Here is a 57,114-nt window from a genome sequence, read left to right as displayed (position 1 = left end):
ATCCGCGAAAGACTGGATGTAGATCTCGTCGAGATAAGGCAGGCCCTCGATGAAGAAGTCGGGGTTCTTGTCGAGGCGCAGATATTCGCCCTGCACATATTCACCGAACTTGAACGGACCCGAGCCGATCGGAGCCATGTTGGCCGGATTGGTTTGGATATCCCCTTCGCCATAGACGTGCTTGGGAATGATCGGCATCAGTGCCGGCGACATGGCCAGCAGCAGTGCCGGATGAGGATGCTCAAGATGGATCACCACTGTGGTCGCATCTGGCGTGTCCACCGAGCTCACCGGCGCCAGCATTGTCTGGAACGGATGATTGGCTTTGATGGTCTCGATAGAGAACTTGACGTCTTCCGAGGTCAGCGGCACGCCATCGTGGAACTTGGCATTGTCGACCAGATTGAGAGTGACGGTCAGACCGTCTTCCGAAACGTCCCAGCTCTTGGCCAGATAGGGTTCCGGGGTCCAGTCCTCGGTATACTGGAGCGGGCTGGCAAACAGCTGCGTGCTGGGCAGAGCCGTCGCCACGCCCGATTGGATGGCGCCATTGAAGTGGCGCGCCACGCCAATGCTGGCCACGACCAGAGAGCCACCATCGTCCGGGCCGGCATAGGCAGGCAAAGGCGCAATCGCAGTCGTCAGGCCGAGGGCCAAAGTCAAGGCAGCAAGTATCCTCATAGGGGCAAGCTCCGGGCTTTTTGGGTTTGGGGGAAGAGGAAGAACAGAGACGTCATCCGAGGAACTCGGACAGTCCGCGCAGACCAGAGCTGAGCGCCATGGCGATCAGCATGATCAGGGCGATGGGTTTGTAGGCGGAGCTGGGCGCCCGCTTGAACGCGATATGCCCCAGGCTGTTGCCCGAAAGCATGATGGGGGTTGCGATCAGCGCGAGCACGATCACCCGCATATCCAGCAACCCGCCCAGCGCCAGTCCCGGCAGGGACATGAGCGAGGTGACGAAGAAGAACACCATCATCGAGGCGCGGGCGACCGCTGCCGGTGTGGCGCTGGAGAGGTAATATGCGACCACTGGGGGACCCGGCATAGCTGCCAGGCCGCTGAACAGACCCGCCACTACTCCAGTCGGCGCGGCCAGCCTGAGATTGGGCGAACTTTCCGGATGTGCCTTGCGCAGCAGGAATAGCACGCCCAGCCCAACAATGGCGGCGATGGCCAGCCGAATGGTCGCCGCGTCGAGAAACAACAGCCCGAAAAGCCCAATCGGCGTTCCGATCAGGGCGCCCGCCGAGAGCCGGAGCAATCCCGGCCTGTCCAACACGCTGCGCAACACCAGGATGTCTCGCACGCCCACTATGGCCTGCACCAGAATGGCGACGGCGATGGCGCTTGCTGGTGCAATCACCAGTGAAATCAGCGGCACGGCTGCCAAGGCAAAGCCGAAGCCCGAAAAGCCCCGCAAGATCGCCGCAAGCAGAACAGCGGCGCAGAAGGCCAGAAGCTGTAGCGGTGTCAGTCCAAGAATATCGATCACAGGTCGGGGCTTTCATGGGTCACCTCAGTCCATCGCAAAGGCGATTGTCTTCTTGCGGGTGAAGTGTTCGAGCATGGCTTCAAGCGAAGCCTCCTTGCCCAATCCAGAGCGACCAAAGCCGCCATAGGAGAGATTGGGTTGAATGGTCAGGTTCTGATTGACCTGGACGTAACCGGCATCGAGCTTGCTGGTGACCTTGAAGGCCGTGGCAATGTCGCGGGTCCACACCGTCGCAGCCAGGCCGTAGCGCGTGCCATTGGCCGCAGCGATCACATCGTCGAGGTTGGTCCAGGGCTGAATGATGGTAACCGGCCCGAAGATTTCCTCGGTCACGCACTCATGATCTTCCGGCAGGCCGGTAATCAGCGTGGGCTGCATGAAGAGATCGGCGTTGAGAGACGCATCTCCGGGCAACGTGCCGCAGCGATGCACCACCGCACCCGGGGTTGCTTCGGCAAGGGCCACGAAGTGGCGGATGCGCTCGGCCTGGGCCCGCGAAATGATGGTGCCGATGTCCGTCGTTTCGTCGAGCGGATCACCGATCCGAAGTGTTTCGAGCTGCGCCTTGAGGCCAGAGAGGAAGGCCTCATAGAGGTCGGCATGCACATAGATGCGGCTCGACGCCGTGCAGCTTTGGCCTTGGCGGGTAAACCGCATGCCGCTGATGGCGCCGCCAATCACCTTGTCCAGATCGGCATCCGCACAAATGATCATCGGGCTCTTGCCGCCCAGTTCCAGGCTGACGGGAATGATGCGGCTGGCGGCAGTCTTGTAGATGATCTCGCCCACTTCCTCCGAACCGGTGAAGGTGATCTTGGCAACATCGGCATGTGAGGTGAGCGGTGCGCCGCAATTGGGTCCATCCCCGCAGATGACGTTGACGACACCGTCGGGCAAAACGCTGTCGAGAATGACACCTGCGGCGATGGTTGCGAACGGCGCCTCTTCGGCAGCCTTGACCACGACAGTATTGCCCGCCACCAGCGCCGGGCCGATCTTGAGCATCATCAGGACCAGCGGCACATTCCAGGGCAGGATGGCGGCCACGACGCCAAGCGGTTCGCGCACTGTGGTGGCGAAGACTTTGGGGTGGAAGGGGATGGTTTCGCCCTTCAATTCACTGGCAAGACCACCATAAAATTCGAGCAGGTCGGCGGCCACGGCCAGTTCGCCGCGGCATTCCGTGCGCAGGGCCTTGCCGGTTTCCATCGCCAGAAGCACCGAAAGCGTTTCCGCCTGCGCCGCCAGTTTGCGCCCGGCCTCGGCGACCAGCTTGCCACGCTGGCGCGCCGGCATGGCGGCCCAAGCGGGTTGCGCACCCTTGGCCGAGGCTACAGCCTCATCGACATCGTTGCGGTTGCTGGCCGCGGCCACGCCCAATTCGTTCAACGTGGCCGGGTTGAGAACGACAATGCCCTCTTCGCTGTCATCTGCCTTGACGAGGTCGCCATTGATCAGATTTCGGCGATCCAGCGCGGCAAGCCATTGCGGTACGGTCTGTCGCACGGCGTCCACGGCTGTCAGGCTTGTAGCGTTGGGGAGGAGAGGCTTGTTCATGATTTGAGGCTCGGATTTTTGTGTGTCGATGGACAGGTCCAGAAGTCGCTATTCGAAGGAGCCAGCAGCTCAGGCGGCCACAAGCGATTGAAGCGCAAGGCGAATTTTTGGATCAGGAAGGCCAATACCGACGAGAACCGTGTCCTCGACGCGATCATTTGCGGGGACAATGCGATAGCGACCGGCTGTGTAATGAACCAGGAATGGTTCATCGGCATCGCTGAAGCGCACCCAGCCCTTGAGCCGCAGCAGAGCCGAGGGCAATTCGGACAGGGCCGCCTCGAACTGGGCTCGGTCGAGCGCCGCGGGCGCCGGGGTCAGCCAGCGCGCAAATTGCTGGTCGTGATGCGGATTGGCGTGATCGTGGTGGTGCTCCGGATGATCACAATGATCATGACCGCAGTCATGGTGATCATGGGCATGCACATCAATTGATGGTCGCTCCGTGACCATGATGCCGCCGATCAGTTCGTCCGGCAGTACCGACTCTATGGTCTGCACCAATCGAGCATCGGGACGAATGCGCTGGACGGCCAAGATCGCGCTGGCGAGCTGGCTTTCCGAGGCGAGGTCAGCCTTGTTGACCACGACCAGATCGGCGTGTGCCAGCTGGCGCTCCAGCGTGTCGGACAGCATTTCATCGCGGAGCTGACGCACAAAGTTGGCTGCATCGACCAGCGTGACAACGAGTTCCAGGCTCAGCCGCTTGTCGATGATGGCCAGTTCGGCAATCCGCCACGGGTCCCCTACCCCGCTCCCCTCGATGATGACGGCTTCGGGGCTCGACTGCATTGCGGCATCAAGCGCGGGGCCGACACCGTCTGACATGGAGCAGCAGATGCAGCCATTATCGAGCTTCTTGGTCAGCCCGTCCTCGCTCTCGATCAATGCCGCATCGACATTGACCGAGCCAAAGTCATTGACGAGAACGGCATATCGCCGCCCGCCGGTCTTGAGGATGCGGTTGAGCAAGGTCGTCTTGCCCGCCCCGAGAAATCCGCCGATGACCATGACCGGCACCGTTTCAGCAACTGTCATTTGTGGCTCCGCTGCGAAGTGAACGACCCGGCGCATGCCTGCGGCAGCGCCGGGTAGGCAGGATCAGGAATGCAGCGACTTGGCGCTCTGGCGTGGCACACCCGCGATCACCGTGCCCCACACCGGCACGTCCTTGAGCTCGACCGGAGCAACTTCGAGCGGATCGGCTTCGAGCACCGCGAAGTCGGCGAATTTGCCGATCTCGATGCTGCCCACGAGATGGTCGACATTGAGCTGATAGGCCGCGCCCATGGTGATGGCGTAAAGCGCCTGCTCGACGCTGATTTTCTCGGCTTCGCCCAGTACGCGACCCGTGGCCGTGAGGCGATTGACGGCACACCAGGCCGTGAAAAGCGGCGCCAGCGGCGTCACCGGCACGTCGGAGTGGATGGCGAGGGGCACGCCATAACGCAGCGCCGTGCCGCAAGCGTCCATGCGGTTGGCCCGCTCTGGCCCCATGGTCAGCGCATAGTGCTGATCACCCCAGTAATAAAGGTGGTTGGCGAACAGGTTGACGCAGAGGCCAAGTGTCTTCATGCGCCGGAATTGCTCGTCATTGGCCATCTGGCAATGTTGCAGCGTGTGGCGGTGGTCGGGACGCGGCGCCTGCTTCAGCGCCTCCTCGAAGGCATCAATGGCCAATTCCGAAGCCTGATCGCCGTTGACGTGGATATGCACCTGCGCGCCGGACTTGTGATAGGCGATGATGGATTGGGTGAGCTGTTCGGGCGGGGCATTCCAGATGCCGTTCGGCGCGCCGTTAAAATAACCCGGCCATTTCAGACGCCCGGTAAAGCCCTGGATGGAGCCATCGGTCATGATCTTGACCAGGTGCGGATACCATTTGGCATTGCCCATGGTCCGCAGCTTTTCCGCGCGGGCTATCCCTTCCTCCAGGCCATGCGCCGCCGCCCACATCGCCGATACAATGCGCAGATGGAATTCGTCACGTGCCGTTGCCGCGTCGAGCTGGGTGATCATCTGATCGGTCAGCGGATTACCCAGGTCCACCGCTGTGGTGACGCCGGCATTGTTCGCGGAACCGACAAAGCGCTCGAGTGCATGCGGACCCTGCGGCGCCATCATGTCCTGATTGATCGCCTTGCGCGCCATGAACATTGCAGCCATTTCCTGCAGCTCGCCCGTTGGCTCGCCATCGAGGCCTTTCATCACGCCTTCGACATTGGTTTCGCGGGTGATGCCGGCCAGCGCCATCAGGGGTGAATTGACGTTGATCAGGTGGCCCGAGGCATGCTGGATCATGATTGGACGGGTTGCGGAGACCGCATCGAGATCGGCGGCAACCATGCGCTGGTTGTTGTAATAGATGGGGTCATAGCCCCAACACACCAGTGGTTCGCCGGGGTCGGTCATTTCGGCCTCGATGGCCTTGAGGGCCTCGATCACCGCCGCGACCGTCTTGTAACCACCCACGGTCTTGCCATCGGGATTGGTGCGCTCGAAAAAGCCCAGATAGTCATTGTCCCAGGCTGCGCCTTCCATGGCGTGGGAATGGGCCTCGACAAAGCCCGGCATCAGGACTTTATTTTTGAAGGTTTCGTCGAGCGCGTAGTCACCCCAGCCGGCGACGTCCTCCAGTGTCCCGACGCCGAGGATGCGCCCCTCGCGCACCGCCACATGGGTGGCGAGCGGCACATTGACGTTCATGGTGCGAATGGCTTTGGCGACAAAAACTGTAATCGGCGCGGGCATGGAACAACCTTTTTGGCTTTGGTTGTTCGCAGCTTTGCTCAGGCCGGCCCGCCGCCATAGGACCAGCGTCCCGATTCAGATGGGGCCAGCATCGCCTCGCAAATTGGCCACCGCCTGTGCCACAGCCTTTATCCCCGGTTCGATCAACCTGACATCGATTGAGGAAATGCCCAATCGCACATAGCGCCCCGCATTCTGCGCGCTGACAAAAGGGTCGCCGCTTTCAATCATTACGCCTTCATCTTCACACAGGCGCACCATGTCACGACCGTCCACATCCTTGGGGCACTTGAGCCAGACACAGGCGCCTTGCGTGGAATCAGGCCGTTCAAACCCGGGGAGGTAGTCGTCGATGCAGCGTTCCAGTTCCGAGCGCCGTTCGGCCAGCGTGGCCCGCAGCGTCTTGGCGAGGCCACGGTAATGCCCATCCGCGAGGAAAATCGCTGCTGTTCGCTGGTTGTTGAGCGGCGCGCTGCGATGCATCAGGCGGCGCAACGCCTTGGCCTCGGCAATCACCGGCGCTGGCGCCACGAGATACCCCAGGCGTACACCGGGTGCCAGAACCTTGGATAGAGTGCCAAGATAGAGAACCCGCCCATCAGTATCCATGGACTTGAGGGCCGGAACATTGGGACCGTTGATGGTCTCGCCCTCATAGTCATCTTCGACGATTATCGTGTCGTTCCGGCGTGCAAAATCGAGTAATTCCTGCCGGCGCGCCGCCGACATGGTGACCGTGGTCGGGCACTGGCAGGTCGGCGTGACCATGGCGAGCGTCAAGCCGCGCGGCGCCTTGGAAACAATAGCCCCCTCAGTGTCAACCGGAAGGGTACGCAGTGCCGCGCCGGCATTGAGAAAAATGTTCTTGGCGTCAGGATAGCCCGGGTCTTCAACGCCCACTTCCAGGCCGGGACGCAGCAGGAGCTGGGCGATAAGATAGATGCCATGCTGGGCACCCAGGGTGATCATCACTTCTTCGGGCCGCGCGAAAATTCCCCGCGCGGGCAAGAGTTGCCGGCAAATCTGCTCGACAAACATGGGATCGTCTTCGACAGCACGGTCAGCCGCCCAGTAATCGATGGCGGCGCGTCCGAGGGCATCGCGCGAACAGGCCCGCCACACGCCAATCGGAAACAGCGTTGGGTCGACCTGACCATAGATGAACGGATAGCGGTAGCTCTGCCAATTGGCCGGCTTGCGTATATGACGCAGCGTCGAAGGCGAAATGACAAACTTTCGGTCCCAGTTGATGGCACTGGCCTGCGGCTTGGGCTCAAGGGCGCTGGCCGCCCGGCGTTCACCCACAAAGAACCCGGTCCGCTCTCTGGCGACCAGATACCCCTTCACCGCCAGGTCGTCATAGACCGCCGTAACCGTATTGCGTGCAATGCCCAATTGCTGGGCCAGCACGCGAGAAGGTGGCAACTTCTGACCGGCATTGAGCCGCCGATCATCTATTGCCGCGACCAGGGCATGTCGAAGCTGGACCTGAAGAGGACCAGCCGAGGCGTCGAGTGATAGGGGAAGAAGGGCCATAGAACGGAACGAGCCGCGAATAATGCAAACAATATAGGCACAACCTACATATGGACAACAATTAAGCAATCCCTCTCGGGGTCGTCCGTCAGCTTATCCAAGCCTTGGCTCGCTCGAGCTTGGAAGGGTACCAGCGTCAGCAGCACCCCTTCTCCAAGTGACAGGACAAAGGCCCATCCTTGCGAAAACCACACAAACCCGATACCGCTCGCGCTATGAGCTTCAATAAGTTTCCGCCCAAACCAAAATACGATCCCGATACCGGACCGGTCTATCTCTATGGCCTGCATACGGTGCGCGCTGCGCTGGACAATCCCGGCCGCCTGAAAAAGGCGCTGCTGGCGACGCCCAATGCGCTCAATCGCCTCAGGGAAACCGGCGAGATCGGCAAGGTCAAGGTGACCGAGTCCACCCCCAAGGAGCTCGACCGCCTGCTGGGCGGCGATGCCGTGCACCAGGGCGTGGCGCTGGAAGTCGATCCGGTCAGCAAGTTTGGCCTCGATGACATCGCCCAGCTCAATCTGGTCGTGGTCCTGGATCAATTGACCGATCCGCACAATGTCGGCGCAATCCTGCGCACCGCCTGTGCCTTCGGCGCCGATGCCGTGATCACCACCGCCCGCCACTCGCCGCGCGAAACTGGCGTCATGGCCAAGGCTGCCTCCGGCGCGCTGGATCTGGTGCCCATGATCGAGGTGCGCAATCTCGGCAATACGCTCGAAAACCTCAAGCAGCGCGGCATGTTAGTGCTGGGCTTTGATTCAGAGGCTGAAGCGCCCCTGCGCCCCCGCACGGATTCCCGACCCATGGCCGTGGTGCTCGGCGCCGAGGGCAAGGGCCTGCGGCAGCGCACCCGCGAATTGTGCGACGAGATGGTGCGACTCGACATGCCCGGCCCGATCAAGTCGCTCAACGTCTCCAATGCCGCCGCCATAGCGCTGTTTGCGGCCACGGCAGGACGGGTCGCGTGAGCACGTTCGAACCCTTTGCCATGGCCCTTCGCCTGTCCGGCGTCACCCTGGCGCAGCAGGAGCTCGACACCGCTCTCAAGCAATTGAGCGTGCGCTATGAGCCGGAAGACGCTGACAACAGCTTCTACGCCCAGATCGACGTGGCTGTAGACAACCCCGTGCGCGCCATTCTCGACCTGGCCGAACGTTCCGGCCCGACCATTGCTGCCATGCTCGACGACCGTCGCATCGGCAAGGCCGTACTCGACATCGCTTTCGACTACCCCGTGGAAGGCGAAGCCATGTCCGCCCGCCTGCCCGCTCATGCCGCCGCGGCCATTGCTGTCCATGGCGTGGATATCGAATTTTCAGTCTATCTCACGGACGTCGAGGACGACGAAGAAGAATGAGCGACGCATTGCGCAATTGGGCCGGGAACATCGCCTTTGGAGCTTCCTCCCTGGCGCGGCCCAAAAGCATTGAAGAGCTGCAGGACATCGTCAGCCAGGCCGACAAGGTGCGGACCCTTGGGTCCGGGCATTCGTTCAATCGCATTGCCGATACTGGCGGCACCATCATTTCGCTCTCCCAGCTCGAGCGCACCATCCGCATCGATGCGGTCGCCAACACCGTCACAGTGGACGGTGGCGCCACCTATGCCGATGTCGCACCCAAGTTGCACCAGGCCGGCTACGCCCTGCGCAATGTGGCCTCGCTGCCCAATATCACCATTGCCGGCGCGGTGGTGACGGCGACCCATGGCTCGGGCGATGCCAACCAGAACCTGGCCGCAGCGGTCGCTGCGATCAAAATTGTCGGACCGACAGGCGAAATCACCGCCATGCGGCGCGGCGAACCGGACTTTGACGGCGCCGTCGTCAATCTGGGCGCCCTGGGCATCCTTTCCGAATTGACGCTGGACCTGGTCCCTGCGTTCGACGTCCGGCAGAATGTTTACCTCGACCTGCCCGTCCTTACCCTTGTGGACAATTTTCACGAGCTGATGGGCCGGGCCTATAGCGTCAGCGTGTTCACCCGTTGGCAGGGCACGCATGCTGATATGGTCTGGGTCAAATCGCTTGATGGGGCGGGCACTCCTGCCGATGAGATCCTGGGCGCCCGCGCTGCCACGGGCCCCTCTCACCCCATTCCGGGCATGGATGGCTCGGTCTGCACCGGCCAGATGGGCCTCGTCGGGCCGTGGCACGAACGGCTATTCCATTTTGCCATTGGCAACACCGCTTCGGCAGGTGCCGAACTACAGTCGGAACTTTTCGTCGCCCGCGCTGACGCCCCCGCAGCCATTGCTGCGCTGCATGCCGCACAAGATCAGTTTTCGCCGGCTCTGTTTATCTCCGAAATCCGCTCGGTCGCTGCCGATCAACTCTGGCTCAGCTCCGCCTATCAACAGGATACCATTGGTTTCCACTTCACCTGGAAGCCGGAGTGGGAAACCACGATTGCTGCCGTTAAGGCCGTAGAAGCCGCCTTGGCGCCATTTGCTCCGCGCGCACACTGGGCGAAGGTGTTTACGCTCCCCGCCGCTGATGTGCGGTCCCGCTATCCGCGCCTCGCTGATTTCCGGGCTTTGGCAAACCGCGTCGACCCCAATGGCAAGTTCCGCAACGACTTCGTCACCGCCCTGCTCTTTGATTGATCGCTGGAGCGCTTCAAGCAAAAGTGGCCACGGCTTTGCGGTTCAGAAGCGCAAAAAACAAGGAATTATAGCAGCCTAGCGTTTCAACGAGACGATGAAATGCTCTAGAAGCCATCCACCTCGGCGGTAATGACGCTGCGCCCGAAGATGCCCTGCGCCTTGGGCACGAGACGCACCACCGAATAGCCACGCGCCTCGAGTTCATCGAGAAACCCCGGCAGCATGTCCACGGTACGCTGGTGAATATCATGGAAGAGGACGATGCCGCTGCCCCGCGCGTCCAGGCGCTCCAGCGTCCTTTCCGTCACCACCGCGACACTGTCCGAATAATAGTCCTTGCTGTCGATATCGACGTCCAGCACCACCATGTCGCCTTGCAGCAGCGTGGTGCGCAGATAGCCTGTTTGCGACAGATAGGGAAAGCGGAAGAATGGCGAGAGGTCGTGGCCACCCAGAGCCTCGGCCACCGCCGCCTCACCGCGCGCGATCTCATTGAGCGCAGCCTGACGGGATAATTTGCCCAGGTCGGTGTGGTCATAAGTATGGCTGCCGACCGTATGGCCACGCAGCGCCACCTGCCGCGCCAGCACGGGATTGGCCTTGGCGGCCGAGCCGAGCATCAGGAACGTTGCCTTGACCCCGTGGCGGTCGAGCGCATCGAGAATAACCGGCGTCTTGCCGGCGCGCGGGCCATCATCAAACGTCAGGATGACTTCGCCGGGGCGCAGGGCAATGTCGGCCGTCGAGGCCACTTCCAGAGTACGCCCGGCCAGTTGACTTGCCGAAAAGATGTGGGTGGGCATTGGCTGGGAATGCCGTGCGGCGGCCGTTTGCATGACGTTGCCGGTGACCATCTGATCTGCCAGCGTCGCGCCCGCGCTCACATCGGTGTGGCGGATTGGCTTGGCGCAACCACCAAGGGCGGCGGCAACCAGGCCCGCGACAACAAGCACATGCAACAACCGCAAGTGAGCACCCACACAAACAAATTAACTGGGCTCACTTTTTGTCGATTATGGTTAATATTCCCCTCGCAATTCCTTAAGAACTACTTACCAGCCAAAGACTTGGCCTTGCGTCCCAGAGTATCGAGAGCACTGAGGAACGCTGACCGATCTGCTGGGCGAAAGCCGGGATTGTAGCCCTGGATCTCGCCCGTTTCGCGCAAGTGCTGCTTGAGATCGCGCATCGCCAGCGCCATGCCGATGGAGGCTGTGGTGAAGGGTTTTCCGGTAAACCCCAGCACATGGCACCCCTTGTCGATTGCCCGGCTTGCCAGGGGAATATCGGCCGTCAGGACCACGTCATTGCTCTGTGCATGGTCAACGATCCAGTCGTCTGCGGCGTCCGCCCCTGCCGGCACCACCACGACCCGGACCATCGGATCGCGCGATGGCCGGATGCCGCCATTGCTGACAAAGCAGATGACCAGCCCAAGCCGTTCCGCAACTTTTCGCGCCTCCTCCTTGACGGGGCAGGCATCGGCATCGACGAAAATGGTTGGATCAGGCATCGGAATGGTCGCGTCTGCCCCTCAGTACACCACCACGCTGCGGATGCTTTCGCCCGAATGCATCATCTCGAAGCCCGTGTTGATGTCTTCGAGGCGCAGCGTATGGGTGATCATCGGATCGATCTGGATTTTGCCATCGAGATACCAGTCGACGATTTTCGGCACATCAGTGCGTCCCTTGGCGCCGCCGAAGGCCGTGCCCATCCACGTGCGGCCGGTAACCAGCTGGAATGGGCGGGTGGAAATCTCCTGCCCTGCCCCGGCCACACCGATCACCACTGACTTGCCCCAGCCTCGGTGGCTCGCCTCCAGCGCCTGTCGCATCACCTTGGTATTTCCGGTGCAATCGAAGGTATAGTCGGCACCGCCGATCAGGTCGCCGCGCCGCTTTGTGAGGTTGACCAGAAAGGGGACAATGTCCTCGCCGATCTCGGTGGGATTGACGAAATGGGTCATGCCGAAGCGCTCACCCCATTCCTTCTTGGCATTGTTGAGATCAACGCCAATGATCATGTCCGCACCGGCCAGCTTCAAGCCCTGAATGACATTGAGACCAATTCCGCCCAGGCCAAAGACCACGGCGGTGGCGCCGATCTCGACCTTGGCCGTGTTGATCACCGCGCCGATGCCCGTGGTCACGCCGCAGCCGACGTAGCAAACCTTGTCGAAGGCGGCCGCCGGGTCGATTTTCGCCACGGCGATTTCCGGCAGCACTGTGTAGTTCGAAAAAGTCGAGCAGCCCATATAGTGGAAAATCGGCTTGCCTTCGAACGAGAAGCGCGAGGTGCCGTCCGGCATCAGTCCCTGCCCCTGCGTTGCGCGGATAGCCGTACACAGATTGGTCTTGCCGGAGCGGCACGAATAGCATTCGCGACATTCGGGCGTGTAGAGCGGGATGACATGGTCGCCCTTTTTGAGCGAGGTCACGCCAGGTCCCACATCCACCACCACGCCCGCGCCTTCATGGCCCAGAATGGCCGGGAACAGGCCCTCGGGGTCGGCGCCGGAAAGCGTGAAGTCATCCGTATGGCAGATGCCCGTGGCCTTGATCTCGATCAGTACTTCGCCCGCCTTGGGGCCCTCGAGATCAACCTCGACGATCTCCAATGGCTTGCCAGCAGCAAAGGCAACGGCGGCGCGGGTTTTCATACGGAATCTCCTGGTCGTGTTTGGCGGCAAACTCGCACGCGGGAGACCGGTTCGGCAACCTAGGAGCCGCCACCCAGGCTGAGCAGCACATTGACCGCAGAGGCAAGAATGATGGTGTTGTAGAGGTGCGAAAACACCAGATGCACCGTCACCAGCCGCCGCATCGCATGGCTTTGCACGGTGGTATCCGAGGTTGCCACGGACGTTCCCACGGTGAAGGAAAAATAGATGAAGTCAAAGCCGTCGGGGTCCTGTTCACCTCGAAATCCCAATCCGCCCACGACGCTTCCATCGTCGGTCGATTCTCTGGCCTCGTAATACTCATAGGCATAGTGCAGTGCGCCCATGGTCTGCACCGTAAACCAGCCCAGCAGTACCGACGCCATGCTGGCGGCCACCTCCCATGGATCGGGCTTCTCACCGCTATTGAGCGCCAGGAACAGCGACACCACCGAGGCGACCACCACCACCAGCACGATGAGGAAGATGCCGCCAACCGGCGTATCCTCCTCCTTGGCGTGCTGGCGCAGATAGTCTGCCGTAAGGTGCGGCAGCTTGAGAAAACTCAGGGCAAGAAAACCCACGAAAAGGGCATTGCTGGCCAGGCTGACCGCATAGACGGGGATCAGCCACAGCGTCACTGCCAGCGTCGCCACGCCAAGCGCCAGCCCCAGGTAGAACGGCGCGTGGCGCGGCATGGCGCGCGCCACCACAACATTGGGCTTGCGCGGGGCCGCCTTTGCCGGAGACTTGGTCTGCCTTGAACGTTTCGTCGCCATACACTGGTTTCCCTCGGGACCGCCATGATAGTGGCCTCGAGGAAAACTCGGCTAGCCTGAAATGGCTCCCGGCCCGGGCTCAGCACCCGGAGGCACCTTGCCCATGATGATCATGCCCAGGACCTCGTCCTTGGTCACATCCGAGGTCTTGGCCTGGCCGACGACCTGGCCATTCTTCATCACCACCACCCGGTCCGCGAGATCGAAGACATCGTGGATATCGTGGCTGATAAGGAAAATACCGATCCCGTCGGCTTTGAGCTGCTTGATCAATTCCCCCACCTGCGTCGTCTCCTGCGGCCCGAGGGCGGCAGTCGGCTCGTCCATGATCAGGATGCGGGCGTTGAACAGGATGGCGCGGGCAATCGCGACTGACTGGCGCTGACCACCCGACAGGGCCTTCACCGGCTCCTTGAAGCGACGGAAGTTGGGATTAAGCCGTCCCATCACCTCGCGCGCCTTGGATTCCATGGCCGCATCGTCAAGCGTGCCCAGCGAGGTCACCATCTCGCGCCCGAGGAACAGGTTGGCTGCAGCATCGACATTGTCGGCAACCGCCAGCTGCTGATAGATCGTCTCGATCCCGTAGGCTTTGGCATCGCGCGGATTGTTGATCGTCGCGGCCTCGCCATTGATGCGGATATCTCCGGCATCACGCTTATAGGCACCCGAGAGAATCTTGATCAGCGTCGACTTGCCCGCGCCATTGTGGCCGAGCAGCCCAACCACTTCACCACGATGCAGATTGATCGAGGCATGGTCGACGGCGCGGATGCCGCCGAACGAGATGGAGATGTCGGTCATTTCGACCAGAGGCGTACTGGTATCCAGCATGAACGCAACTCCTAATGCTTGTTCCGGCGGTAGAGCGTGTCGAGCCACACCGCGAAAACCAGAACGATACCAACCACAATGGACTGGAGTGGGCTGTCGATGCCCATGAGCACCATGCCCGATTGCAATGACTGCATGACCAGCGCGCCCAGAAGGGCTCCGGCTATCGAGCCGACACCGCCAGCCAAGGACGTGCCGCCGATGACGGCCGCCGCAATGACATAGAGCTCGTCAAGCGTGCCCAGGGCATTGGTTGCCGCATTGAGGCGCGCGGTCGAAATGGCCGCTGCAATGGCGCAAAGCGCGCCCATCAGCATGAAAATCTTGACCGTCACCCAGCGCGTATTTATGCCCGCTAGTTCGGCCGCCTCGGGATTGCCGCCCATGGCATAGACATAGCGACCAAAGCGGGTGCGGGTGGCAAGGAACGTCATGACGACGCCAACGCCCACCGCAATCAGCACCGGAATAGCGATGCCGTGCGAGATAAACAGCCCGCCCTCGGGCACCGCAATGCCATTGGCATTGGCAAAATTCTCGGCAATGCGGACGGGCCACGGGTAGGCATTGGCCACCCAGACCGCGGCAATGGCCGCGCCGCAGCCGATGATCGCCAGCGAGACTTCGGCCCACACCGGGCGCTGCGGAAAGTTGAAACGCTGACGCTGACGCCGGCCAAAATAAAGCCCGATGACGATGGCCGCGCAGGCAAGGCCGCCGACGACCCAGCTCCAGAAGTTGCCAATGGCACCCGTGGGTCCGCCGCCCATCAACTGGAACGTGGAATCCATCGGCGCGACGGTGCGTCCGGCCGTCACCCACCAGGCGGCGCCGCGCCACACCAGATAACCGCCGAGCGTGACGATGAAGGCCGGCACGCGCAGGTAGGCGATAATCGCGCCCTGAAGGCCACCAATCCCCACGCCAATGACCAGACCGCTGGCCAGCGAGAGCACCCAGATCAGCGGATGACCAAGGCCCAGACCGAGCTGCACCGGCAGGATCTGCGTCTGCATGACGCCCATCACCATGCCGACAACGCCCAGGATGGACCCGACGGACAAATCGATATTGCGGGTGACGATCACCAGCACCATGCCCGTGACCATCACGGCGACAGACGCCGTCTGCACCGACAGATTCCAAAGGTTTCGCGGGGTCAGGAAAAGACCGCCCGAGAAGAAATTGAAGCCGATCCAGATGATGGCCAGGGCCCCGACCATACCCAGAAGACGGGTATCGATCTCGGTTGCCATCAGAAATCGTTGAAGCGGATTTTGCACCATCTGGCTTGGATGCGTGGTGCTGGACATGGCGCGCTGTTCGGCCATCAAGTTCCCCCTAGGAAGCGGCGCTCCGGCGGGCCGAGGCGCAATCCGGTTACGGAAGTGCCGCAGCGCGAACGCCGCGGCACCTCTTCACCAGTCTATGTCAGGACGACCTCAGTTACACGCAGCAACCGAGCCAGCCGCAACGCCCTGGCAGACCACGTCCTTGGAGACCCAACCGGCGTCGATGACGACGTTGAGGTTATCCTTGGTCACGGCAACAGGAGCGATAAAGAAGGCGTTCATTTCAACGCCCTTTGGTCCACCAGCAAACGGAACCACGCCGGTCACCGCGTCAAGAGCGGTGCCACCAGCCAGCTCGAGGGCCACTTCAGCAGCCTTCTTGCCAAGCTCGCGTGCATCCTTCCAAACCGAAACGGTCTGGGTGCCGAGCGCGATACGGTTGAGGGCGGCGTGATCGCCATCCTGCCCCGACACCGGCACCGCACCAGCAAGACCCTGGGCGGCGAGCGCAGCAATGGCGCCACCAGCAGTGCCGTCATTGGAAGCAACGACAGCGTCGACTTCGTTGTTGTTGGCGGTCAGGAACTGTTCCATGTTCGCCTGGGCGACTTCGGGGTTCCAGTTTTCCGTATAGGCTTCGCCGACATTCTTGATGGTCCCGGCATCGATGCCTGCCTGGAGAACTTCCATCTGGCCTTCAAACAGGAAGTCGGCGTTGGGATCGGCCGAATTGCCCTTGATGAAGACATAGTTGCCTTCGGGCTGCACTGCGGCAACACCGGCAGCCTGCAGGCGGCCAACTTCCTTGTTGTCGAAGGTCAGGTAGAAGGCATCGGGATTCTCGATCAGGCGGTCATAGCCAACCACCGGGATACCCTCGGCAACTGCGGCGGCAACGGCCGGGCCGACAGCTTCGCTATCCTGCGCCAGAACGATGATGGCATCGGCACCCTGGCTGATCAGGCTTTCGATATCGGTGAGCTGCTTGGAGGCAGACGACTGCGCGTCAGCCGAAATGTACTGCGCACCGGCAGCCTCGAGTACTGCCTTGATGGCGGCTTCGTCGGTTTTCCAGCGTTCTTCCTGGAAGTTGTTCCAGGAAACGCCGACCACGACCTGATCCTGTGCAATCGCCGTTCCGCAAAGAACTGTCGACGCAAGCAGGACTGCTGCGAATTTGTTCATGTTGTCCTCCCAATGGGCAGCACGCTGCCCGCAATGCAAGTTGGCGGCATAACCCCAACCAGGCGCCGCCTCCCTGCGCCTTTGAGCATTATTTTTATTGCTCGAAAAAACCACTCGCATGTCGCCGAGCGTCGTGTCAACGTCAATTTCGAGCCTCGAAGATATTCATCGGTTGCGGTACAGCCGATTGAGTGGTGATTTGGTCATCGGGGTCGGGGAGATGATTGCTTGACGCGTAACGTCAGCGACAGTGATAGCGTTCGGCGGCTAAATCGCGGGTTGATCCTGGCTGCTCTGCGGTCAGGTGGACCGCAGTCACGCACCGCGCTGGCTGGCGTCACCGGCCTGAGCCACGCCAGTATCACCGCCATCATGCAGGATCTCCTCACCCAGCGCGTTGTGGAAGAACTCACAAGTTCCGGCCGCCCTGACGGCCGCATGCGGGGGCGCCCCGCCACCCTTGTCGGATTCAGACGGGCGGCCGCCTATGTCGCGCTCTTCGAGCTGGACGTAAACCGGCTGCGCGCCTCGCTGGTCGACTATTCCGGCGTCCTGGTGGACCGCATCGAGACCAGCGTCACGCCCACAACCTTCCAGGAGACGACGCCCACGGCGTTTTTCAACGACCACCTCGACAACCTACGCCGGCGCACGCCCAAGGCCACCCAGGCGCTCCGCCGCATTGCTATTTCCGTCCAGGGGATTCTCGACCGCGAGGGCTGCGGGGTGAAATGGTCACCGATTGCCCATCTCGCGGGCGCATCCTTTGTCACCGACCTTGCGCAGCAGTCGGGCCTGCAGGTTACGCTGCACAAGCGCGGCCGCCTGTTGGCCGAGGGCACCCGTTGGCTCGATCCCAATCTGCACGATGCCAGCGTTGCCACCGTGTTCATCGGTTCGACCGTGGCGATGGGGCTGAGCTTGCGTGGCCAGATCACCGGGCGCGGCGAAGGTGGCGCCACCGAATTCGGCCACATGAATCACGCGCCCAATGGAGCGCTGTGCCGTTGCGGCATGCGCGGCTGCATTGAGGCCTATGCGGCGGATTATGGGGTTCTGCGCACCAGCTACTCCGTGCCCGAGACAACGCACCCTGCCCCCGCCGTTCCCGCACAACAATACGAATCCCTTGTGCAGCGCGCCGAAGCGGGCGACCGGGCGGCCACGCACGGCTTCAACCTGGCCGGCCGCGCCATCGGCTTCGGTTTGAGCCGGATGCTGGCGATGTTTGATCCTTCCCATATCCTTCTGGTCGGCCCGGGCGCCCGGGCGCTCCCACTGATGCGCGGCGAGATCGAGGCGGCACTGGCCACCTCCCTGGTATGCAGCATCAACGGCATCCCACTTATTTCTGCGCACCTCGATGAAAAAGAGCCGATCTTTCGAGGTCTGCTCATGAAGACACTGTCATCGGTCGATGAAACCGATATCGCCGCCCTGGCATCCAATGTTTCCATATAAAGGCAGCCACAAGTGGCCCTCGTGCCACCGATTCTATACTTGTGACGTCACGAAGGCCGTTTCGGGAAACTGAAACCCACAGCGATACTACGGGGGCAACCGAACGTGAGTAAACTTGTTGTACCCGTGGTGCTGGCCGGAGGTCAGGGCACCCGCCTCTGGCCCATGTCCCGGTCTGCTCGCCCCAAGCAGTTCCTGCCGCTCACGGGAACAACCAGCCTGTTCCAGAAAACGCTGCAACGTGTAGGCGATGCAACCCGCTACACCGCGCCGATTGTCATCACCAACTCGGACTATCGCTTCATCGTCGCTGAACAGGCCGCAGAAATCGATCTGCCGCTCGCCTGCATCATGCTTGAGCCAGTTGCGCGCAACACTGCCGTCGCGATTGCTGCGGCAGCGACCCAGGCACAGTCGCTTTTTGGCCCAGACGCTGTCCTGCACGTCCTCCCGTCAGACCACGACGTTGACACCTCAAGCGGATATTGGGCGGCGGTCGACCAGGCCGCCGAAGCTGCGCTCAGCGGCCAATTGGTGACCTTCGGCATCCAACCCACTTTGCCGGAAACCGGCTTCGGCTACATCAAAAGCGACGCCCGCATTGGCGAAGGCGCCCGGCCCGTCGAGCGCTTTGTCGAGAAACCGAACATCGAGCGCGCAGCAGGAATGCTCGCAGAGGGCGGCTATTTCTGGAACTCCGGCATGTTCATGCTGGGGGCATCGACCTTTCTGACAGAATGCGAGGCGCTCTCGCCTGACACGTGGCGAGCTGCGCACAATGCGGTGCTCAACTCCCGCGTCGATCTGGACTTCGTGCGACTGGACGAAACCGCTTTTGCCACCGCGCCTAATATCTCGGTCGACTACGCCATCTTTGAAAAAACGGCCAAGGCCGCGGTGGTCGCCGTCGATTTCGCCTGGTCAGACCTGGGTAGCTGGGACGCCGTTTGGAAAAGCGCAGACCACGACATTTCAGGCAATGTGGCCCGAGGCCCGGTGACCCTCGGCAACATCTCCAATTCTCTGGTGATCTCCGACCACGCCCATGTCGCCGTGGACGGCGTTGATGACCTGGCGATCATTGCCACCAATGACGCGGTATATGTCGGCAAACTGTCCGCCGCCCAGAAAGTGGGCGACATGGTCAAGCGGCTGCGCGCCGACCCGCAAACCGCCAGCCTCACAGAAGTCCACCGGACCGCGTATCGTCCTTGGGGTGGCTATACCTCGGTGCTCAGTGGCGACCGTTTTCAGGTCAAGCGCCTCTTTGTGAAGCCGGGCAAGAAGCTCAGCCTGCAAAAGCACCACCATCGCGCCGAGCATTGGATCGTCGTTCGCGGGACCGCTGAAGTCACCGTCGACGGGTCCATTTCCGTCCTGTCCGAAAACGAATCGATTTATTTGCCGCTTGGCTGCGTGCACCGCCTGGCCAATCCCGGAAAGATCGAACTCGAACTGATCGAGGTCCAGACCGGATCCTACCTGGGCGAAGACGACATCATTCGCATAGAAGACGAATTCGGTCGCGCCTGAGTGGCGTCAACCAATATGTTCAAACTTGAAGGGCGCCCAGTGGCGCCCCTCATTGCGATTTTGACCTAGAGTTTCAGGAAGCCATGCAACTGGTCGGCCAGTGCAAGGGGTTCAGCCTCGGCACCGTGCAGCACCAGCTCCGGGTTCGTCGGCGGTTCGAACGGCGAGTCAATGCCGGTGAAGTTCTTGATCTCACCAGCCCGCGCCCGCTTGTAAAGCCCCTTGGGGTCACGCGCTTCGCACACCTCGATGGGCGTATCGACATAGATTTCGGTAAAGTCGATATCCCCGGCAATCTCGCGGGCCAGGCGACGCTCCTTCTCGAACGGCGAGATGAACGAGACCAGAACGATCAACCCCGCATCCGCCATCAATCGGGCAACTTCAGCGACACGACGAATGTTCTCGACGCGCGCCGCCTCGGTGAAACCAAGGTCCTTGTTGAGCCCATGGCGCACGTTGTCGCCGTCCAGAATGTAGGCGTGCTTACCCTCTGCGGTGAGGCGCTTTTCCAGAATATTGGCCACTGACGATTTACCCGAGCCGGACAGGCCGGTGAACCACAGGATGCGGGGCGTCTGCCCCTTCATCTGCGCCCGAACGGTCCGGTTCACGTCAAAGGACTGATAGGTCAGGTTTTGCGCCCGCCGCAGCCCGAAATCGATGGTCCCTGCCCCAAGCGTCGCATTGGAAATGCGATCCACGAGGATAAACCCGCCCGTGAGGGCGTTGACCGCATAGGGGTCGAACGCGATGGGCTTGTCCGTCGCCAGGGTCACCGTCGCAACCTCATTGAGGTCTATCTTGGTAGCAGCTGTCTGTTCCAGCGTATTCACATTGGTGCGGAACTTGAGATCGGTGATCGTCGCCGGCACCGTCTGCGCGCCGATCTTGAGCAGATAGGAACGTCCCGGATAGGCCGGTTCCTCGTTCATCCAGACAATCCTGGCCTGTACCTGGGTGGAATAATCCGGTGTCTCACCCGGATGGGTCAGCACGTCGCCCCGGGAAATATCCACTTCCCGGTCCAACACCAGCGTCACCGCCTGCCCGGCAATGGCACGATCCAGATCGCCATCCATCGTCACGATGCGGCTGATGACCGCCGGCTTGCGCGAGGAAGCAATCAGCACCTCGTCGCCCACCTTCACCGCACCAGATGCAACCGTACCCGAGAACCCCCGAAAATCGAGGTTGGGCCGGTTAACCCATTGTACCGGAAAGCGGAATTTCTGGACCGTACGGTCCTCGGCAACATCGACGGTCTCAAGATATGGCACCAGCGCATCGCCGTCATACCAAGGGGTGTTCTCGCTCGGGCGCAGGATATTGTCGCCGCGCAGGGCCGAAACCGGCACCGCTGCCAAGGTCTTGAAACCCAGCGGCGCGGCAAATGCACGATAGTCTGCAACGATCCGGTCGAACACCTCCTGATCGTAGTCAACCAGGTCGATTTTGTTCACCACCAAAACCACATGCTTCACCCCGATCAGCGACAGAATGAAGCTGTGGCGGCGCGTCTGGGTGAGCACGCCCTTGCGGGCATCTATGAGCACCAGCGCCAATTCGGCGTTGGACGCACCAGTCGCCATATTGCGGGTATATTGCTCATGGCCCGGCGTGTCCGCCACGATGAACTTGCGCTTGTCCGTCGAGAAAAAACGATAGGCAACGTCGATGGTTATGCCCTGTTCGCGCTCAGCCACCAGGCCATCCACCAGCAGCGAGAAGTCGATGCCTTCATCGCCCACAGTGCGGTTGTGGCTTTCCTTCTTGAGGCTCGCCAACTGGTCGTCAAGGATAAGCTGGCTGTCATAAAGCAGCCGTCCGATCAGCGTCGATTTCCCGTCGTCAACGCTCCCGCAGGTGAGAAAGCGCAGCAGCGATTTTTCCGTCTGCTGGGCAAGCCAGAGATCGAGATCGTTATTGGCAGTGGCAGGAACCGCGGACATGCTCAGAAATACCCTTCCTGCTTCTTCTTTTCCATCGATCCGACGCTGTCGCTATCGATCAGCCGGCCTTCGCGCTCCGATGTGCGGCTGGCTTGCATTTCCATGATGATCGAAGGCAGATCGGCGGCATCGGAGCGGATGGCACCCGTCAGCGGATAGCAGCCGAGAGTGCGGAATCGCACCACTTCCTCGCGGGGCGTCTCGCCCGGATTGAGCGGCAGGCGCTCGTCGTCCACCATGATCAATGTGCCGGAACGTTCAACCACCGGCCGGGGCCGCGCGAAATACAGCGGAACAATCGGGATCTGCTCGGAATAGATGTAGGTCCACACGTCAAGCTCGGTCCAGTTGGAGATCGGGAACACCCGCATGCTCTCACCCGGATTAAGCCGCGTGTTGAACGTCCGCCAAAGTTCCGGCCTTTGGTTCTTGGGATCCCAGGCATGGCTGGCATTGCGGTGTGAAAATACCCGCTCCTTGGCGCGCGACTTTTCTTCGTCGCGCCGCGCACCGCCAATGGCAGCATCATACTGGCCGGCGGTCAGAGCCTGGCGCAGGGCTGCGGTCTTCATAATATCGGTGTAGCGCGACGAGCCATGGTCAAATGGATTGATCCCGTCCCGCACGCCATCCTGATTTGTATGGGTGATCAGATCAAACCCATATTCCTCGGCGGTCTTGTCACGGAACGCTATCATTTCGGCAAACTTGAACGTCGTATCGACATGCAGCAGCGGAAACGGAATTTTGCTTGGATAAAAGGCCTTGCGCGCCAGATGCAGCAGCACGCTCGAATCCTTGCCGATGGAATACATCATCACCGGCCGTTCGAAGCTGGCGGCAACTTCGCGCAAGATCTCAATGCTTTCGGCCTCGAGGGCCTGCAAATGCGTCAGTCGGTTCAGGTCCAAGAGTCCATCTCGATTTTAGTGTCAGAAAGTCAGTGCGGCGACACTGCTTCGTACCTCCCCCCGCCCCACACCATCAAGACAGAAACTGCCGGAAATGCGGGAGTTACAAGGCCTTGAGGCAAATTTGTGCACCAACCCGGCAGCGCAGACGAAAGCCCACCCAGACCACGCGATGCGCCGCACAGCACGACGCGCAGAGCCTGCGATCCGCAGAAAAAAAGTTCACTCGCCTGGAAGCGCCGCTAGTTGGCCTGTCAACATGTTTTGGCAGTTGTGCGCAACGCACACTTGGTGATAAACGGCACCCCGACGCCGGTATAGCTCAGTTGGTAGAGCACCTGATTTGTAATCAGGGGGTCGCGGGTTCGAACCCTGCTGCCGGCACCACGAACCTCCCAATACTCCAATTCTTCACGATGGTTCGCAACCTGCCTTGCGGATTATGGCGAATTACACCTGCGACGCCGCAAACACCGATTTTGCCGTCCGTTCCCAATAAGTAGCCGCAAGAAAAGTACTTCAACCGAGCATCTTGACCGAAACATCAGTCGATCAGTACATTTCCGTATAAAATAGAAGATCAAAACTCCAGCAAGCCCCAAGCTGTGACTTCGTCTGCACAAGCGTCCTGACGTGATATTTCTATATGCCAAGACATCTGCAATCAAAGATGGATGGCACATAAGAACCTTCACATCGCAAGCAGCACACAGACGCCACACTGCGTTCAGTGTCACGGGGTAAGTAATGGCCAGAATTCTGATCATCGGGAAATACTACTACCCGTTCTGCGGTGGTATCGAGGAAAATACGAGACAAATTGCTGAGTACGTCGCCCGGTTTCACGACGTTACTGTCCTGGCGTTCAACCATGAACAGGGGCACTCTGAGAGGAAAATAGGCGGCGTAACAGTCCGTCGACGTCACGCCCATTTCCACTACAAGGGCCAGCCGATCAGCATGAACCTATTCTCTGGGATAGATCTGAACGCATACGATCTCATCCAGGTGCACTCTCCAAATCCGTTTGCGACCACGCTACTGCTGTTCCTGCGGCTGTTCGCCCGCAAGGCACCGATCATCGTGACCCATCACATGGACATAATTGGGCGCCGTCTGGCGCGCGCCGTAAGTCTGCCGTTCATCCGCCACTTGATCAGGGCGGCCAGGGTGACAATCGTCTCGTCACAAAAGAACCTCCACAGCTCCAACGATCTTCCGGCTGATGCAGCCTATGAAATAGTCCCCTTGGCCGTGGCGGAAGAGAACTATGAGGTCTCGCCCGCACTACGCGAAGAGGTTTTGGTGTGGCGGCAGTCACTGTGTGGCGATGCCCCTCTGGTTGGCTTCGTCGGCCGTCATGTCCGCTACAAAGGTCTCACTGTGCTGATGAAAGCGCTGGCAGAACTGCCTGGCGTTCACGCCCTTATTGGCGGCGACGGTCCATGTCGCCAATCAACAGAGAGCCTGGCACGGCAGCTGGGCATCTCGGATCGGGTTCATTTCCTGGGCCATGTCGATCATCGGGAAAAAATCCGGCTCCTGGCGGCGCTGGACGTTTTTGTATTCCCGTCGACCGAAATCACCGAAGCCTTCGGAATTTCGCAGATGGAAGCCATGCTTTGCGGTGCCCCGGTCGTGGCCAGCAACCTCCCAACTGGTGTGACCGATGTGGCAATCGACGGGCACACGGCTCTATTGGCACCACCAAATGATTCGATCTCGTTGGCCGAAAAAATCCGGAAACTCATTGAGGACCGATCATTGGCCGCGAGGTTAGCGGAGGCCGGGCGGATGCATGTTCTCAGCAACATGGGTTACGTTGCGACCTCAGGCAAAGCGCTGGCGATCTTTGAGGCAGCGATGCAGTCCGCCACGGCCAGACCGGACGCGACCCAATCGTGACGTCGGCGCTCATCGTGAGCCATAGCGGCGAGAGTGGCGGCGCAGAACTCTTCCTCGTTGACCTGATTTCCGCCGGCCCAAGGGATTGGCAGGCCGGTTTTCTGAGTGGCGGTGCAGCGGTGGAGGCGTTGTCCCGACGTGGCCGGCCGCCCATCGTGCTGGAGGCTGGCAGCAGGATGCTTTCCGTACGCCGCGGCGCGTCGCTCGGGGGACTGATAGCCGCAACTGGTGATGTGATGGTGGCCGCGTGGCGGCTGAGCAAGCACGCGCGAGGATTTGACGTGCTCTGCGCGAACTCTCAAAAAGCCCTCTTTGTGTGCGCCCTCGCCGCAATATTGGCGCGTCGCCCCCTGATCTGGCTTCTGCACGACATCATAACCGACGCGGCATTCAGTTCGATCAATAGACGAGCAGCTCTGATCTTCGCGCGACTGTTCGCCCGACGCATTGCCGTAAACTCGCAGGAAACCCGCAAAGCGCTGGTCGCTGCCGGCGGACAAAAGGAAAAGGTTCGCCTGATCTATAATGGCTTCGATGTTTCATCGCCCCCAGATCTGAGCCCGATCGAGATTGGCGCCCGGCTTGAAGCGTTGGGGCTCGATCCCTCAAGGCCGGTGATTGGCGTCTTCGCAAGGCTATGTGAGTGGAAGGGCCAGCACGTGCTCCTTCATGCACTTGAGGAGCTGCCGCGCGTCCAGGCCATTGTCGTCGGTGCCCCGCTGTTTGGAGAGGAGCGCTACGAGGCCAATATCCACGCCATTGCGGAGCAACTTGGACTGCAGGAACGCGTCCGATTTCTTGGATTCCGCGACGATGTGCCCGCACTAATGTCCATGTGTGACATCGTCGTCCATACATCTATCGCAGCGGAACCATTTGGCCGCGTTGTGGTCGAGGGCATGCTGGCCGGGCGGCCCGTGGTTGCGACCGCGAGTGGCGGCGTGACCGAGATTATCCGTGACGGAGAGACCGGGCTGCTCGTGCCGCCTGGCGATGCCCCTGCCCTTGCCGCAGCGATCACCCGCCTGATGAATGACCCAGATATGGCTCAGCGCCTGCAAGCTGCGGGGCGGGCCGACACAGCCGCACGCTTCTCCCAAGGGGCAACCCAAGAGGCTTTTGCAGCGCTCCTGGCCGAACTGGTTTGAGTTTCTGAGTTGGATCATGCGCATTCTCATCAACATGCCGAGTCAATTTGGGGGCCATCAATCGGGCGTTGCCCGGGTTGCCTTTAGCCTCCTGGCGCGCCTCCTTGAACAGACGCCGCACCACTACATTTTGCGTTCGCCCTGGACACAGTCGCAACTTCCCGAGAGCCTGCGGAACATCCGCCTCGACGTGATGGAAACGCCACGCCCGCGCTTCGTATTCCTCGATGTGCTCTGGCAAGCAGTGATGATGCCGCTTCTGTGCCGGAGGCTCGGCATCGACACCGTCCTCAACATGGACCCCTTTGGCAGTCCAACGGGCGGAAGCAGGCGCCTTGCAATTGTTCACGACCTCTATTTCAAGACAATTCCGCACCAGATCGGCCGGCGCGCCGCGCTCACCAGTGACTTTATCTTTCGCCTGATGATTGGCGGATCTAACAAGCTGATCTGCGTCTCTGAAGCCACCCGAAACGATCTTTGCCGGTTCTATCCATCGGCCAAGGCGAAAAGCCTGACCATTCACTCGGACAGCACTTTGTCTGCCATCGCCGTCGATCTCGCCGAAGCGCCTCTGGTGGAGGGCCCATATGTCCTCGCCGTGGGAAATGCGACGCCCAACAAGAATTTTGCAACGCTGGCACGAGCGTTTGCCGAGATAGCTCCCACACAGCCGGCGCTGAGGATCGTGCATGTCGGCAAGGACGAAGCCGAAGTCATGCTCAACGTCTTGCCAGAAGCCCTCCGCGGCAAGGTCATCCGCATGTCGGACATCAGTGACCAACAGATCGCGACACTATACAGGCATGCTGCCTGCCTTTGCATACCTTCGATCTATGAGGGTTTCTGCCTGCCGGTGCTCGAGGCGCAGGAGTTCGGTTGTCCGGTCCTCTGTGCGGATATCTCCGCGACGCCCGAAATTGCCGGGGATGGCGCCTTGAGGTTCAACCCTACGGACATTGGCTCATTGGCTTCTGCATTGCACCGCCTGTTTGACGAAGCTGGGCTCGCTGACGATCTCACTCAAAAGGGCTATAAAAACCGCAAGAAGTTCTCCTGGGGCAAGGCCGCAACTGCATATGCAGCTTTGCTCCATCAAGAATAGCAAGTGCTACGATGATGGCCGAGGCACCGTCTAAACGCTGCGCTCTGCCAACACTCTCTCTAGCTGTATAATTTGATCTTGGTTCCATCGCGCCGCGGCAAGGTGGCCGGCCCGTCCAAGCCGGCGCCGGTCGAATTGGCTTGCGGACAGTTCGAGAACGGCATTGGCGAAGCCGGCATCATCGTCATCCTCCAGCACCCAGACCCCCTGCCGATAGGCCTCAGGCAGGCCGCGTGCACCAGTTTGGGTGCTGATTGCAGGGGCGCCCGCGGCCATTGCCTCCAGCAGCTTAATCGCGAGTCCAGTCCCCACTAGCATTGGATTGATGGCTATTGGAGCCTGCCTGAGGACGTCGAGAATACTGTTGAACGGGCCCAGTTTTCTGAGCCCCAAGTGATCCTCCACATGGTCGCAAATGCCACCGGCCAGAGCCAGCCGGAAGCTCGGGGACTGCTCGCGGACCAGGGGGTATATGCGCGTGAGGAAATGATTGACCGCATCAACATTGGCGTCGTTTCCCGAGCCCAAAAACACCACCTCTGGCGAAGCGTATCCTTCCATCGCGTGCATATCGACCAGATGCCCGACAGTAACGACCTCTGGCTGCCCCTGGCCCAAACTTTGAGCAAAACTTCGGGCCTCTTCCTCCTGGATAGCCAGGACAACGTCCGCCCGCCTAAAGCCGATAACCTGCTGAGCGTTCGGAATCGAGTACCAGTAACCCAACGGGTTGACCGCATTCTTGAAGGCCTTGTGCCTGTCGACGAATGTGTCATGAGCATCGAGTATTTTCATCACTTTGTCTGGAAAAGCAGTGAAGCACTTGGAATGCAGTACGTATTCGACGATTACTGCGTCGAACCGATGCCGATCCTGTAGTGTGCGCAATTCGCCCGGCCACTCGGGGCAGTAGAACTCATCAAGGTGATTGTAGTTGCCGGCGTCGGCGCCGAGCATTCTCTGGACTTTTCGTTTCAACCGAAACGCTGCCGGTACATATCCCCGATCAACCTTGCCCTTCAGTGACAGAAAGTGGTCGCGTCCGAATGCCTGCTCATGGGAAGCGTAATCAATTTCCGCGCGTGACCAAGTCGGCAGATAGACAAACCAAATTTCGTGCCCGAGGGATTTAACGGCGCGCGCAAGGTTGAGTATTCGGCTACGCGCACCCTCATTGGTTGGAAACACCGGGAATGAGGAGAGTATGGCGATCTTCACGACACGCCCCCCGCATCACGGAACCCAATGTCGCTACGCTGTCTCATGAACACCGAGATCAAAATTGCCTGACGCCAATCGCATGACCTCCGCCTTGTGAGCCGCAACCAACTGCCGGAGCATGGGCAACTTATCGACGAAATGGACCACTGCTGTTTCCAGCGCCTCATCGTCATCAAATACCGACGGAGACAGCAGCAGATCGCCTGGTAGACCAAAGTGCCGGATCAGGCCCCCAAACTTGTCCTGATACGTGAGACAAAGCGTCGGCACCGACATGCCGAGCGCCGCAATCGCGAGATGCATCCGGCCGGTGATCATGCCATCCACCTGCCCTGCCAAAGCCTTGATATCAGCAGCGCGGTGCTTTCCCTCCAAATAATAGACATGCACGCCGGCATCGTGGCTGAGGCTTTCATGGATTGGGCGCAGACACGCTGCATCTCCCAGCGCATTGCGATAGTCATGCGGCAGTAGCAGGAAGGCCACGTCTCGACCGCGTGATGCGCCCTGAATGGCTTCAACACAGCGCCGGATGATCTGGTCCATCTGTTCGACGGACGCGTCTTTGATCAGCATCGGATGCACGTTAAAACCAATGATGACGCGACCCTGCGCGCGCTGCTTGTCTATCCAGGCTTTCACCTGGACATCGACAAGTCCCGGGCGGAGCATGAACGCGGCATCAGCGACGAGATTTGCCTTGGCCGAAGTGAACTGCTGGAAACGCTGCAGTGAAATCTCGTCCCGCAAATTGAACCGCACCTCTGGACTTACACGGTTGTAAAATGCCGCAAGCTCCGGGACGGGATACTCGTTAAAACTGAACCCCAGAAAACTCGTTCGGACGCCGCATCGAGCCGCAACATCGGCCGTTACGAGCATGTCGGCAACGCCCGCAGGATCGTAGTATCCGTCCATAATGTCGGCCCCCAGCAGGATCAGTTCATCTGCCCGGGTCTCACTCAATATTCTCTGCAGGCTGCCGACGAAGGAGTCACGCTCGGGGATAATCACCGGATGGAAACCGCAGCTTTTCACGACTCCTTCCGCCAGCCCCGGTCGGCAGAACATGCTCGTTGATACCGATGCTGAGCGCTCGGCGAAGTGCTGGACCGCCGCGCTGATCATGGCATCGTCACCCAGTGCTCCGGAAATCGTCCACGGATCGCTGGGAAATATGAGCAGATATTGCGAGGGTGTTGAAGGCTCGCGACGGACACAGGCCTTTCGAGCGCTGGTCCACTCTTTGAGAAATTGCTTCCGACGGGCGGACGCGCGGGCGGAGCGCGCAAATTCGGTCAGGGCGGCTGGCAATATCGCTTTCAATAGGCGCTTCAAACCGCGATTCCTTCAGGGATTGCGTGAGGAGACAAGCAGAACATCGACTGCGGAAATCAGCCGCGCGCGATCCATAATCGCCAGACAAGTCAGCCAAATTAAAGTGTAGATTGCGCCAATAAAAATACCTTTCCAGAAATCATGCAGACCTAATGGATCAAAGTATGGTCGCGCAAGAGACACTAGAGTAAAACAAACAATTCCATTGATGATTGCTGGTCCCAAAACTCGCAGAATACGTGAAAATTTAAGGCCAAGTTCTCGGAAAACGAGATAAAAGGAGACAGGCGCAGCGATCAATTGGCCGATGACAAAGAGCGTGACCATGTCAGAGACGTTCTCTGACGGCACCAGCAGCAGCAATATCAGCGGCGATACCGACTTCGCCAACACAGCAAGCAGCGTGATATCAGGCCTGCCGCGCGCCGAAAGAAAAGCACCATTCATGTATTGAACGCATTGTACCGAACCGAGCAGTAATAACGGTGCTGCAACATTGTTTACTCCCTCCCAGCGTTCGCCAAAAAGAACACTACAAATCTCCGGCGCGATGGATGCGATCAGGATGAAAACCGGCGAGATGTAGGTCGCAGCGGAGGAAACTGTCTTAAGATAGACTTCAGCGATCCGGCTGCGGTCCGTCGCAATCGATGACAGGACAGTCAGCGAGACATCGTATAGTGCACCCTGCACCATTTGCATCATTGTTACGTAGAACCGAGATCCAACGGCGTAGATTCCGTACACTGTAAGTCCAAGCTGGCTAATGATCATCAGATCGACAAATCTATTGCCGATGAAATCCAGCAGTCTTTGACCAAGGATCGAAGATCCAAACCGGAACATTTGAAAAAATGCCGGTAAATCTATAGACGTTCCCGGTATCCATTGTGGTTTTCGCCAGAGCCAGATGAAGCTGATGGCGGCGACGACATAGGCCTGAACGACAAAACTCCAGACCCCAAATCCGTTTGCCGCGCAGGCGACAGCCAGGAGGCCACCCAGGATATGCGTGATGAACGTCCGTATGGCGAGAAAACGGAACCTCATATTGCGCTTGTAAACCGCCTCCTGAAACACCGTCGGCACGGTGATCAGCATGGTTGCCGAAATGACGACGATGTAGAGGGAAAAGCCGGGCACTCCGAGCCAGGCACTGATCTGCCCTGACATGAGAACGACAATGGCAAAGAGCACCAGAATGGCGCTGATCGACACATAGAACGGAAGATTGAGGTCGGCCGCCTGCAAGCGCCGCCGCTGCATGATGGCATCGCCGAACCCCAACTCGGCAAACATCGGGACCAGTAGCAAAATGAGCAGTGCGCTCGAGGCGATGCCAAATTCCTCGGGGCTCAAGAGCCGTGCGAGGAATACGGACAGCAAAAACGTCGCAATCTTGCCGCCCCAGCTCTGGACAATCGACCAGAACACACCGTGCCGCACCAAGTTCAGCAGTCCGCCGCGGGAGGTGTCCGGGTCAGTGTGCATCAATGCGCCTGACTGCCCGAACGTTTGCGGTCAAGTACATCGTCATAGAGCCGAAGGTAATTCTCGCCCACGTGCCGAGAGCTGGACCGCTCAATAATACCGCCGAATTCAGCCTCCGTCGGCAGTTCCGCACGGGACTTTCCAAGCACGCCGCGAATGCGGTCCGCCAGTTGCGACGCACTTCCCGGCTTGAACAGCCACTCCTGGTCGCCGATCAGCTCGGGAATGCCACCCGAGGCGGCGCCGATCACCGGAACGCCCATCTGATAGGCCTCGTAGATCGCACGCGGAGAAGGTTCCGCCCAATATGAAGGGCAAATCAGCACGTCGATCTGCTCGAAAAAATTCTTGGGCGTTGCCCAGCCAATGAATTCAATCGGGAGATCGCCGGCCTGTGCCGTGAACCGCTCAACCGAGTCATCCATCGCCTTGCCCGCGATAAGGCACCGCCAGTTGCCGGGTCCAATCATTTTGAACGCGTCGATCATGGTGCCGACGCCCTTCTCAGTGTTGATCCGTCCGATGTAACCGAAGGTCATCGGGCGTCCGCTGCGATCCATTCTGCGGCGCTCAACCGGGTCGCCGCCCGGTACGGTCGACGAATAGAAAATCACGCGACGCAACTGTTCCGGGATGTGCTGAAAGAGCCCATGGGACACATGGATGCTGAGAATATCAGTCCCCACACTCGCCACCGCATCGACATACCGTTGCGTGAATTTTTTGGAAAAATTGACGAGCCGGCAGCCCAGATGAATGTGATCGCAAGGGGCGCCGTTTCTGAACATGGCGGCGTTGCCACACATGAGGTCGTAATCACAGAGCGTGTGGACGACCGGGATGCCGCGCCGATGCGCAGCGCGCCACACCAGCGTCGTCACATCAACAAGCGAATGCGAGTTGAGGATGTCGGGCCTGAACTCGTCCAGGACCTTCTCAAACTGCCGCTCGATTTCAAAATTCCACTGCTGCTTGAGCTTTTGCATGCGCCGCTGCTGCGCGTTGTGCTGCGGCCAATCCTCAAGCCAGAAATCATTGTGGTGATCCAACCGGTAGACGCTGACGCCGTTGCGCTCAACCCTGGGTTCCGCTTGGCGCTCAATGGAGGCCGAGCCCACGGTGTGCCCCATGGCAACCTGCTCCTCTGCGAGATGCTCCACCGAACGCTCGCATCCGCCCACGATGTGGGGTGGATAGAGGCTGCTTAAGTGAAGTATTCTCATCCGCGACAAGGCCCCATGTCACTTTAGTCGCCAACCGTTCCTGATTGATGCGGTCATTCGACAGAATTTCCTATTCCATCACAAATTATGTCATTGATGAATACGGTATTGGCCGAAAACTGAAAGACGGCGAAAGTACATAAAATGACCAAACGCAGGTCTACTGGTACTCGTGCATCGCAAGAGCCTGCCATCACGGACGCAGCAGATGGACTACCGGGCTTCATTCAGGCGATACGCCGCTATCCAGCTTCGATGCTGCGCTTTGACAGGACAATTCTCACGCTTCTCGTTTTTGGGGTCGGGTTCTTTGTTCAGTGTAATGTCCTGACCAGCTCCCTGGGCCTTCGATTTCTGCGGATCTCCGATCTGATTGTACTTATTGGCCTGCCGATTATCGGATTGGCCTATTTGCGGTTCGTTTCGGTCGGGATCCTCGTCATGCACGTCGTGCCAATGGCCCTGTTGTTCCTCGCGACCTACCTATTCGGGTTTGCGCGAGGTGAAGGTGAGTTCTACACGACCGGTTTCACCTACCTCTATGCCATGTTCTTCCTGTTCTTCGCCTATCTGCTCTTCAAGGAGGACAAGCTTGAAGTATTCTGTCGAGGCATACTGGCCGGATTTATAGCCACCAGCCTCTTCCTGCTTCTCGATGTGCTCGTGCCGCAGCGCTTGGCAACGTTCGGCCTGAGCATGCCGTTTGACGCAGAGGCGGCACTGGCCGCGGCTGCAAGGGGCGAGTTCGTCGCGCTTTTGCCGCGGATCGCCAAGCCCGGGGGCCTTTGGTCAGCCGGCAACGAGGCCGGGCCGGCCTTGGCACTGGCTGCCGCCGCGGCCGCCTTCCTGGCGGAGCGTCACAAGCGCTTCGCTGTTTTCGCCGCCTTCGCGGCACTCTATCTGCTGACCTTCACCCAAACGCTCAATCGTTCTGGTCTTGTGGCCGTGGCCGGGGTCGGTGCCTTGCTCTATATTCGCCTGATCTCCCGCAACCTGCTGCAACGGTCCATCGCCCTGCTGCTGACCGGAATTCTGGCGCTTGCGCTGCTGGTGCCCTATGGCCTTTTCGAGGGGCTTGAATTCGTGCTGGGGCCACGGTTCAGCGCGGATGCCAACTTCAGCGACAATCTTCATGATCGTTGGGTGAGCCTTGTCGGCGGCCTGGACTTGGCACTGAACTATCCAGCCGGGATCGGCTTCACCGAGAGATATTTTCAGCTCAGCAGTATCACCGGGGGCATATCCACGCCGCACAATGGCTTTCTATCCAGCGCCTACAGTGCGGGCCTCGGCTATGCTCTTGTCGCTCTTTGGTCAGTCGCCTACGTTTTGACCCGATCCCGCAAGTCCAGCTTTTTTATGTACACGGCGCTGGTAGTCCTGCTGGCCTATCTCTTCGAGGAACTCTCCTTCAACCCTGCGTTCATGGCCTCCGTCAGCCTGCTCATTGCCTACGCTGTGATCGATCTGGAATTCCGGGTGTCCCGCGGGAAAATATTCCGCCGGACCGCATACTCCAGCGTGGCCCTGGACCAGGGCCAGCCCTCACGCTGACGTCCGGCCGACCAAGTTATCCACGTCTGGTCAAGCCCGCGTACCTTGCTGGTAGCAACCAGAGGACACGCCATGAGCGACCAATTCGACACCTTTCAGAACGGCCTGACCGCACCGGCCACCCGGGCAACAGCCATCACGCCTCACGACGCCAACGACCTGGCCTTTGTGACCCGAGCAATCTACGTCGGTGGCGCGGGCGATCTGTCCGTCATCATGCGGGCTGGGGACACTGTAACGTTCTCCGATGTTCCGGCGGGAACACTGCTCCCCATCCGAGTTTCGCGCGTGTTGGCGGCGACATCGGCGACCGATGTGGTGGGGCTTGCCTGATGAGCGCCATCCATCTCGGAATTGGGTGCGGCGCACACCGCAAGGCGGGTAGAGCCGTGCTGCCCGTCGTGACGGGGCTCGAGGCCTATTGGGATTGGACAGGTGGCGATCCACTCCAGTCGAAGTTTGGAAATCACCTGCTCCAACAAGGGGCCGGCTCGTCGGTCTCGATTGTCGATGTGGAGGATGGTCCGGTAGCCAGGGCCATTGTGCTGGACGGCGCGACGGATTTTCTGGTGGTTCCTGCTGCCTCTGTCGGTCGATTGAACCTTGGCGGCACCGGCTACAGTGCCTGCACGGTCTTTGCCTGGGTTGAGCGCGATGACAGCGACGCCGGCTTTGTTGCTGGCTGCTGGCAGGAGGATGCAGGCGATCCCCGCCGCCAATACGGGCTCTTCACCGACCTGGCGGAATACGGCGGCGACGAACAGGTCTGCGGTCACGTTTCACAGACCGGAGATGTGACCCCCGGCTATCCCTTCAGCCGCGACTATTCGGCCAATACGCGCGCCATCGATAACAGCCGGTGGCAATTCGTGGCCTTCACCTATGATGGAGCGCTGGTTCGTTCCTATCTGGGCCCGGTCTTTGACGCGCGCCCGAGCTACACGGACGGGCTCGCCAACACCTATAGCAAGAACCCGTATTCCTTTGCGTCCGGCCTCAACGCTGCCGCCTGCGACTTCACCGTCGGTGCAGTCAAACTGACGGGCGGCATGGACAATTTCTTTTCCGGCAAGATCGGCGCCCTGGGCATTTACCACCGCGCCCTCTCGCTTGCTGAGCTGACGTCGCTGTTCCGCTTCTTCAAGCCCGATGCCGATCCCGTCTACGAGTGGAGCTTTGATGTCAGCGGCAATTCGCGCGTCAACGGCTGGCACTCTGCCACCGTTGACCTGGTCCTGACCGACGACATCAGCACCAATCACTTTGGCGTGGCGTCGGTAGGCGCCCACACCTACATGAGCCGCGGCAGCGCGGGTGAATTGGGACCGCTGGTCGGGTGGTCGGGAGACCTTGATGGTGTCTCGCTGGATGATATTTCGACCATTCAGTTCCTGCTGAACTCGGGCGTCACGGACTCGCTGCTGCGTCTCGTCATCAAGAGCGAAGGCCTGTGGTACGCCTCCGATCAGACCTTTGACCTGGCGGTCGCTGGCATCGGCGGCTCGGATTGGTCCAACGCCGTCGAGCAGGTCTTCGCCTTCGGGCGCGAGGCGAACAAATGGCGCGACCTGACTTTCACGCCGGGCGCAGCCCTTTCCCTCTCGGGGTCAGCACGCGTGACACCCTTGCCGGCCGGAACCCTGCAGGCCGTAGGCTTCTACTCCCCCGAGCGGCCATCTGCTGCGGTTCGGATAGACAATCTCAAGGTCTTCGCCTAGCCATCTAAGCATAGAGCCAGATGCGGCCCTCCCTTGAGCGCCGCATCTGCTTGTGGGTCTTCACTCGCGACAGGTCATGGCAATGCTCAAGTTCGGTCGCCACGCTCCACCCCATCCGCAACGACAGATCATTGTCGAAGTGGATAGGCCCAGCTTTGTCTATGCCATCGGGGACATCCATGGCTGCCTTCATCAATTGCTGGCACTCGAACAGGTCATCGCCGCCGATATTGCCGAACACGGACAGTCCGCCTTGGTGGTGTGCCTCGGCGACATGATCGACCGTGGCCCGCATTCGGCCCATGTCCTTGAACACCTGTCGACGTCGGCCCCATTCGAGCGCCTGCTGCTGACCGGAAACCACGAGGAAATGTTCCTCGATTTCCTGGAGGCGCCGCACCGGCAACACCCGTGGCTTCGCAATGGCGGCTGGGAAACCCTTCGATCCTATGGGCTGGACGAGGACAATCTGTTTGAAGCGGGACCACAGGTGGCCAGCCAGCGACTGGTCGCCGGCATCGGCCAAGACCACCTGGCCATGCTGCGAAACCTGCCGGTCTGCTACGCACTGCCGGGACTGACGCTGGTTCACGCAGGACTGGTCGAAGGCCTGCCCCTCAACCAGCAAAGCGCCAGAGACATGGTCTGGCTGCGCATGCCAGAGCCTGCCTATGGCGGTCCGCAGCCTTTCGGCCTCGTCGTCCATGGCCACACACCCGCCTCGCAACCAATCGTGGAGCCCTTCCGCATCTGCGTCGATACCGGCGCCTTTGCGACAGGGCTGCTCACCGCGGCCCGGATAGATCGACTTGGCGCCGTCACCCTCTTTTCTTCAAGAGACTAAAAAGGCGCAGAAGACATCTGAACTTTGCTTGCCGGAACGTGAATTGCCGCTCAATATCTTGTCCGCAGCCGTCACTTCCAGGAACTTCACATGGACGCCGAGATCGATCTTCGCACGATTTTCAGCTTCATCCGGCGTCAGGCGCGCCTGATTCTTGCGGTATTCCTTGCGGTCATTGGCCTCGCCTCCATCTATATCTTCACGCTGACGCCAATCTACACCGCAACCACACTGGTGATGTTTGATCCGCAGGACGGAGACCTGCTGCATGATCGAACTCAAAATGGCTTGGGTTCCCTGGCCGATCCGCGCGTGGAGGGCGAAGTGCTGCTCGCCCGATCTGACAATGTCCTGCTCAGCGTCATCGAACGCGAAAACCTGCTGGACGATCCAGAACTCCACCCGCAATTGGGTTTCAGCGCGCGCGTTCTGTCATTGCTTGGTCTGCAAAAGCCGGCCTTGCCGTCCGCGGAACAAGCCTTGCAGCAGGCTCTGAGTGCCCTTGGCCATATGGTGAAGGTGCAGCGGCAGCGCTCGACCTATCTGATCAACATTTCGGCCAGCTCGGTCAGTCCCGACAATGCCGAACGCATATCCAACGCGCTGGCCAGGGCCTATATCGACACCCAGCTCTCGGCCAAGGTTCAGAGCATCAGTGACGCGCGCGACGTGCTCGTCGAGCAATTGGGTGCCGCCCGGCAGGGTGTGATCGCGTCCGAAGGTTCCTTTGATCGCTATATCGAGGCCAATCTGGGATCGATCATCGAGCAGACCAGTAGCCCCGAGCTCAGCACTCTTCAGGTCCAGATGCGCCAGTTGGGCACCTTGCGACAGGCCCATGCCGCCGAAGTCGCGACGCTGCAAAGCCTGCTCGCCGGTCAGGATTATTCCGCCTTGGCATCCCGGCTTGCCGACCAGGACTTGGCGGAGCTTGAAGAAGAGCGCCAGGGGCTCCTCGCGCGGTTGCAGGATGAAGCCGCAATCGCCTCCGATATCGACCTTCGCCAGGACCTGGCTGGCGTTGAAGCGCGATTGGTCGAACGAGCCAATCTCGGCATTTCCAGCATTCAGGCTGAATTGCAGCAGACGCAGGTGGCCGAGAACAGTCTGCGCCAAAACCTGCGTACGGCGATAGTGTCGAGCGGCCTGCCGCCGAAAACCCTCACCGAACTCTATGATCTGCAGCAGCAGACCGAGCTGTCACGCCAGCAATATGACCAATTGCTGCTGCGCTCGCAGCAGTTGCAGGCGCAGGCGACGCTGCAACTGCCGGACAGCCGGGTCGTCTCCCCTGCGCTGCGCCCAAGCGAACCGAGCGCCCCCAATTCCAGGCTTATGCTTATGACAGCGGCACTCGCCGGTATCGCGCTTGGCGTTGCTCTGGCCTTTCTCTACGAGTTTTTCATCGGCGGCGTGACGTCCGACGAACAACTGGCCGCCCTGGCGCGCGCGCGTTCCGCAGTGGTTGTGCCACGCGCCAAGGTGCAGCCCAATCAGTTGAGCGTCGCTGATCTGGTCGTGGACGCGCCATTGTCCGCCTTCGCTGAAGCCGTGCGCCGCATTCGCACCGATATTGACCGGGGCCTCAGGCTGCAAAAAGAGCGCCCCAGCGATCTCGCACCCGTCATCATGGTGGCCTCGACCGTGCCGGGCGAAGGCAAGACCACGCTGTCGCTCTCAATCGCCCGTTCCTACGCGCTGGCCGGCCAGAGCACCCTGCTGATAGACTGCGATCTACGCCGCCCTTCGCTTCACCGCGAACTGGGCGCCCAGCCGTCGGACAACCTGGTGAGCCTGCTGCAATCACGCGGGCCCAACGAGGTTCTCGACGACGCCATTCTCAAGGATGATCTGTCCGATCTCTACACTTTGGTGGGGTCGACAGGGAGCCGATCAGCAACCGACCAACTCATAACCAGCCCGAATTTTGGTCGCCTGCTGTCGGCGTCACGCCGAACCTTTGACGTTATCATCCTCGATACGCCACCGCTCAGCCCGGTGGTGGACGGCATCTACCTGGCCAAATTGGCCGACGCGGTGGTCATGGTCGTTCAATGGGCCTCTACGGCACAGCAGGAGGTGCGCAAGTCGCTCCTGTCCATTGAGGGCGAAAACGAGCGGGAGCAGGTCATCGTGCCCGTGCTCAACCAGCAGGAAGTCACCAGCAGCCCATACCATCGCCGCTACGCGTCCTATTATCAGGAAAAGACCGTGTGATTGGTCAACATGGGGTCCGCACGGTCGGATTGATCCGGCCTAACTCACCTTGAGAACTCACTCACCCGTACCGGTGACAATTTCGCGCCAAAGCGTCAGGACCAAAATCCGGCAATCGAGCCAGAGGCTCCAGTTCTGGATGTAGGCGAGGTCGTGATCGACGCGCGCGGTGGCGGCCCGGCCGTTCCTGATGCAGCCGCGCAGCCCGTTTGCCTGCGCCCAACCCGTGATACCGGGCAGTACGGCGTATCGCAGGCGATAGTATGGAACGATCTCATCAAAAGGCCGGCCAAGTGCCAGCATGCCCGGCACATGCGGTCTGGGACCAACCAACGACATCTCGCCGCGCAGAACATTGAGCAGTTGCGGAAGCTCATCAATGCTCGTTCTGCGCAGGAACCGGCCGAAGGCCGTCACGCGGCGATCTCCCGGGAGCGTATGGGAAAGCCCGGAGGGATCACAAATCTGGCTTTCCATGGTCCTGAATTTCAGTATCCCAAACAGCTTCCCCCCAAGACCTTCGCGCTGCTGAACAAAAAACACCGGGCCGGGGCTGCTGAACTTTATGAGTGCAGCAACGACCAAGAGAAGCGGGAGCAGAAGGGCCAGCGCACCGAAAGAGCCGGCCACATCGAAAACGCGCTTAACGGCAATGGCGCGCCGATGGCCATGAAACGCTCCAATTGAAGCTGGGCGCCCTTCTCCCCAGTAAAGCGAGAGCCCGCTGTGCCAGCTAACTGAACTCCAACCTGGCTCGGCGCAATCCGTGGCCCGACCTGTAGAGTTCGGAAAGCCAGCGGAGCCAATCTGACTTTCCCCGCCGCCAAAGTCGAGCAGTTCACTCATGCCATGCCCGCCCCAGGAACAGCAGTAATTGTTACCTATAATAATTTACCAAATCCAGGAGGATGGCAATACATCTGCGCACCAAGTTATTTTTGAATTGTACAGCAACGCGCTCCACAAACCGGCTCCTGAACTTGCATCCGAATTAAACTGATACGGCAGCGGCGCATCAATCACGTTGCAAACCAAACCCTGCTGGCGAAGTGTCCCCCCACCGTGATAGGCAAGCGGCCGACCAGTCATCTGCAAGGACCCTGTCGCATGGGCAAAATCTGCGTCGTAACAAACGAGACCCAGGCCGCAGAGGCCGCGGCGGTGCGATTGCGCGCCCGCTATGGCGACTCGAGTTTGGAGGACGCAGATTTCGTAGTGGCCCTGGGTGGCGACGGGTTGATGCTGCAGACCCTCCACAGGGTCATGGGAACCGAAACGCCTGTGTACGGCATGAATTTCGGCTCGGTCGGCTTCATGATGAACACCTATAGCGAAGATGGTCTGCTTGATCGGCTTGAGGCCAGTCAGCGCACCCGCATCTACCCCCTCGCCATGGAAGTCCTGGACGCTTCCGGCCACGAGAGGACGGCCCTCGCGATCAACGAAGTGTCGCTGTTCCGCTCAACCTACCAGGCGGCCAAGCTGCAAATCTTGGTCGATGACGAGGTCAGACTGGACGAATTGATTTGCGACGGCGCGCTTCTGGCCACGCCAGCAGGCTCTACGGCGTACAACCTGTCGGCTCATGGGCCCATATTGCCCATCGAGGCCCCGCTTCTGGCCCTCACGCCTATTTCGCCGTTCCGGCCGCGGCGTTGGCGCGGAGCGATCCTTTCCAATCGTGCCGCAGTCAAGTTTATTACCCGCGAGGCCAACAAGCGGCCAGTGAGCGCGGTTGCCGACAATGTCGAGTTCCACAACGTGCTCGAAGTCACCGTCCGCGAGGACCGCTCGCACGGCGTAACCCTATTGTTCGATCCGGGCACCAGCCTCGAAGAACGCGTGCTGAGCGAACAGTTCCGCTTTTAAGCCGCGGGCAATTGCAGTGGCATCGCCACCTGAGGCGCGGGCAATGCAATGCCCGACTGGGTCGTTTTCGCAAACATTGCCACCACGCCGCGCGCTGCTTTGCGAGCAAGGGCGATGTTCTGGTCATTAAGGTAGCAGAAGACCTCTTCCAACTCGGGCGGAATGTCGCCGTCATATTCGCTGATCAGCTCCTCTGTCAGCGCCGTGATGACATAGTGGCGGGCGGCGGGGTCGTCAGCCAGGTCGACTGAACGGGCCAGCATGACCAGACGCACCAGCAAGCCACCAATCGCCGGAGAAAGTCCGCAGCGGCTAAAGAGGGCGGCAAGCGCAACGCGGCTGCCACCTTCAAGCAGCGTATAAACCTTGTCGCTGCCGGTATTGGCGAGACCGGCGATGCAGGCGGCAAAGAACATAACTTTGCCCGTGACCACAGAGTGCAGCAGCAACCGGGCGCTGACCTGATCGGCACCCATCAGGCTGTCGACGAATTGCGCCCTGCCCGCCACCGGTTCCGTCTCACCAATAATGGCCACCGCAGTGTCGGTGCCGTCCCGGAGCAATCGCCCAAGGCGATCAGCAGCCAGAGCCCCCTTGACCAGGCGGCAGCCGCCCAGGCTATCGGCAACGGCGCGCACAAGCTGCATCCGCGCCGTCCCTGGCAGATCCCGGCGCGCGAGCAAGGCGCCCCGGATCGTGGCGTCATCGCCATGGGTCCGGCTGAGCTGTTCCAGCATGGCAATTTCAAAGTCGACGTCCCTCCGTTTCAGGAGGCGCAGGATCAGCCCGCGTTCACCCTTGCCAAGCAACGCCGACACCAACCGCGGGCTTAGCGATTGGCGCTGCGCAATGGCGGTCAGGGCCGTGATGTCCCCACGGGCGACAATTGGATAGAGGTCGGCATAGACCAATACGGGCGAATATTGCAGCACCGCCCGGGCAATCACGGCACTGTCCTGCAACAGAGCCAGCATGACCGAGCGAGGAGCCTGCGGCGAATGCAGCAGGCCATAGGCCAGCGCTGCGCGCACCTTGACCGAACTGTCATCGAGAAAACCGATCAGCGCCGCATAAAGCGCCGCATGTTCATCGGCGGGGCCTTGATGATCGAGATAGGCCAGAGCGGCCAGATGGGCGGCGTAGCCCCGTTCGTCACTGTCACTGGACAGCGATAGCTCCGCAAACGCCTCATACCCAATCATAACGCACTCCGCACCGATGCAGAGAGGTTAGCTGGCAATATTTAAGGAACGGTTCACCATAAATCCGGGCTAGGCGACATCGGAAACCACGCCAGCAATCAGGCTCCTGCGACCATGCGCCAAGCCGCAACGATCAGGCTTCCTGCGATCAGCAGCAGCCACCATGACGCCAGTGCCAGGCCAATGATGACCAGACCTCCAGGTGGCTGCGCAGCTGTCTTCGGCAATTGGGTCATTGATTGTAGAGCTGCGTGAAGAAGGCGGCGCCGGGCTGCGCTGCCTCGTCAGCGTCCTCGAACTCGGTGCGGAACAAGCCGGTGAAGGACATGTTCTCCGGCGAAAAGCGGGAGGGCAATGGAGGCTCTGCCGGTCGCGCCGCCTGCACATTGCCCTCACCGGTCAATTGCTGCGCCGCAAAGCCCGAATTGCCGCCGCCTTCATGCTTGGCCACCAGCACCTCATAGACCTGCCGGATGGTGCGCGCCTGGCCCTCGCGATTGTAAAAAATCGACCGATTGGCAGCCGCCTGGCGGGGAAATAGACCGACAGCCACCTGGTCGGGATTGTCCAGGCCGGCCTTGAACATTTTCTCGGCGCCCTGCGCCCCCAAAAAATGTGCGATGTAAAGTTCGCCGGCGCTGGGCATGCGCCCGAAGGCATTGCGCAGATATTCGCCATTGGAACGGGTGAATGCCGCAGCCAGATCCGAAGCAATTTCGGGATTCTCGCGCAGCTTGAGAATTTGCGCCTTCCTGGACGGGTCGGCGACCACATAGTCGCCGCCCGGGGTGCGCGAGATCTGGTCCGCATACGACTGATAGCCCAGTCGGGGTCCCTCTTCCTTCATCACCTGCAGCCAGGTGCTTTCAAGAAACTGGAACAACCCGACTGCTGACGAGGTGCTGGCGCGCGCTTCGGGATTAAGGCTGCTTTCCCGCATGGCCGTCTGCAGCAGATAGCTGAAATCCACACCGCTGCGATTGCCCGCTGCCGTCAGGGCATTGGCCAGCGTCTGCGGAATTGAAATCGGCTGCACGCCCATCGGGGGTCTTCAAAAAGGGAATCACTTCAGGCGATCTTAGCATCACCCGACGTTAACGCCCTGTTAACCACGATCGGGCCGCTGTCAGCGCGACCCTCCCCAATGGCTGACGACATCGTCGAGCGCCGGGCGCGGTCGGTCCTCGGGCGTAATGGTCGGCGTGCCCACATGGACAAAGCCCACGAACCGCTCCCCCGGCTGAGCCCCAAGAATGGCAGCCGCCTCATCATCGAATGTGAACCAGCGTGTGATCCATGTGGCCGCATACCCCATGGCAAATGCCGCGTGCACAAGGTTGAACGCCACATTGCCGGCGGACAGCAGCTGCTCAAATTCGGGCACCTTGGGGTGGTCCTGGGGCGCTGAAATGACGCCCACTGTCAGTGGCATGGGCAGGAAGCGCCGCCGTTCGACCTCAAGGCTCTCTGCATCGAGCGCCGGATTGTTTCGCGCCGCCAGGTCTGCCAGAGCCTGCCCCGCATTGATCCGGTCATCCCCCGCGATGACCACCAGGCGCCAAGGCGTCAACTTGCCATGGTCGGGCACGCGGGTGGCAATGGTGAGCATGGTCGCCAGCTCATCGGGATTCGGGCCCGGCTCTTGCAGAAAGGCCGGCCCCACGGACCGCCTGGTCAACAAGTAGTCGCGCAGGACCGCATTTGCAGGCATGGGGATCTCCATCGTCTATTGTCCCGCAGGCATAAACGCAGCCGGACCACGCAGTCGATGTAAAAATCCCGTGGCTGGGCAACCAGCGGTTTAAAAATCGCACCGACTGTGACACAGCTTTTCCCCAATCCGGGTCTAGCGATGGCTAGAATCGACTTGGACCAAGGCGCCGCAAGCTGGAGAGCACATGCGTTCGGCAAGACTATTGGCAATTCTGGTTGTGCTGTTGGCCGCCATGGGCGCACCCACGACAGTGATACCAGTCGTGGCCCAGGAAGCAGTGGAAATTCCACCCCTGCCCCGTCCGCGCCCCGACCGGGACGCGCAGCCGGGAGTGTTGCCCGCCGGCCAGACCACGGCCGCCGATGCCATTGCGTCCGTTTCCAGCGTACCGCAGCCCGTGACCCTGACCGCTCGCATCACGCCCGACGGTGCGCCGATACCCGACGGCCTCGTCTGGCGCATCTTTGAAAATGTGCCGGGCGACGACGGCGAAATGGCGCTGATGGCCAAGGCCGATAGCGGCACGGCCGAGCTTGAGCTGCCCCCGGGCGAATATCTGGTCCATGTCGCCTATGGCCAGGCGCAGCTGAGCGAACCGCTGACGGTCGCGCCAGGCACCAATGCTCACGAGGTTATTCTTGATGCGGGGGCTCTGCGGCTCAATTCAGCGGTCACGGGCGATATCCCTATTTCTCCCGCGCTACTGCATTTCGACATTTTCACCGCCGGCGACGAAGGCGAAAGGGCGCTGATTGCCGATAACCTGCCGCCCAATGAAATCGTCACCCTCAATGCCGGGACCTATCATATCGTCTCGCGCTTCGGCGCCATCAATGCCGTGGTGCGCGCCGACCTCCGGGTGGAGCCGGGTCAGCTGACCGACGCAACGCTCTACCACCATGCCGCCGAAATATCGTTCAAACTGGTGTCCGAGGAAGCCGGCGAGGCCATTGCCGACGTCGAATGGACAGTCAAGACGGCCGATGGCGCAACCGTCTTCAGCGAGCGCGGCGCCTTTCCATCCACCGTTCTGTCCGAGGGCGAATACCTCGTTCTTGCCAAGCTCGGAGATCAGGTCTTCAACCGAGAAGTCCAGGTGCAGCCCGGTAGCCCCCGCGAAATAGAAGTGCTCACAGCCGTCTATTGACCGCTCCACCTGGGCCCAGGCGCAATTGCACGACGCCATGTCTCAATTGCGCAACATCATTGAGGTCGTTATTTCTTCTACTTGATTGGCCACGGGCGGTCGCCCAAATGCCAAGCAGGAAACGGGAGAAAGCCATGTCGATGTATCCAGCCACGAGAGGCCGCGTTGCGGTGCTCGCCTCAGCCTGCCTGCTCAGTGTCGCGTTGCCTGCCGGCGCCGGTCTCGCCAAGGAGAAGGTCAAAGCCGGGCAGACTGCCCCTGCGGCCCATGAGATGGACTACTCCGTGTCCATCCCCACGATCGACGCCGTTGGCTCCAACGTGTCTGACGCGGTGCTGACCGACATTCTGGGCGGCAACGTCGTCGACAATGCCGGGGCGCTTGCCGGACTTGATGCGACCAGCATCACGGTCCCCGAAATCATCATCAATGTGACCTCCCAAACCGATGGTGAAAAGCGCGAGGCTGCGCTGACCTTCACCGACCTCCTGCTTGAAGATGTGATCGATGGCCAGGCCAAGGGCATCAGCCTTGGGGGCATGAGTCTGGTGGCCGAGGATGTGACGCTTGAGGTTGGGGCCATGTCGGCAGCCAATTTCGACATTGCTGGCGTCCTCGGAATTTATGGCCTGGTCGATGCCGCTGGCCAAACCGAAATGCAGACCATCTACACCGACCTCATCTCCGAAGGGGGCACGCTCAAGACCGACGAAGTCTCCTGCACCGTCGGCGGGGTCACCGGCGCCGAGTTCAAGGCCCGCCCGCTCAAGACCTCCTTTGCCGAGATGATGTCGGTCGCCCAGTCCATGGAAGACAATCCCGATGATCCCGATCCCGCACTCGTGGGCCGGTTTCTCAAGATGTATGCCGACATCCTCACCGCCTTCGAGACCTCAGAGGTCAGCTTTGACGGCATGAATTGCGACGGTGTCGATGATGATGGCAAGGCGATGACGTTCGGCATTGCCGGCATGAGCATGGGCGGGATGTCCCCGGGCATCTACCCATCGATCAGCATGGATGGCTTTGACATCACGGTCGAGAACGACGGCTCCATGTCGCTGGACAACCTGACGATCAAGCCCATGGACCTCTCCACCACGATTGCAACACTGGAGGGCGCGCCTGACCTGGTCGATGAGGCCTGGTTCGAGCAGAATGCCCGCGCACTGATCCCCGCCATGGAAGGCATAACCTTCAGCGGCTTTGCGATGGACATTCCCAACCCGGACAAGCCCACCGCCCGCATCCAGGCCAAGGTTGGTGCCTTCGATCTGTCTCTTGCGAACTACCTCAATGGCATTCCCACCGCGCTCGACATTTCTGCCTCAAAGATCGAGGCCGAAGTCCCCGCCGACACCGGCGATGAAAGCCTTGAGCAGCTGCGCGCCCTTGGCATTACCAACGTCGATGCCGGTTTCCGGGTCGCGGCCACCTGGGATGAAGCCAGTGACTCCATCGCCATCGAGGAAGTTTCGCTGTCTGGCGTCGACCTGGCCACAGTGCTCCTCGCCGGCACAGTGACCAATGCGACCGCCGAACTCTTCGCCCTCGACGAGAATGCCGCAATGGCCGCAGGCATGGGCCTGGCAATCCGCGATCTTGATCTTACGGTCACAGACAGCGGTCTGTCCGACATCATCCTGGCCGTGGTGGCCGCAGAGCAAGGCGCTGACCCTGCGACCCTGCGCCCGGTCTTTGCCGGCCTCGCTCAGGGCACCGTCATCGGCATGATGGCTGGCGCTGCCGATGCCGCCAAGCTGGGCGATGCGATCAACAGCTTCATCTCCGGCACGGCCAAGACATTGATGATCGGCATCGATGCTAAAACCGAGCCGGGTCTGAGCATGATGGACTTTATGCAAGCAGAAGAGGACCCGACCTCGCTGCTGGGCAAGGTCAACATCAGCGCCGAGGCGAAATAAGAATTGAGGGCCGCCCCTGGGGCGGCCCTTTTCATTCAGGCTTTGTGGCCAACCTCACGCGCTGCCGTCTCGAGGCCCCAAATGAGAAGCGCGCCAGCATTTTCCGCAGTTTGCGCCTCAACATAGCACCGCAGTTCCGGCGCATTGCCGGAGGCGCGGAAATGCACCATGTCACCGGATCGGGTCCAGAACTGCAGCCCATCGATGGCCGCCGTCCGCGTAATCCCGTGTGGCTCGAACACGGTCGCGGCGTATTCCGCGTCTGCCGCCAAGCGCTCCAGGAATGCCGCGCTGCGTTCGCCGGGCACATCCTGCAAGCGATCTGCAAGAGCATGTTGCAGGGGGATGTCCGCACAGACCTGTGATACCGTCTTGTGCTGGGTCGCCGCATCGCCCAGCAAGCAAAGTACCGGCAATATGGCATCCCGCGTGGCCAATGCCGGCAAAGGCCTGTCCTGGACAACCACCCCTTTGCCCACGAAGGTGCCGCCATTGGCTTCAAAGCCAACAACGGCGCCATCGGCGGTATCCATAGCCGCGACAACAAAGGGCGAGCCGACACGGGTTCTTACCACTGTCTCGAAATAGCCAGTCAACTCGATGGCGGAATTGGACGTCACCGGCGTAACGACAACCTGCGCGCCCAAATAACGTGCTGCAAGCAGTCCAAGCACGTCGCCCCGCACAAACGCGCCCCGATTGTCCATCAGGAGGGGTCGATCACCGTCGCCATCTGCCGAGACGATCGCATCAAGCCGATGCTCGCCTATCCAGCCCGAAAGCGGCGCAAACACCGGGTCGGAAAAGGCCTCGGTGTCGACGGGTACGAACCCATCAATCCGGCCCAGCCGCACCACCTCTGCGCCGCAATGTTCCAGAATGGTCGCGAGCAGGTCGCGCGCCACGGTCGAGTGCTCGAAAACGCCGACTCGCATTCCCGCAAGGGCGCCTTTACCGAGCAGCGACGCAAACCTGTCGAGATAGCGGGCAGTGGCGGCCTCGCTGTCATCGCGGAGGGTGACTGCATGGTCCTCCACGTGCGCACCATCAAGGGCCGCCACGATACCCTGCTCGTCAGCCTTGCTGATTTCGCCGGTTGGCAAATAGAATTTTAGACCGTTCCGGTCAGCGGGGATGTGACTGCCCGTGACCATGATGGCAGCGCCGCCCTGAGCCTGGGCATGCAGAGCCAGCGCCGGCGTCGGGATCAGCCCGCAATCAACCGGCTCAAGCCCGGCCGCGGCAATAGCCACGGCGCAATCACCCAGGATTGCCGCGCTCGACGGGCGAAAATCCCGTCCCAGAAAAACCCGGCGAACCGGAGCGTTTGCGATCTGGGCGAGATGGCGCAGAAACGCCGCGGTATACTGACGGGCCGCTTGCCCCTCCAGTTCCACCGCCAGGCCGCGTAAGCCGCTGGTCCCGAACTTGAGGCTGTTTCCAAGAGCCATTTCGCTGCTCGCCTGTCTTATGTCATCGTGGAACCACAAGGTGGCCCGGCTCAATTGGGTCTAGTCCTCGCCCGGTGGCCGCGAGCGCATGCGCTTGACCGCCGACCTGACCGACTTGCCCTCCAGCCGGCGCTTCTTGGATGCAAGGGTCGGTCGTGTCGCCACCCGCGGCTTTGGCACAAAGGCGCCCTCCCGCAGCAATGCCACCAGTCGCGACAAGGCCTCAGCCCGGTTCAGGGGCTGATCGCGATGCGAGTTGGAGGTGATGACAATGACCCCCTCCTTGGTGATGCGGCTGCCCGCCAGCGCGGCGACGCGCCGTTTCATCGGCTCGGGAATATTGGGGGAATTGACAAGATCGAAGCGCAGCTGCACCGCGCTTGCGACCTTGTTGACGTTTTGGCCGCCCGGCCCGGAAGACCGAACGAATGTTTCGTCGAGTTCTGCCGGATCAATCGAGACGGTTCTGGTGATCGTGATGGGATCGGCCATGCCGCCCTCCCCGCTCAGCGCTTCCAGCGGCCGGTGAAATAGACTTCCTCGTCGTGGATGACGCGGCCTTTTTCGGTGGTCCGAAATTTGCCCGGCACCCCTTCAACAGCCTCGATCCAGTTCTTCTTGAGCATGCCGGCAAAGACCTTTTCGCCGACATCCTTGAAGTCATCCGGGCCGAGGACCTTGTCCTCGCCCAGATGATAGAGCGCCTTCATTTCGCGGTTTGACGGACGCTGTGGCATCAGGCGGCCTTTTCAGCGCTGTCCTTGAGGTCCGGCGGGGTCGCCTCGGCCATCAGGGATACCAGAGCATCCATGAATGGCTCGACCTTCTGGCCCTCGGTCCCGAGGCGGCGGATGGACACATTGCCCTCTTCGGCTTCGCGCTTGCCCACAACGAACATCAACGGCACCTTGCCGACGGAGTGCTCGCGCACCTTGTAGTTGATCTTCTCGTTGCGCGTGTCGATCTCGGCGCGAATGCCCGCATCCCGAAGCTGGCGCACCAGCTTCTCTGCATACTCATCCGCCTCCGAAACGATGGTGGCCACCACGACCTGCGTCGGAGCCAGCCACATCGGCATCTTGCCGGCATGGTTCTCGATCAGGATGCCGATGAAGCGCTCGAGGGAACCCAGGATCGCCCGATGCAGCATGACCGCATATTGGCGCGAACCGTCCTCGGCCACATAGGTGGCGCCAAGACGCTCGGGCAGGACATAGTCGAGCTGCAGCGTGCCCACCTGCCAGGATCGGCCGATAGCGTCCTTGAGGTGGAATTCGAGCTTGGGCGCATAGAAGGCGCCCTCGCCCTCGGCGATCTCGAAGTCATAGCCGGTGGCGCGCAGGGCATCGCCCAGCGCCTTCTCGGCCGCATCCCAGCGCTCGATCGTGCCGCCGAACTTTTCGGGGCGCGTCGCGAGCTTGATGACAACATTGTCGAAGCCCAGGTGGCCATAGACCGAGTAGAGCAAGTGGACAAAATGCTCGGTCTCGCTCTGGATCTGGTCTTCGCGGCAGAAGATATGCGCGTCGTCCTGCGTCATCTGCCGAACGCGCATCAGGCCGTGCAAGGCGCCGTGCGCCTCGTTGCGGTGGCAGCAGCCGAATTCGGCCATGCGTAACGGCAGGTCACGATAGGATTTGATCCCCTGATTGAAAATCTGGACGTGCGCCGGGCAATTCATCGGCTTGAGGGCCAGATACTCGGCCTCCTCCGTCAGAACTGGACCATCCTCGTCCGTATTGGGGATCGCATCGGGCACCACGAACATGTTTTCGCGATATTTGCCCCAGTGGCCGGACTGTTCCCAGAACTTGGCGTGCATGAGCTGAGGCGTCTTGACCTCGACATAGCCCGACTTGTTCAGGCGCCGGCGGATATAGGCTTCCATCTGGTTGTAGATGACATAGCCGCGCGGATGCCAGAACACCGAGCCCTGCGCTTCTTCTTGCAGGTGGAACAGGTCCAGGTCGCGGCCGATCTTGCGGTGGTCGCGCTTTTCCGCCTCTTCCATCATCAGCAGATAAGCGTCGAGCTCATCCTTGGTGGCAAAGGCAGTGCCATAGATGCGCGAAAGCACGGGGCGATTGCTGTCGCCACGCCAATAGGCACCAGCCACCTTGGTCAGCTTGAACGCCTGGCCGACATCCTTGACCGAGCGCATGTGCGGACCACGGCAAAGATCCTTCCACTGGCCCTGGGCATACATCTTGATCGATTGATCGGCCGGAATGGCATCGACCAGCTCGACCTTGAAGGCTTCGCCCTTGGTTTCGAACCAGCTCTTGGCCTCATCGCGCGACCACACTTCCTTGGTGAAGGCGGCGCCGCGCTCGATGATTTCGGCCATCTTCTTTTCGATGACGCGCAGCTCGTCTTCCGTGAACGGGCCGGCTTCACGATAGAAATCGTAGTAGAAGCCGTTCTCGATCACCGGGCCAATCGTCACCTGCGTCTGGGGCCAAAGCTCCTGCACGGCTTCAGCAAGCACGTGAGCAGCATCGTGCCGGATCAGCTCAAGCACGTCTTTCGAGCCACCATCGCGCGTCACGAACTCGATGGCGCCATCGGCATCGAGTGCATCGCTGAGGTCCGAGAGCACGCCGTTCCACTTCATCGCGACCGTCTTCTTGGCCAGCGACTTGGAGATCCCTTCAACGATCTCGGTGCCGGTAGTGCCGCGCGAATAGTCGCGAGCAGCACCATCGGGGAACGTCACCTTGATCGACATTTCAGGTCTCCATAAAATTGTTTGTCTGCCGCGCGTTCCACAACGCGCGAGGCCGCTGCCTTAGCATGAATGAACATAAATTCCAGCCACAAGTGGCTTTGGGACGGGCACCTCAAGCATGCTCATGCTTTTCACCCTTCCATCGACCATAGCGCCAGGGCAGATACCACCGCCCCCTTTCGGGCAGGCTGTCCGGCACCGGATCGTATCCATGGGTGCCGCCAGGACGGCAGCGGTAAACGCGCGCCAACCCCATCCACCCGCCTGGCCAGAACCCGAATTTCCATATCGAGTCCCGGGTGAACTCCGAGCAGGTCGGCAAGTGCCGACAATTGCGCCCCATGAACATCGAGAGCGTGTAGCGGTAGAGTGTGATGAGCAGCACCGCCGCGGCCTTGAACGGCAGGTCAATGACTCGCCACATGAAGTCGATGAATCGATCCATCACGCAGAGGCCGCAACCGCTTGAGAAGACTCAAGCTTTTCAAGAGCCAGCGCCACGGCGTCAAAGACCAGCAGTGTGGACATGTGGCGCGCGGGATACTCCCGCACCGGCTCCAGATATTTGAGATCATCCCATTTGCCGGATGGCGGCACGCCTTCGTCCTTGAGCATATCGTGCATGGCCTGCCGGACCGCCATGAACTCGCCGACCGGCGTCCCGACGATCTCACGGGCCACCACCGCAGCCGATGTCTGACCCAGGGCACAGGCGGAGACCTCGTGCCCATAATCGACAATAACGCCATCCCGCACCCGGATATCGACCTCGATCACTGAGCCGCAAACCCGGCTGACCTTGCGGGCACTCGCATCGGGTGCCGCCAGCCGCGCTGGCTGCCGGGCGTTTCCCGCCAGATCGAGGATCTTTTCAGAATAGAGATCGCTCAGCTCCATTTTTCCGACAATTCTGTTTCTTGTTCCGGTCTCGTTCCGCTTCTATATAGGGTGTCTCCATCCGGCTGTCAGGACTTTGTGCTCCTGTCGAAATCTGACGCGCCATTCGTCGCGTAATGAGCAACGGTCGCAACGCAAGGAGTCGGACCTCATGGATGTACGCGTCAAGTCAGCAACCACTACGTCTGTCCCCAGCATCCCAGCGGCTCGCCCCAGTCGTGAAGAGGCGGAAGCGGCCGTGCGGACGTTGATCGCCTGGGCCGGAGACGATCCGAGCCGTGAAGGCCTTCTCGATACCCCCGCCCGCGTCACCAAGGCCTATGGCGAGCTTTTTGCCGGCTACGGACAGGACGCCAGCGAGGTTCTTTCCAAGACTTTCAAGGAAGTGGGCGGATATGACGATCTGGTTCTGGTCCGGGACATCCCCTTCCACGCCCATTGCGAGCACCACATGGTGCCCTTTTACGGCAAAGCCCATATTGCCTATCTGCCGCATGACGGCGTTGTCGGGCTTTCCAAGCTCGCGCGCCTGGTCGAGGTCTATGCCCGACGCCTGCAAACGCAGGAGACCATGACGGCGCAGATCATCGACGCTATCAACGAAAACCTCGGCCCACGCGGCGCGGCCGTCATGCTCGAAGCCGAACACATGTGCATGACCATGCGCGGCGTGAAGGCCCATGACGTCAAGACCGTCACCCACCGCTTTACCGGCGTCTTTGCCGAGGACCGGCAGGAGCAGGACCGATTCTTCGCCATGGTGGGGCATCGCTAGGTCCCACGCACTGGTGCTCAACCCCAAGCCGCGCTAAAGCCTGCCCATCGACACGGGCAGAAGGCGCGCAGCATGACCATCTCGTTCACGGACGCCAAATCGCTGAACCACGATCAGCTGGAGGAAGGCACGGCCTTTGCGCCGCGCTTTGACGCGCATGGTCTGATCACCGTGGTGACGCTGGAGGATGGCAGCAACGACGTCCTCATGGTGGCCCACATGAACGCTGAAACCCTGTCGCTGACGCTCGAAAGCGGCATCGCGCACTATTGGTCGCGCTCCCGCAAGGCGATCTGGAAGAAGGGCGAAACGTCGGGCGAAATGCAGGAAGTGATCGAACTGCGCACCGATTGCGACCAGGATTGCCTGGTCATGGTGGTCCGCCAGACCGGCCGCGGGGCCGCTTGCCACACCGGGCGCAAGAGCTGCTTCTACCGCAAGGTCATCATGACCGACGGAACGGCGTCACTAGAGGACACCGGCCTGCCCCGCCTGTTTGACCCAGAGGCTGTCTACGGCGGCTAGATCTTTCGCTCAAATAACCCGACGAGCAGGAACCCGGCGGCGAAGCCGCCCAAATGCGCCTGCCAGGCAATGCTCAGCGACGTCCCCGTCAGCAGCGGCACCAACGGCACCAGGGCGTTCAGCAGCAGCCAGATCAGCGTGAACCAGCGCGAACGCGGATTGACGAACACTTCCCTCACGCTCGCCAATCGCCGGCCCAGCACCATTTGCTCGCCCGTTTCCGGATGCCGGCCGATCAACACGGGCTGGAACATGAAGCGGATGGCCGCCCCGGTGAGGCCCGCCACCCCACCGGAAGCGCCAATGAGATAGACCTGGCTATAGAGCGTCGTGACGGCAAACAGCGCCGCCCCACCGGCTGCCGAGAGCAGGAACAGCGCCAGCATCGGCCCTGCCCCATAGCGCCGCACCACCGGCGTCGCAAAAATGACCAGCCATGCCAAGTTGATCAGCAGATGGTCCCAGCCGGCATGCAGGAAGGCGTGCGAGAACGGCGTCCACAACAGTGGCACGGCAATGCCCGGATCGATACCCGCCAGCACGATCCGGTAAGGCTGGAACGCAAACCAGAATAACAGCTGGATCTGCCCATCCGGGTTAAGAACCACGGTTGACGCAAGATGAACAGCCGCCAGGACGCCTGCCAGAATGGTAATGGCGCCAGGCAGCAGGAAGATCGGCTCGCGCCCTGCAGGCGCAGGCATTGCGGGCTTCTGGCCTTCTTCATTCATGGGCAATGTCCTGAAACGGAGGGGCGCTGCGGGCTTGGATCGGCTTTTCCACATTTCGCCACAGACGTTAACCTTAACTATTCTTTAAGCGCGCCTTTGGGGCCGCATTTTGCCATTGTCTGGGGGCGCGGCGAACCTCTTCACAAGGACGCCCAATCGACTCCAGATGTGGACCAGAACGATGCAGATGCCGAGCACGAAAACACTCTATACATACTGGAACACGATTCGCGGCTCGCGCAGCGCTCCCGACCGCCGCGACATCGACCCGACGCGCATTCGCGAAGCCCTTGCCAACACCTTCATTCTTGAGACAGACGGCGCGGACAAGTTTTCGTTCCGCCTCGCCGGATCGCACCTCTGCACCAGCTATTGCCGCGAACTCAAGGGGCGCTCCTTTTCGGCGCTCTGGCATGATCGCGATGGCGACGCCATGGACACCCTGCTGCGCGCCGTGACCGAAGATCACGCGGTTGCGCTGGTAACCTTCCAGGGCACCACGGCTCTCCAGACCAAGGTCTCTTTCGAGACCATCCTCATGCCACTGCGCCACAATGGCTCCACCCATACGCGGATCCTGGGCGCCATGACGGCCCTTGATGAGCCCTATTGGCTGGGTGTGCAGCCCGTGCTTGAGCAGCGCATCACCGGTCTCCGCCTGATCTGGCCTGACGAGATTTCCGCCGAGGAAACCGCGCGTGAAGTGCTGGCCAGCGTCGTCAATGACGTTGATTTTGCGCACTCGAGCACCCCATCGGGCCTGCCCACCACCGTTTTTGGGCGCACAGCACGCCGCTATGCCCACCTTGCGGTGATCGATGGCGGTCGGAACTAACACGCTTCTGGCGAAAGCAGAGGCAGTTCCGAAGCGAAGGAACACGACAGAACCGATATTTAAAGCACTTTGGCGTTTCAACAAAACGGCGAAGTGCTTTGACCTTTTCGTTGGCATTTAGACCTTATCGGGGCGGCCTGCATCATCAAGCGTTAACCAAGACCCGCTAACGTTGCTGTGGATTTCCCCAGTGCGTGGAACAGGTTGCCGCATGCTGATTGACGACATTTCTGCGCAGAACAATGCCAAGGGCCTGCATCCCGGTGCAGGTGACCGGCGCTTTCAACGCGTCAATGTGTCGATTCTAGGCCGCTACATGCTGGCCGACCGGCGTGAGTTCCCCTGCCAGGTGCTGTCCATGTCGCCCGGCGATGCAGTGGTCATCGCCCCGGTCCCCGGCATCGTTGGCGAACGCATCATCGCCTATCTCGATCACCTGGGCCGTATCGAGGGCACCATCCTCTCCCAGGTCGATGGCGGGTTTGCCATGGACATTGCCGCCTCGCCGCGCAAGCGCGACAAGATGGCGGCGCAGCTGACCTGGCTGGCCAACAAGGACTTGCTCGATCTGCCCGAAGATCGCCGCCACGAACGCGTGGTGCCCGATATCCGGCATTCCACGGTCGTGCTCGATGACGGCCGTCGCTACAATTGCAAGATCATCGACATCTCGCTCTCCGGCGCTGCCGTGGAACTCGATGTCCGCCCGGCCATGGGCACGCCGATTACCCTGGGCCGCATGCGCGCCCGCGTCGTTCGCCATTTCCAGAATGGTGTGGCCGTCGAATTCGCCGCTGCCCAGGAAATGCTGACGGTCGTCCAGCAGAACCTGCGGATGAACTGAAGCGCCCCTGGCGCCTTCCGCACAGATCCGATTCACTTGGTAAATCAATCCCTGCAACTATCGATAAAACACGCATAAAAACTGCGTGGTAGTTTTCGGATCGGGGCAATTGGCCGTCTCTAGTGTGGTCTCCATCAGGGAGACTACACCATGTCATTCAACAAGAAGGCGCTGCTTGCAGGGATCATTTCCGCCCTCCTCGCTCTGGCCCCAGCGGCCCCCGCCGCCGCACTCGACTTCACCAATGTCGCCTTTGTGCAGACCGCAGTCGGCACCACTTCCATTCCCGTTGGTCATCTCGAGTTCTGCAACAGCCATCCGGGCGAGTGCAACCCCAATGATCGCGTCGTCCCGGCCACGCAGCTGACCGACACCAACTGGCAGCAGCTGGTTTCCATCAACGGCTACTACAATCAGAACGTCGTGCCGGTCACCGATCAGGACCTCTACAAGGTCGCCGAGTTCTGGACTTATCCGAATGGCTATGGCGATTGCGAAGATTTTGCCCTGGCCAAGCGCCGCGACCTGATCAATTCGGGCTGGCATCCATCCACGCTGATGATTGCCGTCGTCAAGGAAGCCAATGGCAATGGCCACGCCGTGCTGCTGGCTCGCACCGACCGCGGCGATCTCGTGCTCGACAATCAGGATGGCAGCATCCGTTTGTGGAACGAGACCCCCTACACGTTCATCAAGCGCCAGTCGCAGGCCAATGCCGGACAGTGGGTCGATATGATCGACGACCGCGTCCTGGTCGTTGCTGCCGCCAACTGATCCGTTTCCAGGCCCCGCCCCAAGCCTATCCCTGATAGGGGCCTGATGAGGAAAGCCGGCTCGCGCAAGCGAAGCCGGCTTTTCTGCGTCCTGCTGCGCGTCGGAGCGTCAGTAGCGCAGTGCGATATAAACGCTGAGGAACAACAGGCCCGTGATGAAGGCCCAGCCAAACGAGACCAGCGCCGACAGCAGCACCGAGGTCATCGAAATCGTGCCGTTATCCTCATGGCTCCAGCCGAATTGGAGCAGGATATAGGGACCGCACACAAAGCTCATCGCCAGGTTCCCCATGGAGGCGAGATAGGACCCGCCATCCATGCGCAGCACGGCCTGCTGCCGGGTGATCCACTGGTAGAGATGCGTCCCCGCCCCCGCCACGCACAGCCCTACCCCCATGATGAATGCTGCTAGCAGAAGTTCTCTGGTCATGCCTCGCCGTCCCCGTGCTTCAGCCTGTGCCGAACGATAGTTTACCTTTTGTTAATCATATTGATCCCCCTAATGGCTGTCACCCCGTAGAGAGAATCCTGGTTAATTTCCGCATGTCGGCTCCCCGAACGCCAACGCAGCCGGCCCACCACGGACGGGACCAGATCGCCTACAATCTGGCGGGGATCGCTGTTCTGGTGCTTTTGGCGGCCGTCGGGGTGGCCTATGCCATCGACCAGGCCGGTCGAAATGCCCAACCGGTCCAACCGCAACTCACCGACGCCAATCGAGTCACGCAGACGGTTGCGGGCCAGGAACTGGCCATTCCGGCGTCCTGGTTTCGCTTTGGCGAGGATATGAAGCCCGGCTTTGCCAGCCAGGTTGACCTGACCCTGCGGCTTTCTCTCGATCCGCAACAGGCGCCATTTGCGGTCGAGGCAACGCTATTGCCGCGCAGCGGCGCGCGGGCCAGCAGCGCCTTGCTCGACGCTGTCTACCTGCATCAGTTCGCCGATGAGACTGTGGGTGGCATTCCGGGTCTGGTGGGGAAGCCGCTGCTGGCCAGTGAGGGCTATGCCGGAGAAACGGTCTGGTATGACCCGCTTTCGCCGGCACCCTTTGTGGCAAAATGTGCGGCGGCGCCCGAACCGACCCGGCCTGACCGGTGCCTACGCACCATTCATCTCAGCAATGGCCTGGCGGCGGTTCTGAGTTTTGACATCCAAGCCCTGCGCGCGTGGAAAAACTTCGACGCGGAACTGGGCCTTTGGCTGGGCCAGATCGGGGCCCTCTAGGGCTCAGGGCAATAGAGCGCTTCTAGCAAAAGTGGCGCCGTTGGGCCCACAAGCGCGATAAAACAAGGGCCTGGAGCACTTCACCGTTTCAACGAAACGGCGAAATGCACTAGGGTCTGGACTCAATTGACCCACCACGAGAGCGCGGCTGCAAT

The 57,114-nt window shown here is 60.6% G+C and carries 54 protein-coding genes and 1 tRNA gene (1 of these 55 only partly in view); 23 read left to right on the top strand and 32 right to left on the bottom strand.

Going from position 1 to position 57,114, the window contains the following annotated elements; translation table 11 throughout:
* The 6 genes from NIM87_RS00275 to pdxR all read right to left on the bottom strand — a co-directional run.
* Positions 1-663 carry the beginning of an ABC transporter substrate-binding protein gene (locus NIM87_RS00275; RefSeq protein WP_254672642.1) on the bottom strand. The gene continues 891 nt to the left of window position 1, outside the view, so 663 of the gene's 1,554 nt are visible here — the first part of the coding sequence; it begins with the start codon at positions 661-663; its stop codon lies off the left edge, out of view.
* A 70-nt stretch (positions 664-733) separates the two neighbouring features.
* Complete coding sequence (locus NIM87_RS00270; RefSeq protein ID WP_254672641.1) at positions 734-1,495, bottom strand: sulfite exporter TauE/SafE family protein; 762 nt, start codon at positions 1,493-1,495, stop codon at positions 734-736.
* A 24-nt stretch (positions 1,496-1,519) separates the two neighbouring features.
* Entirely contained in the window at positions 1,520-3,052 is a 1,533-nt protein-coding gene (locus NIM87_RS00265; protein ID WP_254672640.1) for an aldehyde dehydrogenase family protein, read from the bottom strand.
* Positions 3,053-3,121: 69 nt separating this feature from the next.
* On the bottom strand, positions 3,122-4,090 hold the full coding sequence (locus tag NIM87_RS00260; RefSeq protein ID WP_254672639.1) for a CobW family GTP-binding protein: 969 nt from the start codon (positions 4,088-4,090) through the stop codon (positions 3,122-3,124).
* A gap of 63 nt (positions 4,091-4,153) precedes the next feature.
* On the bottom strand, positions 4,154-5,803 hold the full coding sequence (locus NIM87_RS00255) for an amidohydrolase (RefSeq protein ID WP_254672638.1): 1,650 nt from the start codon (positions 5,801-5,803) through the stop codon (positions 4,154-4,156).
* A 75-nt stretch (positions 5,804-5,878) separates the two neighbouring features.
* Positions 5,879-7,339, bottom strand: coding sequence for a MocR-like pyridoxine biosynthesis transcription factor PdxR (pdxR, locus tag NIM87_RS00250; RefSeq protein ID WP_254672637.1), 1,461 nt, complete (start codon positions 7,337-7,339; stop codon positions 5,879-5,881).
* Positions 7,340-7,554: 215 nt separating this feature from the next.
* On the opposite strand from pdxR, the gene rlmB reads away from it, so the two are divergent.
* From rlmB to NIM87_RS00235, 3 genes are read left to right on the top strand one after another with little or no spacing between them, the layout of a single operon-like run.
* Entirely contained in the window at positions 7,555-8,310 is a 756-nt protein-coding gene (gene rlmB / locus NIM87_RS00245) for a 23S rRNA (guanosine(2251)-2'-O)-methyltransferase RlmB (protein ID WP_254672636.1), read from the top strand.
* A complete protein-coding gene (locus NIM87_RS00240) occupies positions 8,307-8,699 on the top strand; it encodes a hypothetical protein (protein ID WP_254672635.1) in 393 nt (130 codons plus the stop codon). The genes rlmB and NIM87_RS00240 overlap by 4 nt, the downstream gene beginning before the upstream one ends.
* On the top strand, positions 8,696-9,946 hold the full coding sequence (locus tag NIM87_RS00235) for an FAD-binding protein (RefSeq protein ID WP_254672634.1): 1,251 nt from the start codon (positions 8,696-8,698) through the stop codon (positions 9,944-9,946). Before NIM87_RS00240 ends, NIM87_RS00235 begins: the two co-directional genes overlap by 4 nt.
* A gap of 104 nt (positions 9,947-10,050) precedes the next feature.
* Here NIM87_RS00235 and NIM87_RS00230 read toward each other — a convergent pair whose 3' ends face one another.
* From NIM87_RS00230 to xylF, 7 genes are all read right to left on the bottom strand, one after another.
* Positions 10,051-10,914 (bottom strand): polysaccharide deacetylase family protein, encoded by an 864-nt coding sequence (locus tag NIM87_RS00230; RefSeq protein ID WP_254672633.1) that lies wholly within the window; start codon positions 10,912-10,914, stop codon positions 10,051-10,053.
* Between the two features lie 80 nt (positions 10,915-10,994).
* Positions 10,995-11,459, bottom strand: coding sequence for a YaiI/YqxD family protein (locus NIM87_RS00225; protein ID WP_254672632.1), 465 nt, complete (start codon positions 11,457-11,459; stop codon positions 10,995-10,997).
* 21 nt (positions 11,460-11,480) lie between these two features.
* Complete coding sequence (locus NIM87_RS00220; RefSeq protein WP_254672631.1) at positions 11,481-12,608, bottom strand: S-(hydroxymethyl)glutathione dehydrogenase/class III alcohol dehydrogenase; 1,128 nt, start codon at positions 12,606-12,608, stop codon at positions 11,481-11,483.
* A 59-nt stretch (positions 12,609-12,667) separates the two neighbouring features.
* Entirely contained in the window at positions 12,668-13,387 is a 720-nt protein-coding gene (locus tag NIM87_RS00215) for a DUF1345 domain-containing protein (protein WP_254672630.1), read from the bottom strand.
* Positions 13,388-13,438: 51 nt separating this feature from the next.
* Positions 13,439-14,221, bottom strand: a complete 783-nt coding sequence (locus tag NIM87_RS00210; RefSeq protein ID WP_254672629.1) for an ATP-binding cassette domain-containing protein — start codon at positions 14,219-14,221, stop codon at positions 13,439-13,441.
* A gap of 11 nt (positions 14,222-14,232) precedes the next feature.
* Positions 14,233-15,552, bottom strand: a complete 1,320-nt coding sequence (locus NIM87_RS00205) for a sugar ABC transporter permease (RefSeq protein WP_254672628.1) — start codon at positions 15,550-15,552, stop codon at positions 14,233-14,235.
* Between the two features lie 111 nt (positions 15,553-15,663).
* Entirely contained in the window at positions 15,664-16,698 is a 1,035-nt protein-coding gene (gene xylF, locus NIM87_RS00200) for a D-xylose ABC transporter substrate-binding protein (RefSeq protein WP_254672627.1), read from the bottom strand.
* Positions 16,699-16,926: 228 nt separating this feature from the next.
* Between xylF and NIM87_RS00195 the strand changes: the two genes are divergently transcribed.
* Positions 16,927-18,159: an ROK family protein gene (locus NIM87_RS00195; protein ID WP_254672626.1), complete on the top strand. Its 1,233-nt coding sequence runs from the start codon at positions 16,927-16,929 to the stop codon at positions 18,157-18,159.
* Positions 18,160-18,264: 105 nt separating this feature from the next.
* Complete coding sequence (locus NIM87_RS00190) at positions 18,265-19,692, top strand: mannose-1-phosphate guanylyltransferase/mannose-6-phosphate isomerase (RefSeq protein WP_254672625.1); 1,428 nt, start codon at positions 18,265-18,267, stop codon at positions 19,690-19,692.
* A gap of 65 nt (positions 19,693-19,757) precedes the next feature.
* Here NIM87_RS00190 and cysN read toward each other — a convergent pair whose 3' ends face one another.
* Positions 19,758-21,644 carry a sulfate adenylyltransferase subunit CysN gene (gene cysN, locus NIM87_RS00185; protein WP_254672624.1) on the bottom strand — a complete coding sequence of 629 codons (1,887 nt, stop codon included), beginning with the start codon at positions 21,642-21,644 and terminating at the stop codon, positions 19,758-19,760.
* Positions 21,645-21,646: 2 nt separating this feature from the next.
* The gene (gene cysD, locus NIM87_RS00180) at positions 21,647-22,549 is read right to left on the bottom strand and encodes a sulfate adenylyltransferase subunit CysD (RefSeq protein ID WP_254673287.1); all 903 of its coding nucleotides are present in this window, start codon (positions 22,547-22,549) and stop codon (positions 21,647-21,649) included.
* 317 nt (positions 22,550-22,866) lie between these two features.
* On the opposite strand from cysD, the gene NIM87_RS00175 reads away from it, so the two are divergent.
* The 4 genes from NIM87_RS00175 (at position 22,867) to NIM87_RS00160 (ending at position 26,713) form a co-directional block, all read left to right on the top strand.
* Positions 22,867-22,942 (top strand) — tRNA-Thr (locus tag NIM87_RS00175).
* A 360-nt stretch (positions 22,943-23,302) separates the two neighbouring features.
* Positions 23,303-24,460 (top strand): glycosyltransferase, encoded by a 1,158-nt coding sequence (locus NIM87_RS00170; protein ID WP_254672623.1) that lies wholly within the window; start codon positions 23,303-23,305, stop codon positions 24,458-24,460.
* Positions 24,457-25,608 (top strand): glycosyltransferase family 4 protein, encoded by a 1,152-nt coding sequence (locus tag NIM87_RS00165; RefSeq protein ID WP_254672622.1) that lies wholly within the window; start codon positions 24,457-24,459, stop codon positions 25,606-25,608. Before NIM87_RS00170 ends, NIM87_RS00165 begins: the two co-directional genes overlap by 4 nt.
* A gap of 16 nt (positions 25,609-25,624) precedes the next feature.
* A complete protein-coding gene (locus NIM87_RS00160) occupies positions 25,625-26,713 on the top strand; it encodes a glycosyltransferase family 4 protein (RefSeq protein WP_254672621.1) in 1,089 nt (362 codons plus the stop codon).
* Between the two features lie 30 nt (positions 26,714-26,743).
* Here the strand turns inward: NIM87_RS00160 and NIM87_RS00155 are convergent, their stop codons facing one another.
* The 4 genes from NIM87_RS00155 to NIM87_RS00140 are packed head-to-tail and all read right to left on the bottom strand — an operon-like array spanning position 26,744 to position 31,986.
* Positions 26,744-27,931: a glycosyltransferase family 4 protein gene (locus NIM87_RS00155; RefSeq protein ID WP_254672620.1), complete on the bottom strand. Its 1,188-nt coding sequence runs from the start codon at positions 27,929-27,931 to the stop codon at positions 26,744-26,746.
* A 33-nt stretch (positions 27,932-27,964) separates the two neighbouring features.
* The gene (locus NIM87_RS00150; protein ID WP_254672619.1) at positions 27,965-29,272 is read right to left on the bottom strand and encodes a polysaccharide pyruvyl transferase family protein; all 1,308 of its coding nucleotides are present in this window, start codon (positions 29,270-29,272) and stop codon (positions 27,965-27,967) included.
* A gap of 12 nt (positions 29,273-29,284) precedes the next feature.
* The gene (locus NIM87_RS00145; RefSeq protein WP_254672618.1) at positions 29,285-30,763 is read right to left on the bottom strand and encodes an oligosaccharide flippase family protein; all 1,479 of its coding nucleotides are present in this window, start codon (positions 30,761-30,763) and stop codon (positions 29,285-29,287) included.
* A complete protein-coding gene (locus NIM87_RS00140) occupies positions 30,763-31,986 on the bottom strand; it encodes a glycosyltransferase family 4 protein (protein ID WP_269467864.1) in 1,224 nt (407 codons plus the stop codon). Before NIM87_RS00140 ends, NIM87_RS00145 begins: the two co-directional genes overlap by 1 nt.
* A gap of 144 nt (positions 31,987-32,130) precedes the next feature.
* On the opposite strand from NIM87_RS00140, the gene NIM87_RS00135 reads away from it, so the two are divergent.
* From NIM87_RS00135 to NIM87_RS00115, 5 genes are all read left to right on the top strand, one after another.
* Positions 32,131-33,540 carry an O-antigen ligase family protein gene (locus NIM87_RS00135; RefSeq protein ID WP_254672616.1) on the top strand — a complete coding sequence of 470 codons (1,410 nt, stop codon included), beginning with the start codon at positions 32,131-32,133 and terminating at the stop codon, positions 33,538-33,540.
* Positions 33,541-33,612: 72 nt separating this feature from the next.
* Positions 33,613-33,873 (top strand): spike base protein, RCAP_Rcc01079 family, encoded by a 261-nt coding sequence (locus tag NIM87_RS00130; RefSeq protein WP_254672615.1) that lies wholly within the window; start codon positions 33,613-33,615, stop codon positions 33,871-33,873.
* The gene (locus NIM87_RS00125) at positions 33,873-35,258 is read left to right on the top strand and encodes a LamG domain-containing protein (RefSeq protein WP_254672614.1); all 1,386 of its coding nucleotides are present in this window, start codon (positions 33,873-33,875) and stop codon (positions 35,256-35,258) included. The genes NIM87_RS00130 and NIM87_RS00125 overlap by 1 nt, the downstream gene beginning before the upstream one ends.
* A 76-nt stretch (positions 35,259-35,334) precedes the next feature.
* Positions 35,335-36,102, top strand: coding sequence for a metallophosphoesterase (locus tag NIM87_RS00120; RefSeq protein ID WP_254672613.1), 768 nt, complete (start codon positions 35,335-35,337; stop codon positions 36,100-36,102).
* Positions 36,103-36,192: 90 nt separating this feature from the next.
* On the top strand, positions 36,193-38,319 hold the full coding sequence (locus NIM87_RS00115) for a GumC family protein (RefSeq protein ID WP_254672612.1): 2,127 nt from the start codon (positions 36,193-36,195) through the stop codon (positions 38,317-38,319).
* 57 nt (positions 38,320-38,376) lie between these two features.
* Here the strand turns inward: NIM87_RS00115 and NIM87_RS00110 are convergent, their stop codons facing one another.
* Positions 38,377-39,165, bottom strand: coding sequence for a sugar transferase (locus NIM87_RS00110; protein WP_254672611.1), 789 nt, complete (start codon positions 39,163-39,165; stop codon positions 38,377-38,379).
* 261 nt (positions 39,166-39,426) lie between these two features.
* Here NIM87_RS00110 and NIM87_RS00105 point away from each other — a divergent pair, with 261 nt between their 5' ends.
* The gene (locus NIM87_RS00105) at positions 39,427-40,188 is read left to right on the top strand and encodes an NAD kinase (protein WP_254672610.1); all 762 of its coding nucleotides are present in this window, start codon (positions 39,427-39,429) and stop codon (positions 40,186-40,188) included.
* Here the strand turns inward: NIM87_RS00105 and NIM87_RS00100 are convergent.
* The 4 genes from NIM87_RS00100 to NIM87_RS00085 form a co-directional block, all read right to left on the bottom strand.
* The gene (locus NIM87_RS00100; RefSeq protein ID WP_254672609.1) at positions 40,185-41,390 is read right to left on the bottom strand and encodes a DUF2336 domain-containing protein; all 1,206 of its coding nucleotides are present in this window, start codon (positions 41,388-41,390) and stop codon (positions 40,185-40,187) included. The genes NIM87_RS00105 and NIM87_RS00100 overlap by 4 nt on opposite strands.
* Positions 41,391-41,488: 98 nt before the next feature.
* On the bottom strand, positions 41,489-41,626 hold the full coding sequence (locus NIM87_RS00095) for a hypothetical protein (RefSeq protein WP_254672608.1): 138 nt from the start codon (positions 41,624-41,626) through the stop codon (positions 41,489-41,491).
* Positions 41,623-42,432, bottom strand: coding sequence for a transglycosylase SLT domain-containing protein (locus NIM87_RS00090; protein ID WP_254672607.1), 810 nt, complete (start codon positions 42,430-42,432; stop codon positions 41,623-41,625). The genes NIM87_RS00095 and NIM87_RS00090 overlap by 4 nt, the downstream gene beginning before the upstream one ends.
* Before the next feature lie 84 nt (positions 42,433-42,516).
* Positions 42,517-43,101, bottom strand: a complete 585-nt coding sequence (locus NIM87_RS00085; protein WP_254672606.1) for a nitroreductase family protein — start codon at positions 43,099-43,101, stop codon at positions 42,517-42,519.
* Between the two features lie 187 nt (positions 43,102-43,288).
* On the opposite strand from NIM87_RS00085, the gene NIM87_RS00080 reads away from it, so the two are divergent.
* The gene (locus NIM87_RS00080; RefSeq protein WP_254672605.1) at positions 43,289-44,251 is read left to right on the top strand and encodes a DUF4399 domain-containing protein; all 963 of its coding nucleotides are present in this window, start codon (positions 43,289-43,291) and stop codon (positions 44,249-44,251) included.
* Between the two features lie 134 nt (positions 44,252-44,385).
* Positions 44,386-46,176, top strand: a complete 1,791-nt coding sequence (locus tag NIM87_RS00075; RefSeq protein WP_254672604.1) for a hypothetical protein — start codon at positions 44,386-44,388, stop codon at positions 46,174-46,176.
* Positions 46,177-46,211: 35 nt separating this feature from the next.
* On the opposite strand, the gene NIM87_RS00070 is transcribed toward NIM87_RS00075, so the two are convergent.
* The 6 genes from NIM87_RS00070 to NIM87_RS00045 form a co-directional block, all read right to left on the bottom strand.
* Positions 46,212-47,627, bottom strand: coding sequence for a phosphohexomutase domain-containing protein (locus NIM87_RS00070; RefSeq protein ID WP_254672603.1), 1,416 nt, complete (start codon positions 47,625-47,627; stop codon positions 46,212-46,214).
* A 60-nt stretch (positions 47,628-47,687) separates the two neighbouring features.
* A complete protein-coding gene (arfB, locus tag NIM87_RS00065; protein ID WP_254672602.1) occupies positions 47,688-48,119 on the bottom strand; it encodes an alternative ribosome rescue aminoacyl-tRNA hydrolase ArfB in 432 nt (143 codons plus the stop codon).
* Between the two features lie 14 nt (positions 48,120-48,133).
* Positions 48,134-48,364: a hypothetical protein gene (locus NIM87_RS00060; RefSeq protein ID WP_254672601.1), complete on the bottom strand. Its 231-nt coding sequence runs from the start codon at positions 48,362-48,364 to the stop codon at positions 48,134-48,136.
* Entirely contained in the window at positions 48,364-50,355 is a 1,992-nt protein-coding gene (gene thrS / locus NIM87_RS00055) for a threonine--tRNA ligase (RefSeq protein ID WP_254672600.1), read from the bottom strand. The genes NIM87_RS00060 and thrS overlap by 1 nt, the downstream gene beginning before the upstream one ends.
* A gap of 112 nt (positions 50,356-50,467) precedes the next feature.
* Positions 50,468-50,800, bottom strand: coding sequence for a membrane protein insertion efficiency factor YidD (gene yidD, locus NIM87_RS00050; RefSeq protein WP_254672599.1), 333 nt, complete (start codon positions 50,798-50,800; stop codon positions 50,468-50,470).
* The gene (locus NIM87_RS00045) at positions 50,800-51,252 is read right to left on the bottom strand and encodes an iron-sulfur cluster assembly scaffold protein (protein WP_254672598.1); all 453 of its coding nucleotides are present in this window, start codon (positions 51,250-51,252) and stop codon (positions 50,800-50,802) included. Before NIM87_RS00045 ends, yidD begins: the two co-directional genes overlap by 1 nt.
* A 151-nt stretch (positions 51,253-51,403) precedes the next feature.
* On the opposite strand from NIM87_RS00045, the gene folE reads away from it, so the two are divergent.
* Together folE and hisI are read left to right on the top strand one after the other, a co-directional pair.
* Complete coding sequence (gene folE, locus NIM87_RS00040) at positions 51,404-52,027, top strand: GTP cyclohydrolase I FolE (RefSeq protein ID WP_254672597.1); 624 nt, start codon at positions 51,404-51,406, stop codon at positions 52,025-52,027.
* 72 nt (positions 52,028-52,099) lie between these two features.
* On the top strand, positions 52,100-52,552 hold the full coding sequence (hisI, locus tag NIM87_RS00035; RefSeq protein WP_254672596.1) for a phosphoribosyl-AMP cyclohydrolase: 453 nt from the start codon (positions 52,100-52,102) through the stop codon (positions 52,550-52,552).
* Here the strand turns inward: hisI and NIM87_RS00030 are convergent.
* The gene (locus NIM87_RS00030) at positions 52,549-53,283 is read right to left on the bottom strand and encodes a rhomboid family intramembrane serine protease (protein WP_254672595.1); all 735 of its coding nucleotides are present in this window, start codon (positions 53,281-53,283) and stop codon (positions 52,549-52,551) included. The two genes, hisI and NIM87_RS00030, sit on opposite strands and share 4 nt — an antisense overlap.
* Positions 53,284-53,464: 181 nt before the next feature.
* Here NIM87_RS00030 and NIM87_RS00025 point away from each other — a divergent pair, with 181 nt between their 5' ends.
* The 3 genes from NIM87_RS00025 (at position 53,465) to NIM87_RS00015 (ending at position 55,736) form a co-directional block, all read left to right on the top strand.
* Positions 53,465-54,118 carry a PAS domain-containing protein gene (locus NIM87_RS00025; protein ID WP_254672594.1) on the top strand — a complete coding sequence of 218 codons (654 nt, stop codon included), beginning with the start codon at positions 53,465-53,467 and terminating at the stop codon, positions 54,116-54,118.
* A gap of 211 nt (positions 54,119-54,329) precedes the next feature.
* Positions 54,330-54,962: a PilZ domain-containing protein gene (locus NIM87_RS00020; protein WP_254672593.1), complete on the top strand. Its 633-nt coding sequence runs from the start codon at positions 54,330-54,332 to the stop codon at positions 54,960-54,962.
* A gap of 150 nt (positions 54,963-55,112) precedes the next feature.
* Positions 55,113-55,736 (top strand): transglutaminase-like cysteine peptidase, encoded by a 624-nt coding sequence (locus NIM87_RS00015; RefSeq protein WP_254672592.1) that lies wholly within the window; start codon positions 55,113-55,115, stop codon positions 55,734-55,736.
* A 108-nt stretch (positions 55,737-55,844) separates the two neighbouring features.
* On the opposite strand, the gene NIM87_RS00010 is transcribed toward NIM87_RS00015, so the two are convergent.
* Positions 55,845-56,165 carry a DUF6949 family protein gene (locus tag NIM87_RS00010; RefSeq protein WP_254672591.1) on the bottom strand — a complete coding sequence of 107 codons (321 nt, stop codon included), beginning with the start codon at positions 56,163-56,165 and terminating at the stop codon, positions 55,845-55,847.
* A 113-nt stretch (positions 56,166-56,278) separates the two neighbouring features.
* Here NIM87_RS00010 and NIM87_RS00005 point away from each other — a divergent pair, with 113 nt between their 5' ends.
* Positions 56,279-56,959 carry a hypothetical protein gene (locus NIM87_RS00005; protein WP_254672590.1) on the top strand — a complete coding sequence of 227 codons (681 nt, stop codon included), beginning with the start codon at positions 56,279-56,281 and terminating at the stop codon, positions 56,957-56,959.
* Positions 56,960-57,114: the final 155 nt, after the last annotated feature.

The sequence above is a fragment of the Devosia ureilytica genome (assembly GCF_024273195.1).
GTDB lineage: Bacteria > Pseudomonadota > Alphaproteobacteria > Rhizobiales > Devosiaceae > Devosia > Devosia ureilytica.
Note: the sequence above shows the minus strand (reverse complement) of the source record. Positions and strands in the feature narration are given on the sequence as shown.

Coding starts and splice junctions, on each gene's coding strand:
- NIM87_RS00265 (WP_254672640.1), bottom strand. CDS start 3,052: ATGAACAAGCCTCTCCTCCCCAACGCTACAAGCCTGACAGCCGTGGAC.
- NIM87_RS00260 (WP_254672639.1), bottom strand. CDS start 4,090: ATGACAGTTGCTGAAACGGTGCCGGTCATGGTCATCGGCGGATTTCTC.
- NIM87_RS00255 (WP_254672638.1), bottom strand. CDS start 5,803: ATGCCCGCGCCGATTACAGTTTTTGTCGCCAAAGCCATTCGCACCATG.
- pdxR (WP_254672637.1), bottom strand. CDS start 7,339: ATGGCCCTTCTTCCCCTATCACTCGACGCCTCGGCTGGTCCTCTTCAG.
- rlmB (WP_254672636.1), top strand. CDS start 7,555: ATGAGCTTCAATAAGTTTCCGCCCAAACCAAAATACGATCCCGATACC.
- NIM87_RS00235 (WP_254672634.1), top strand. CDS start 8,696: ATGAGCGACGCATTGCGCAATTGGGCCGGGAACATCGCCTTTGGAGCT.
- NIM87_RS00225 (WP_254672632.1), bottom strand. CDS start 11,459: ATGCCTGATCCAACCATTTTCGTCGATGCCGATGCCTGCCCCGTCAAG.
- NIM87_RS00220 (WP_254672631.1), bottom strand. CDS start 12,608: ATGAAAACCCGCGCCGCCGTTGCCTTTGCTGCTGGCAAGCCATTGGAG.
- NIM87_RS00215 (WP_254672630.1), bottom strand. CDS start 13,387: ATGGCGACGAAACGTTCAAGGCAGACCAAGTCTCCGGCAAAGGCGGCC.
- NIM87_RS00210 (WP_254672629.1), bottom strand. CDS start 14,221: ATGCTGGATACCAGTACGCCTCTGGTCGAAATGACCGACATCTCCATC.
- NIM87_RS00205 (WP_254672628.1), bottom strand. CDS start 15,552: ATGGCCGAACAGCGCGCCATGTCCAGCACCACGCATCCAAGCCAGATG.
- xylF (WP_254672627.1), bottom strand. CDS start 16,698: ATGAACAAATTCGCAGCAGTCCTGCTTGCGTCGACAGTTCTTTGCGGA.
- cysN (WP_254672624.1), bottom strand. CDS start 21,644: ATGTCCGCGGTTCCTGCCACTGCCAATAACGATCTCGATCTCTGGCTT.
- NIM87_RS00170 (WP_254672623.1), top strand. CDS start 23,303: ATGGCCAGAATTCTGATCATCGGGAAATACTACTACCCGTTCTGCGGT.
- NIM87_RS00160 (WP_254672621.1), top strand. CDS start 25,625: ATGCGCATTCTCATCAACATGCCGAGTCAATTTGGGGGCCATCAATCG.
- NIM87_RS00145 (WP_254672618.1), bottom strand. CDS start 30,763: ATGCACACTGACCCGGACACCTCCCGCGGCGGACTGCTGAACTTGGTG.
- NIM87_RS00140 (WP_269467864.1), bottom strand. CDS start 31,986: ATGAGAATACTTCACTTAAGCAGCCTCTATCCACCCCACATCGTGGGC.
- NIM87_RS00135 (WP_254672616.1), top strand. CDS start 32,131: ATGACCAAACGCAGGTCTACTGGTACTCGTGCATCGCAAGAGCCTGCC.
- NIM87_RS00130 (WP_254672615.1), top strand. CDS start 33,613: ATGAGCGACCAATTCGACACCTTTCAGAACGGCCTGACCGCACCGGCC.
- NIM87_RS00125 (WP_254672614.1), top strand. CDS start 33,873: ATGAGCGCCATCCATCTCGGAATTGGGTGCGGCGCACACCGCAAGGCG.
- NIM87_RS00120 (WP_254672613.1), top strand. CDS start 35,335: ATGGCAATGCTCAAGTTCGGTCGCCACGCTCCACCCCATCCGCAACGA.
- NIM87_RS00115 (WP_254672612.1), top strand. CDS start 36,193: ATGGACGCCGAGATCGATCTTCGCACGATTTTCAGCTTCATCCGGCGT.
- NIM87_RS00110 (WP_254672611.1), bottom strand. CDS start 39,165: ATGAGTGAACTGCTCGACTTTGGCGGCGGGGAAAGTCAGATTGGCTCC.
- NIM87_RS00105 (WP_254672610.1), top strand. CDS start 39,427: ATGGGCAAAATCTGCGTCGTAACAAACGAGACCCAGGCCGCAGAGGCC.
- NIM87_RS00100 (WP_254672609.1), bottom strand. CDS start 41,390: ATGATTGGGTATGAGGCGTTTGCGGAGCTATCGCTGTCCAGTGACAGT.
- NIM87_RS00095 (WP_254672608.1), bottom strand. CDS start 41,626: ATGACCCAATTGCCGAAGACAGCTGCGCAGCCACCTGGAGGTCTGGTC.
- NIM87_RS00090 (WP_254672607.1), bottom strand. CDS start 42,432: ATGGGCGTGCAGCCGATTTCAATTCCGCAGACGCTGGCCAATGCCCTG.
- NIM87_RS00085 (WP_254672606.1), bottom strand. CDS start 43,101: ATGCCTGCAAATGCGGTCCTGCGCGACTACTTGTTGACCAGGCGGTCC.
- NIM87_RS00080 (WP_254672605.1), top strand. CDS start 43,289: ATGCGTTCGGCAAGACTATTGGCAATTCTGGTTGTGCTGTTGGCCGCC.
- NIM87_RS00075 (WP_254672604.1), top strand. CDS start 44,386: ATGTCGATGTATCCAGCCACGAGAGGCCGCGTTGCGGTGCTCGCCTCA.
- NIM87_RS00070 (WP_254672603.1), bottom strand. CDS start 47,627: ATGGCTCTTGGAAACAGCCTCAAGTTCGGGACCAGCGGCTTACGCGGC.
- arfB (WP_254672602.1), bottom strand. CDS start 48,119: ATGGCCGATCCCATCACGATCACCAGAACCGTCTCGATTGATCCGGCA.
- NIM87_RS00060 (WP_254672601.1), bottom strand. CDS start 48,364: ATGCCACAGCGTCCGTCAAACCGCGAAATGAAGGCGCTCTATCATCTG.
- thrS (WP_254672600.1), bottom strand. CDS start 50,355: ATGTCGATCAAGGTGACGTTCCCCGATGGTGCTGCTCGCGACTATTCG.
- yidD (WP_254672599.1), bottom strand. CDS start 50,800: ATGGATCGATTCATCGACTTCATGTGGCGAGTCATTGACCTGCCGTTC.
- NIM87_RS00045 (WP_254672598.1), bottom strand. CDS start 51,252: ATGGAGCTGAGCGATCTCTATTCTGAAAAGATCCTCGATCTGGCGGGA.
- folE (WP_254672597.1), top strand. CDS start 51,404: ATGGATGTACGCGTCAAGTCAGCAACCACTACGTCTGTCCCCAGCATC.
- hisI (WP_254672596.1), top strand. CDS start 52,100: ATGACCATCTCGTTCACGGACGCCAAATCGCTGAACCACGATCAGCTG.
- NIM87_RS00030 (WP_254672595.1), bottom strand. CDS start 53,283: ATGAATGAAGAAGGCCAGAAGCCCGCAATGCCTGCGCCTGCAGGGCGC.
- NIM87_RS00025 (WP_254672594.1), top strand. CDS start 53,465: ATGCAGATGCCGAGCACGAAAACACTCTATACATACTGGAACACGATT.
- NIM87_RS00020 (WP_254672593.1), top strand. CDS start 54,330: ATGCTGATTGACGACATTTCTGCGCAGAACAATGCCAAGGGCCTGCAT.
- NIM87_RS00015 (WP_254672592.1), top strand. CDS start 55,113: ATGTCATTCAACAAGAAGGCGCTGCTTGCAGGGATCATTTCCGCCCTC.
- NIM87_RS00010 (WP_254672591.1), bottom strand. CDS start 56,165: ATGACCAGAGAACTTCTGCTAGCAGCATTCATCATGGGGGTAGGGCTG.
- NIM87_RS00005 (WP_254672590.1), top strand. CDS start 56,279: ATGTCGGCTCCCCGAACGCCAACGCAGCCGGCCCACCACGGACGGGAC.